General features: G+C 40.4%; 55 protein-coding genes, 1 tRNA gene and 1 pseudogene (1 of these 57 running past the window's edge). 31 read left to right on the top strand and 26 right to left on the bottom strand.

Annotated features, from left to right (window positions below):
* Positions 1-1,745, bottom strand: the 5' portion of a protein-coding gene (locus RMX89_RS18370) for an amylo-alpha-1,6-glucosidase (protein ID WP_322672939.1). The gene continues 547 nt to the left of window position 1, outside the view; the window shows 1,745 of its 2,292 coding nt (coding positions 1-1,745); the start codon lies at positions 1,743-1,745; its stop codon lies off the left edge, out of view.
* Between the two features lie 302 nt (positions 1,746-2,047).
* Between RMX89_RS18370 and RMX89_RS18365 the strand changes: the two genes are divergently transcribed.
* From RMX89_RS18365 to trpE, 4 genes are all read left to right on the top strand, one after another.
* The gene (locus RMX89_RS18365) at positions 2,048-2,191 is read left to right on the top strand and encodes a hypothetical protein (RefSeq protein WP_322689937.1); all 144 of its coding nucleotides are present in this window, start codon (positions 2,048-2,050) and stop codon (positions 2,189-2,191) included.
* A gap of 278 nt (positions 2,192-2,469) precedes the next feature.
* On the top strand, positions 2,470-4,479 hold the full coding sequence (locus RMX89_RS18360; RefSeq protein ID WP_322689936.1) for a DICT sensory domain-containing protein: 2,010 nt from the start codon (positions 2,470-2,472) through the stop codon (positions 4,477-4,479).
* Between the two features lie 202 nt (positions 4,480-4,681).
* Complete coding sequence (locus tag RMX89_RS18355) at positions 4,682-5,107, top strand: photosystem I reaction center subunit II (protein WP_322682183.1); 426 nt, start codon at positions 4,682-4,684, stop codon at positions 5,105-5,107.
* Positions 5,108-5,201: 94 nt separating this feature from the next.
* Positions 5,202-6,755 carry an anthranilate synthase component I gene (gene trpE, locus RMX89_RS18350; protein ID WP_322689935.1) on the top strand — a complete coding sequence of 518 codons (1,554 nt, stop codon included), beginning with the start codon at positions 5,202-5,204 and terminating at the stop codon, positions 6,753-6,755.
* Positions 6,756-7,353: 598 nt separating this feature from the next.
* On the opposite strand, the pseudogene RMX89_RS18345 reads toward trpE, so the two are convergent.
* The 3 genes and pseudogenes from RMX89_RS18345 to RMX89_RS18335 all read right to left on the bottom strand — a co-directional run bounded on the left by RMX89_RS18345 (position 7,354) and on the right by RMX89_RS18335 (position 8,669).
* Positions 7,354-7,584, bottom strand: a pseudogene (locus tag RMX89_RS18345) (hypothetical protein).
* A 69-nt stretch (positions 7,585-7,653) separates the two neighbouring features.
* Positions 7,654-7,866, bottom strand: coding sequence for a chlorophyll a/b-binding protein (locus RMX89_RS18340; RefSeq protein WP_322689934.1), 213 nt, complete (start codon positions 7,864-7,866; stop codon positions 7,654-7,656).
* A gap of 641 nt (positions 7,867-8,507) precedes the next feature.
* Positions 8,508-8,669, bottom strand: a complete 162-nt coding sequence (locus RMX89_RS18335) for a hypothetical protein (protein ID WP_322689933.1) — start codon at positions 8,667-8,669, stop codon at positions 8,508-8,510.
* Positions 8,670-8,751: 82 nt separating this feature from the next.
* On the opposite strand from RMX89_RS18335, the gene RMX89_RS18330 reads away from it, so the two are divergent.
* From RMX89_RS18330 to RMX89_RS18320, 3 genes are all read left to right on the top strand, one after another.
* Positions 8,752-9,714 carry an orange carotenoid protein N-terminal domain-containing protein gene (locus tag RMX89_RS18330; RefSeq protein ID WP_322689932.1) on the top strand — a complete coding sequence of 321 codons (963 nt, stop codon included), beginning with the start codon at positions 8,752-8,754 and terminating at the stop codon, positions 9,712-9,714.
* Positions 9,715-10,033: 319 nt separating this feature from the next.
* The gene (locus tag RMX89_RS18325) at positions 10,034-10,726 is read left to right on the top strand and encodes a hypothetical protein (RefSeq protein ID WP_322682179.1); all 693 of its coding nucleotides are present in this window, start codon (positions 10,034-10,036) and stop codon (positions 10,724-10,726) included.
* A 126-nt stretch (positions 10,727-10,852) separates the two neighbouring features.
* Positions 10,853-11,095, top strand: coding sequence for a hypothetical protein (locus RMX89_RS18320; RefSeq protein WP_322682178.1), 243 nt, complete (start codon positions 10,853-10,855; stop codon positions 11,093-11,095).
* 43 nt (positions 11,096-11,138) lie between these two features.
* Here RMX89_RS18320 and RMX89_RS18315 read toward each other — a convergent pair whose 3' ends face one another.
* The 4 genes from RMX89_RS18315 to RMX89_RS18300 all read right to left on the bottom strand — a co-directional run bounded on the left by RMX89_RS18315 (position 11,139) and on the right by RMX89_RS18300 (position 14,036).
* Positions 11,139-11,609 (bottom strand): SgcJ/EcaC family oxidoreductase, encoded by a 471-nt coding sequence (locus RMX89_RS18315; protein ID WP_322689931.1) that lies wholly within the window; start codon positions 11,607-11,609, stop codon positions 11,139-11,141.
* 127 nt (positions 11,610-11,736) lie between these two features.
* Positions 11,737-12,726: a hypothetical protein gene (locus RMX89_RS18310; RefSeq protein WP_322689930.1), complete on the bottom strand. Its 990-nt coding sequence runs from the start codon at positions 12,724-12,726 to the stop codon at positions 11,737-11,739.
* Between the two features lie 16 nt (positions 12,727-12,742).
* The gene (locus tag RMX89_RS18305; RefSeq protein WP_322689929.1) at positions 12,743-13,810 is read right to left on the bottom strand and encodes a DUF262 domain-containing protein; all 1,068 of its coding nucleotides are present in this window, start codon (positions 13,808-13,810) and stop codon (positions 12,743-12,745) included.
* A gap of 97 nt (positions 13,811-13,907) precedes the next feature.
* Positions 13,908-14,036 (bottom strand): hypothetical protein, encoded by a 129-nt coding sequence (locus tag RMX89_RS18300; RefSeq protein WP_322689928.1) that lies wholly within the window; start codon positions 14,034-14,036, stop codon positions 13,908-13,910.
* Between the two features lie 8 nt (positions 14,037-14,044).
* On the opposite strand from RMX89_RS18300, the gene RMX89_RS18295 reads away from it, so the two are divergent.
* Positions 14,045-14,632, top strand: a complete 588-nt coding sequence (locus tag RMX89_RS18295; protein ID WP_322689927.1) for a Uma2 family endonuclease — start codon at positions 14,045-14,047, stop codon at positions 14,630-14,632.
* A 2-nt stretch (positions 14,633-14,634) separates the two neighbouring features.
* Here RMX89_RS18295 and RMX89_RS18290 read toward each other — a convergent pair whose 3' ends face one another.
* The 3 genes from RMX89_RS18290 to RMX89_RS18280 all read right to left on the bottom strand — a co-directional run bounded on the left by RMX89_RS18290 (position 14,635) and on the right by RMX89_RS18280 (position 18,267).
* A complete protein-coding gene (locus tag RMX89_RS18290; protein ID WP_322689926.1) occupies positions 14,635-16,569 on the bottom strand; it encodes a hypothetical protein in 1,935 nt (644 codons plus the stop codon).
* 656 nt (positions 16,570-17,225) lie between these two features.
* Positions 17,226-17,630, bottom strand: coding sequence for an ExbD/TolR family protein (locus RMX89_RS18285; RefSeq protein WP_094352241.1), 405 nt, complete (start codon positions 17,628-17,630; stop codon positions 17,226-17,228).
* Complete coding sequence (locus RMX89_RS18280) at positions 17,614-18,267, bottom strand: MotA/TolQ/ExbB proton channel family protein (RefSeq protein WP_322672955.1); 654 nt, start codon at positions 18,265-18,267, stop codon at positions 17,614-17,616. The genes RMX89_RS18285 and RMX89_RS18280 overlap by 17 nt, the downstream gene beginning before the upstream one ends.
* Before the next feature lie 341 nt (positions 18,268-18,608).
* Between RMX89_RS18280 and RMX89_RS18275 the strand changes: the two genes are divergently transcribed.
* Positions 18,609-20,147, top strand: coding sequence for a TonB family protein (locus RMX89_RS18275; protein ID WP_322689925.1), 1,539 nt, complete (start codon positions 18,609-18,611; stop codon positions 20,145-20,147).
* Between the two features lie 189 nt (positions 20,148-20,336).
* Here the strand turns inward: RMX89_RS18275 and RMX89_RS18270 are convergent, their stop codons facing one another.
* Entirely contained in the window at positions 20,337-20,558 is a 222-nt protein-coding gene (locus RMX89_RS18270; protein WP_322689924.1) for a hypothetical protein, read from the bottom strand.
* Positions 20,559-20,748: 190 nt separating this feature from the next.
* Between RMX89_RS18270 and RMX89_RS18265 the strand changes: the two genes are divergently transcribed.
* Positions 20,749-20,994, top strand: coding sequence for a hypothetical protein (locus tag RMX89_RS18265; protein ID WP_099099597.1), 246 nt, complete (start codon positions 20,749-20,751; stop codon positions 20,992-20,994).
* 10 nt (positions 20,995-21,004) lie between these two features.
* Complete coding sequence (locus tag RMX89_RS18260) at positions 21,005-22,042, top strand: hypothetical protein (RefSeq protein ID WP_322689923.1); 1,038 nt, start codon at positions 21,005-21,007, stop codon at positions 22,040-22,042.
* 132 nt (positions 22,043-22,174) lie between these two features.
* On the opposite strand, the gene ilvA is transcribed toward RMX89_RS18260, so the two are convergent.
* On the bottom strand, positions 22,175-23,686 hold the full coding sequence (gene ilvA, locus RMX89_RS18255) for a threonine ammonia-lyase, biosynthetic (protein ID WP_322689922.1): 1,512 nt from the start codon (positions 23,684-23,686) through the stop codon (positions 22,175-22,177).
* 404 nt (positions 23,687-24,090) lie between these two features.
* On the opposite strand from ilvA, the gene RMX89_RS18250 reads away from it, so the two are divergent.
* Together RMX89_RS18250 and RMX89_RS18245 are read left to right on the top strand one after the other, a co-directional pair.
* A complete protein-coding gene (locus tag RMX89_RS18250) occupies positions 24,091-24,396 on the top strand; it encodes an RNA-binding protein (protein WP_322689921.1) in 306 nt (101 codons plus the stop codon).
* 192 nt (positions 24,397-24,588) lie between these two features.
* Positions 24,589-25,596: an aldo/keto reductase gene (locus RMX89_RS18245; protein ID WP_322689920.1), complete on the top strand. Its 1,008-nt coding sequence runs from the start codon at positions 24,589-24,591 to the stop codon at positions 25,594-25,596.
* 137 nt (positions 25,597-25,733) lie between these two features.
* Here the strand turns inward: RMX89_RS18245 and RMX89_RS18240 are convergent, their stop codons facing one another.
* The gene (locus tag RMX89_RS18240) at positions 25,734-26,129 is read right to left on the bottom strand and encodes a hypothetical protein (RefSeq protein WP_322689919.1); all 396 of its coding nucleotides are present in this window, start codon (positions 26,127-26,129) and stop codon (positions 25,734-25,736) included.
* 518 nt (positions 26,130-26,647) lie between these two features.
* Here RMX89_RS18240 and RMX89_RS18235 point away from each other — a divergent pair.
* The 3 genes from RMX89_RS18235 to RMX89_RS18225 all read left to right on the top strand — a co-directional run bounded on the left by RMX89_RS18235 (position 26,648) and on the right by RMX89_RS18225 (position 30,575).
* On the top strand, positions 26,648-27,082 hold the full coding sequence (locus RMX89_RS18235) for a hypothetical protein (protein WP_322689918.1): 435 nt from the start codon (positions 26,648-26,650) through the stop codon (positions 27,080-27,082).
* A 99-nt stretch (positions 27,083-27,181) separates the two neighbouring features.
* The gene (locus RMX89_RS18230; RefSeq protein ID WP_322689917.1) at positions 27,182-30,166 is read left to right on the top strand and encodes a tetratricopeptide repeat protein; all 2,985 of its coding nucleotides are present in this window, start codon (positions 27,182-27,184) and stop codon (positions 30,164-30,166) included.
* A 154-nt stretch (positions 30,167-30,320) separates the two neighbouring features.
* Complete coding sequence (locus tag RMX89_RS18225) at positions 30,321-30,575, top strand: type II toxin-antitoxin system ParD family antitoxin (protein WP_322689916.1); 255 nt, start codon at positions 30,321-30,323, stop codon at positions 30,573-30,575.
* A 190-nt stretch (positions 30,576-30,765) separates the two neighbouring features.
* On the opposite strand, the gene RMX89_RS18220 is transcribed toward RMX89_RS18225, so the two are convergent.
* On the bottom strand, positions 30,766-31,545 hold the full coding sequence (locus RMX89_RS18220; protein ID WP_322689915.1) for a Uma2 family endonuclease: 780 nt from the start codon (positions 31,543-31,545) through the stop codon (positions 30,766-30,768).
* Positions 31,546-31,609: 64 nt separating this feature from the next.
* Entirely contained in the window at positions 31,610-32,836 is a 1,227-nt protein-coding gene (locus tag RMX89_RS18215; protein ID WP_322689914.1) for a hypothetical protein, read from the bottom strand.
* A 377-nt stretch (positions 32,837-33,213) separates the two neighbouring features.
* Between RMX89_RS18215 and RMX89_RS18210 the strand changes: the two genes are divergently transcribed.
* The 5 genes from RMX89_RS18210 (at position 33,214) to RMX89_RS18190 (ending at position 37,576) form a co-directional block, all read left to right on the top strand.
* Positions 33,214-33,804, top strand: a complete 591-nt coding sequence (locus tag RMX89_RS18210; protein ID WP_322689913.1) for a chromophore lyase CpcT/CpeT — start codon at positions 33,214-33,216, stop codon at positions 33,802-33,804.
* A gap of 250 nt (positions 33,805-34,054) precedes the next feature.
* Positions 34,055-34,125, top strand: a tRNA-Cys gene (locus tag RMX89_RS18205).
* A 418-nt stretch (positions 34,126-34,543) separates the two neighbouring features.
* Positions 34,544-35,140, top strand: coding sequence for a hypothetical protein (locus tag RMX89_RS18200; protein ID WP_322682161.1), 597 nt, complete (start codon positions 34,544-34,546; stop codon positions 35,138-35,140).
* Between the two features lie 348 nt (positions 35,141-35,488).
* Positions 35,489-37,126, top strand: coding sequence for an AAA family ATPase (locus RMX89_RS18195; RefSeq protein WP_322689912.1), 1,638 nt, complete (start codon positions 35,489-35,491; stop codon positions 37,124-37,126).
* Positions 37,127-37,201: 75 nt separating this feature from the next.
* Positions 37,202-37,576 carry a DUF1257 domain-containing protein gene (locus RMX89_RS18190; RefSeq protein ID WP_322689911.1) on the top strand — a complete coding sequence of 125 codons (375 nt, stop codon included), beginning with the start codon at positions 37,202-37,204 and terminating at the stop codon, positions 37,574-37,576.
* Between the two features lie 65 nt (positions 37,577-37,641).
* Here the strand turns inward: RMX89_RS18190 and RMX89_RS18185 are convergent, their stop codons facing one another.
* From RMX89_RS18185 to RMX89_RS18145, 9 genes are all read right to left on the bottom strand, one after another.
* Entirely contained in the window at positions 37,642-38,499 is an 858-nt protein-coding gene (locus RMX89_RS18185; RefSeq protein ID WP_322689910.1) for a GUN4 domain-containing protein, read from the bottom strand.
* 12 nt (positions 38,500-38,511) lie between these two features.
* Positions 38,512-39,807, bottom strand: a complete 1,296-nt coding sequence (locus RMX89_RS18180) for a WD40 repeat domain-containing protein (protein ID WP_322689909.1) — start codon at positions 39,805-39,807, stop codon at positions 38,512-38,514.
* Between the two features lie 37 nt (positions 39,808-39,844).
* Positions 39,845-40,633, bottom strand: a complete 789-nt coding sequence (locus tag RMX89_RS18175; protein ID WP_322689908.1) for a GUN4 domain-containing protein — start codon at positions 40,631-40,633, stop codon at positions 39,845-39,847.
* 7 nt (positions 40,634-40,640) lie between these two features.
* Positions 40,641-41,150 (bottom strand): hypothetical protein, encoded by a 510-nt coding sequence (locus tag RMX89_RS18170; RefSeq protein WP_322689907.1) that lies wholly within the window; start codon positions 41,148-41,150, stop codon positions 40,641-40,643.
* Positions 41,113-41,247 (bottom strand): hypothetical protein, encoded by a 135-nt coding sequence (locus RMX89_RS18165; protein WP_322689906.1) that lies wholly within the window; start codon positions 41,245-41,247, stop codon positions 41,113-41,115. The genes RMX89_RS18170 and RMX89_RS18165 overlap by 38 nt, the downstream gene beginning before the upstream one ends.
* Positions 41,248-41,312: 65 nt before the next feature.
* A complete protein-coding gene (locus tag RMX89_RS18160; protein ID WP_322689905.1) occupies positions 41,313-43,403 on the bottom strand; it encodes a WD40 repeat domain-containing protein in 2,091 nt (696 codons plus the stop codon).
* Between the two features lie 66 nt (positions 43,404-43,469).
* The gene (locus tag RMX89_RS18155) at positions 43,470-45,029 is read right to left on the bottom strand and encodes an Hsp70 family protein (RefSeq protein ID WP_322689904.1); all 1,560 of its coding nucleotides are present in this window, start codon (positions 45,027-45,029) and stop codon (positions 43,470-43,472) included.
* Between the two features lie 171 nt (positions 45,030-45,200).
* The gene (locus RMX89_RS18150; protein WP_322689903.1) at positions 45,201-45,848 is read right to left on the bottom strand and encodes a hypothetical protein; all 648 of its coding nucleotides are present in this window, start codon (positions 45,846-45,848) and stop codon (positions 45,201-45,203) included.
* 17 nt (positions 45,849-45,865) lie between these two features.
* On the bottom strand, positions 45,866-46,078 hold the full coding sequence (locus tag RMX89_RS18145) for a DUF2997 domain-containing protein (RefSeq protein ID WP_322689902.1): 213 nt from the start codon (positions 46,076-46,078) through the stop codon (positions 45,866-45,868).
* Between the two features lie 262 nt (positions 46,079-46,340).
* Between RMX89_RS18145 and RMX89_RS18140 the strand changes: the two genes are divergently transcribed.
* Complete coding sequence (locus tag RMX89_RS18140; RefSeq protein WP_322672978.1) at positions 46,341-47,543, top strand: hypothetical protein; 1,203 nt, start codon at positions 46,341-46,343, stop codon at positions 47,541-47,543.
* A gap of 50 nt (positions 47,544-47,593) precedes the next feature.
* Here RMX89_RS18140 and RMX89_RS18135 read toward each other — a convergent pair whose 3' ends face one another.
* On the bottom strand, positions 47,594-47,773 hold the full coding sequence (locus RMX89_RS18135; RefSeq protein ID WP_322689901.1) for a hypothetical protein: 180 nt from the start codon (positions 47,771-47,773) through the stop codon (positions 47,594-47,596).
* Positions 47,774-47,880: 107 nt separating this feature from the next.
* Here RMX89_RS18135 and RMX89_RS18130 point away from each other — a divergent pair, with 107 nt between their 5' ends.
* The 9 genes from RMX89_RS18130 (at position 47,881) to RMX89_RS18090 (ending at position 57,447) form a co-directional block, all read left to right on the top strand.
* Complete coding sequence (locus RMX89_RS18130; RefSeq protein ID WP_322689900.1) at positions 47,881-49,143, top strand: STM4015 family protein; 1,263 nt, start codon at positions 47,881-47,883, stop codon at positions 49,141-49,143.
* A 96-nt stretch (positions 49,144-49,239) separates the two neighbouring features.
* Entirely contained in the window at positions 49,240-50,520 is a 1,281-nt protein-coding gene (locus tag RMX89_RS18125) for a hypothetical protein (RefSeq protein ID WP_322689899.1), read from the top strand.
* A gap of 15 nt (positions 50,521-50,535) precedes the next feature.
* Positions 50,536-51,684: an STM4014 family protein gene (locus RMX89_RS18120; RefSeq protein WP_322689898.1), complete on the top strand. Its 1,149-nt coding sequence runs from the start codon at positions 50,536-50,538 to the stop codon at positions 51,682-51,684.
* A gap of 35 nt (positions 51,685-51,719) precedes the next feature.
* Positions 51,720-52,433 carry an SMI1/KNR4 family protein gene (locus tag RMX89_RS18115; protein WP_322689897.1) on the top strand — a complete coding sequence of 238 codons (714 nt, stop codon included), beginning with the start codon at positions 51,720-51,722 and terminating at the stop codon, positions 52,431-52,433.
* Positions 52,434-52,444: 11 nt separating this feature from the next.
* Entirely contained in the window at positions 52,445-53,245 is an 801-nt protein-coding gene (locus RMX89_RS18110) for an STM4013/SEN3800 family hydrolase (protein WP_322689896.1), read from the top strand.
* A 260-nt stretch (positions 53,246-53,505) separates the two neighbouring features.
* Complete coding sequence (locus tag RMX89_RS18105; RefSeq protein WP_322689895.1) at positions 53,506-54,849, top strand: STM4012 family radical SAM protein; 1,344 nt, start codon at positions 53,506-53,508, stop codon at positions 54,847-54,849.
* Positions 54,850-54,930: 81 nt separating this feature from the next.
* Positions 54,931-56,199: a HEAT repeat domain-containing protein gene (locus tag RMX89_RS18100; RefSeq protein ID WP_322689894.1), complete on the top strand. Its 1,269-nt coding sequence runs from the start codon at positions 54,931-54,933 to the stop codon at positions 56,197-56,199.
* Positions 56,200-56,274: 75 nt separating this feature from the next.
* Complete coding sequence (locus RMX89_RS18095) at positions 56,275-57,150, top strand: STM4011 family radical SAM protein (RefSeq protein WP_322689893.1); 876 nt, start codon at positions 56,275-56,277, stop codon at positions 57,148-57,150.
* A gap of 105 nt (positions 57,151-57,255) precedes the next feature.
* Positions 57,256-57,447 (top strand): hypothetical protein, encoded by a 192-nt coding sequence (locus tag RMX89_RS18090; protein WP_322689892.1) that lies wholly within the window; start codon positions 57,256-57,258, stop codon positions 57,445-57,447.
* The last annotated feature ends 224 nt before the right edge of the window (positions 57,448-57,671 follow it).

The following is a 57,671-nucleotide window of genomic DNA, read 5'->3' as shown; positions in this document are numbered from 1 at the left end:
CTATGAGCTTTTTCGTCTGTGAAAAGTCCCAAATGCAGACAATGACCGGGATTTGAGGTAATACTGTCTACTGGCTTACCTTCTCCATCCAAAGCCAGGGCGCAGAAATCTTGATCTTCTACCCAAAAATCTTGATTAAACCGAACCTTAAGATTTCTGGCCTCTTCTTGCCAACGATCTGCCAAATCAAGCCGCTTTTTCATCCTAGCTATTTCTGCTAGGCGTATTTTTGCAGCATAAACGTAAGCTTGTACCTCACACAGAGCAATTGGGCCGTTGGCTAATTCTCCCTTGCGGTCTACAATACAGTCGCCAGAATCTTTCCAACCTTGGTTAACAAGACCGCGTTTGGATCTACGGAAGTAGCTGAGGTAAGTGGTTTCTTTGGTATTGCGATCGATCCACTCCATTGCCGCTAGAGCATTGGGCCAAAGTTGCTCTAAGAGTTCTCGATCGTGAGTCCAAGCATAATGTTCGGCATAGAGCAGCAGCCACAAGGGAGTGGCATCAACTGTACCGTAGTAAGGTGTATGGGGAATTTCTTCACAACGAGCCATTTCTCCCAAACGTAACTCGTGCAAAATCTTACCCGGTTCTTCTTCGCGCCATTCGTCGTCAATTTTACCTTGGTATGTTGCCAGTAATATCAGAGTTTCCTTGGCGATTTGCGAGTTTAACATCAGGCTTTGAGAAGCTGTAATCAACGAATCTCGCCCAAATAATGTCGAAAACCAAGGTACTCCAGCGGAAACAGTCTTATGCTTACCAAAAGACTGGCGCAACAAATACATATCTTGTTCAGCCCGCTCAATCACTCGATTGAAGGTACTTTTATCTGAGCTAATGCGGGTAATTTGTTGTACCCAGTGCTGCTCCTCCATCCACTCAGCAGCTTTCGCCTGTCCTAAAGTGGTGGCGGCGCTCACGGTTGAACTGGACTGGTTGTTTCTCAACATATTCACTCGGTAGCCCAGCTTTTGAGTTTCGTGAGAAGCCAACTCTAGCTGCCAAACCGCAGTGTAACCCTTGAAATTGTCTGGTTGCCGATGCTGGAATAAAATTCGGGATTCCATCACCGAGCCATCCAGGCCTTGATAGGCGAGTGTTAAGGATTCTTCTCTATAGGCAGATGGCTCTTTAGGTACAGGTGCAACACCATCGACGCGATCGGATGTTCCTTCCTCAGTCGTCGGTTCTACTAGGCGTAAAAGCCGACCTCGTTTTTCTCTGTCATAGCCACGGACTTCAAATAAATCAACAAAATCCGCATCAAAACTGATACTTAGTTCAAAATTGACAGTGGTTGTGCTGTAGTTAGATACTTCTATTTCTTCAAATAACGCTCCATTCAGCACGATTTCCCGGCGAATTCCGATAGTCTCGGCTTTTAGGCGTTCGTCGATTCTGGGATTGGTACACAAAACTGAGAGTGCAAAACCTTTTTCGGCAGTACTACTGAGGAGTACAGGCGATCGCCCTTCAATTTGCAACTCCAAGCGATTGAGAAATCTCGTATCACAACAAAACAGTCCCAGACTGAGATTACCATCGTTGAGGGAACAGCCAGAAATATTACCGATAGTATCTGTCACAAAAAATAAATCATCATCTTTAACCGTTAGTGTCGGTTGCGATCTTTCAGCCACAACACAAGGCCACTCCGGAATCGGTAATTGTTCGGCAGGAATAAAAGTTTTTCCATCCAGAAAAATTTTTTCTGGGGTGATTAGCGTATCCGGTGTCATTAGACAAAGTTCCGTGTACAGGTCTATATTTTTGTGGTCTTTTGAGTATAAGTCTCTTCCCCAAGAGGCAGAAGGAAAGAATAAATACCTTTTGCTTTGAGACAGAGCAACTAAATTTATTTAGGTCGATAAAAGAAAGATTTGTGTCTCGACACATAGTTTAAACAAAAAACAGCGTATTGTAGAGAGACACAAGATTTTAAATAATCTTTGATATTTGATTAGACTAATTTATGATAATTAATTGATTAAGTTTAATCAACATTAGTGATTAAGTTATGTAAATATCGCAGTCATGATTTTTGGCTAAGAAAACTTATTTAGCAAGCAGAAATCAACGTCGGCGAAGTAGGCAATGTCTACGACAGGCGATTTTGCCAACGCATGGACTAGAAATCGAGCGTCCGTGGTTATTAGCGAACACAGTAGTTAAAACCATACAATAATTAATGTTTTAGTACTTATTCCTGAAAAAATTTACCTGTACAAGCAAAAGCATCAGTTGCCCTGAATGTATATTGGGCGTAATAGGTTGTCAATCAGCAAATCAAGTGTACCCACGCCCCTTATTTGGTAACAAAGTGTTGCGACTAGCTTTGGCGAAAAGCGCTTTTTAGCGTTCTTTACATATTGCAACTATCTATTTAACTTGAGAGTCCCTTGGAATTTGTACAATGCAGCTGTGACGTGGATCTGATCGAGGTTGAGCGTTTAACAATAATTCATGAGCATTTCGACTTCTGTGCTGAGTGATCTGCTAAAGTCCCTACCCAACTTGCGGCCCCAGCTATATTTTAAGGCTTCACTAACGGCGCTCTCCCACGCGATGGAAGATCAAGTTTTGGCTGCGACTTTAGCGAAACCCCTTGTAATTGCTAGTTTCCAGCGAGAGCGATTCTACCGCCAAGAAGCTCATCGCTACCTGCGACTTGCCTTGCGGAGTAACCAAATATACGTATTAGCTGCTCCAGAAACGGATTTCGCCAACAGTTCGGAACACTACGAAAAGATAGCTTTTGAGGCAACGGATGGCTTAAGTCAGGAGTGGCATTTGGTAGTGATTGCTGACAATTATGCTACTTGTCTGGTTTGCCGAGAAAACCTTGGTTCTCTTGCCAAAAATAACCAACTACCGGAACTAAGCCCTAATTTGGATATAGACACAGCCCGAAGATTTGAGGGAATTTGGACATCAGAAAGGGGAGTTAGCCTGAAAGCCGCTGAATTGTTGTTAGATCGGGTTTTGGTTTACAGACCAGAACTGACAAGTAAAATTCAACAGGCACGTCAGAGGTTTGGCATTGGCGAACCGCGAAACTACTTTGGAGCCGAACAAGTAAACGAGTATGCCTGTGACATTGATACAGATCCCTTTGTGCAGCGCTTAGTAACTTATTTGCAAGCTAGTCAGTACAAATTGCACAAAGCTTACCGTTCTATTGCTGCTCAAGCACGAAAAGAGCGATTAGTCAACTCAATTAGTACTGCGATTCGGCGATCGCTCGATCCTCATGAAGTTCTCCAGGTGGCGGCACAAGAATTAGGGCAACACCTAGAAGCTTGTCGCTGTTTAATTTACCGCGCTCAAGCTACGGATAGCCAAGCGATAATTGAACACGAGTTTTTGACTCCCGGTATTTTATCTGTTTGCGGACAAACCTGGGAGTTAGAGAAAAATTCCCTATTTCGGGACATTGTGGAACAAGGTGAAGGTGTTTGTGTCAGCGATACGCTCAGTGACCCCCGCGTTACCAAATCGCCAGGACTTTCCACGATCGCCAAAAAGTTTGCCATTCGTTCTTGGCTGATGGAACCAGTTTTCTATCAGGGGCGATTATTGGGGATTGTGGAGTTACATTACTGCCGAATGCCACCCCACGAGTGCCAACCTGGAGAATTGGATTTGGTAGAAGCGATCGCTACCCAAGTAGGAGCAGCTCTCATCCAAGCGGAAGCTTACGCTAATCTAGAAGAACTTAACCAGCAGCTAGAAGCCCTAGACCGCACCCGCAGCAACCTCATAGCCATCACTGGACACGAACTGCGTACTCCCCTATCCACAATTCAAGTGTGTCTGGAAAGTCTTGCTAGTGAGCCGGATATGCCCTTGGAGTTGCAGCAGGTCATGCTCAACACTGCTCTTTCCGACTCGGAACGGATGCGAAAACTGGTACAAGATTTCCTCACACTTTCCAACTTGGAAAGCGGCCGGGTGGAATGGCATCCAGAATCCCTCAGCTTACAAGAATGTGTCGATTTAGCACTCAGCCGAAATCGCACGCGTTCCTCAACGGAAAAGCTGCCCCAAATCAAGACTCAAATTGCCGAAAATCTACCTTTAGTAAGAGCTGACGGTGATTGGCTAGTCGAGGTGCTGGCAAAACTTATGGACAATGCTTTGAAATTTACGCCGCCCCAAGGAGAAATCACGATTAAAGCGATTTACAACAGCCGTCAAATGGTCGAAGTGACTGTAGCTGACACTGGACGCGGCATTGAACCAAATCGTTTAGAAGTAGTTTTTGACCGCTTCTATCAAGAAGAAGGAGCGCTGCGCCGCACCACTGGCGGGACTGGACTTGGTTTAGCAATTTGCCGTCAAATTGTTAATGGCTGGGGTGGGAAAATTTGGGCAGAGTCAGCTGGCAAAGACCAGGGCAGTCAGTTTCACTTCACTATCCCAATTGTTCGGAGTAGCCAAGAGGAAAAGCGGACAAAAGTCAAGAGTAAATAGATATTTAGTCCTTTGTCATTAGTCATTGGGCATGGGGCATGGGGCATGGGGCATGGGGCATTGGTTTTTAACAAATGACAAAGGACAAATGACAAATGACAAAGAACAAATGACTAAAAACTGTTACAGTCTATGACGCGATCGCAATATGATCCTGGTTGCGATGTTAGGATTCCCTAAAAACGTTGAGAGAACAGACTTTATGGCAGAAACACTCTCTGGACAAACCCCGCTATTTGCTGGCAGCACTGGTGGCTTGCTCAACAAAGCAGCAGTTGAAGAAAAGTACGCGATCACTTGGACTAGCCCGAAAGAGCAAGTTTTTGAATTGCCTACAGGTGGTGCTGCTGTTATGCGCAAAGGTGAAAACCTGCTGTATATAGCTCGTAAAGAATATGGCATCTTTTTGGGCGGTCAGCAACTTCGTAAACTCAAAATCACAGATTACAAAGTTTACCGGGTTTTACCCAACGGAGAAACCACTTTACTTCACCCAGCTGATGGTAACTTCCCTGAAAAGGTAACTGAAGGTCGTGACAAAGTGCGTTATGTAGACCGTCGTATCGGACAAAACCCCAGCCCCTCTAAAGTTAAGTTTAGCGGTGTTACTACCTACGACGCTCCGTAAGTAGCTGTTAGTCGCTAATGGGTAATTAGTAATGGGTAATTGGTAAATAAAAACCCATTACCCATTACCAATTACCAATTACCTTTGAAAAATAATGATGTTTCCGGATTTCTCCCAGTTTTCCACCCTAGCGCAACAAGGCAACTTCGTCCCTGTATATCAAGAATGGGTAGCGGACTTAGATACGCCCGTATCTGCTTGGTATAAAGTCTGTGCAGGTCAGCCTTATAGCTTTTTGTTGGAATCCATCGAAGGTGGGGAAAAACTGGGACGCTATAGTTTAGTTGGTTGCGATCCGGTGTGGGTTTTGGAAGCAAGGGGCGATCGCACGACTCAGAAAAACCGCGATGGTTCGCAGGTGGTTTTTGCTGGCGACCCTTTTACAGCTTTAGCCGAATGTTTAGCACCTTATCACCCAGTAAAATTACCACAGTTACCGCCGGGAATTGGCGGTTTATTTGGGTTTTGGGGCTATGAATTGATTCAGTGGATTGAGCCGCGTGTGCCCATTTATCCACCAGATGAGCGGAATATCCCTGATGGGTTGTGGATGCAAGTAGACCACTTGTTGATTTTTGACCAGGTGAAGCGGAAAATTTGGGCGATCGCTTATGCTGATTTACGCGACCCGAATGTAGATTTGAAAGCAGCATATCAACAAGCGGGCGATCGCGTCACCCAAATGCTCGAAAAGCTATCTTTGCCCCTATCGCCAGAAAAAACTCGATTGGAATGGAATCCGCCTGCGAGCAGAGGAGCAGAGGAGCATACTTCGACTGCGCTCAGTAACCAGGGGAGCAGAGAAGCAGAGGAGTATCAGAGTAATTTTACCCGCCCTGATTTTTGTGCCAGCGTTGAGAAGGCGAAAGATTACATTAAAGCAGGTGATATTTTTCAAGTAGTAATTTCCCAGCGACTATCAACAACATACACAGGCGATCCTTTTGCCCTTTATCGGTCGCTACGTCAGATAAATCCTTCGCCTTACATGGCTTACTTTAACTTCCAAGATTGGCAAATCATCGGTTCCAGTCCAGAAGTGATGGTGAAAGCCGAAAGCGATTCTGATGGTGGAGTAATAGCAACGGTACGCCCAATTGCTGGGACGCGTCCGCGAGGTAAAACTACTCAGGAAGATGCAGCCTTGGCTCAAGATTTACTCCAAGACCCCAAGGAAATTGCCGAACACGTGATGCTTGTCGATTTAGGGCGGAATGATTTGGGGCGTGTTTGTCAAAGTGGTAGCGTCAAAGTCGATGAATTAATGATGGTTGAACGCTACTCCCATGTAATGCACATTGTTAGCAATGTTGTGGGTAAATTAGCTATTGGTAAAACAGCATGGGATTTACTGAAAGCTTCCTTCCCAGCAGGTACGGTAAGCGGCGCACCCAAGATTAGAGCGATGGAAATTATCCACGAGTTAGAGTCTAGTCGTCGTGGTGTTTATTCCGGTGTGTATGGGTATTACGATTTTGAAGGACAATTAAATACTGCGATCGCAATTCGCACAATGGTAGTACACGATCGTACTGTCAGCGTACAAGCCGGTGCAGGTTTGGTAGCTGATTCTGAGCCAGAAAAAGAATACGAAGAGACGCTCAATAAAGCTAGAGGTCTATTAGAAGCTATTCGTTGTTTGCGTTGAAATGAGGACTGAAGAAGGGAATAGAATACGGGTTAGAGGGTAGAGATTATTACCTGTCACCTGTAAACTCTCCTTTAACCCCAATCCTTTTTACTACTTGTATGGTTTCTCTTGCATACAATTAATTGCACACTGGTTTTTGTTGCTTAATTGTAAAACCGGGCTTGATATAAGTACAGTAACAGTTCGATCTGCGGTATGAGCATCCAGACCAGACTTTAAAAGTTGATGTACCAATACTCTTCTATTTTGAATTACATAGGTTTTACTTTGAACAGCAAGATGTTTGGAGACAATTTGTGCTACTTCTAAGCCCACGTATCCACAATACCGCGACAAATTAGGAAGCTTTATAAATCCAATCAACATCAAACTTTTTCCAAAGCTAAATAGAATTTTTAAACTTATTGAAAATTTCAAATAAGTCCTGGTAAGCTAAACCACATCTAGTTTGCATAATCTGAAATTGTACATTTCTTGTGGGGTGGGCGTCTCGCCCGCCCAATATATGCAACTTTTATGTGGAACAGCTTATCCAGATCCAAGACCTCTGTTGAAGTTACTACACACTAGAAATGAACAAACTTACTCATCCTAATTAGTTGAAGTAAATCGCCCAAAGAATTCCAGTTACTTTAATGGCAATTAAAAGGTTAGTGAAAAATCTGTCGAACTCAATTTATTCTCCCAATCCTTTGTCATCTTGACCAGCAGTAAAAAATAATTACCAGACTTGATTGACATTGATAGTCTCAAAGTTGTTGAAATCATGTCTAAAAACAACGGGTTCAATTAAATCCTTTTTGGGATAATCAAAATCAGTTTTCATAAGTAAGTTTGACTCTAAATTGCTTTATTCGTCAAGTAAAGAAAATTAAGAAATCTCAAAGTGTCTTCTTTAAAGGCTGGTTAGCCATCCAAGCAAACCGTGTCCGGTGATAACTTCTACAGCTATAAGTGAAACAAAAGCAATCATTGCCAAACGCCCATTAACTTTTTCAGCATATTTGGTGAATCCTATCCGTGGAATTTCATCAACATAAACTTTGGGTTCAATTGCAAATCTGTTGAATTTACTGCGTTCGTTAATGCTAAAGCCTTTACTTGCCATTTTTGACTCTTTGTTTTTGCTTTCTGTAAAGGAATATTCAATATTGTAAATATTTTTTGCAAATACTTGAGATAAAAATAAAAGTAGTAATCACCGTACTAAGTGAGTAGGGTATTTCGGATGTGTACGAGAACTAGGCAATAGACCTCTTGCAAAAGTCCCTAACACCCCTCCCCTCCCGAAGAGCCTACGGTGTATACACAAGTCGGAAAAAGCTCGATTTTCCCATTGTTCTCTCACTTCTCGTTCCCAGTCGGAGACTGGGAACGAGGAAAGTCTTATTAAGGCTAGGTTTTTAAGACTTGTGTATACACCGTAGGCTCTTCGGGAGGGGATGACAAAGCGTAGCTTTGGCGGGGTGGGGTTCTTTCTTATTTTTGATTTATGCAAGAGGTCTAATGTCTACGACAGGTGGTTCCTGAGTGCAGCCGTACTCCTTCAAAGAAGGGTTACACCTACGCTCTTGGAGGGGAATTCATACAAAAGTACCAATTGCATGAAATTAAACATCAGGAAAACTTATTTTTTAGATAAACAGAAATTATCAATATATAACTGAGAAAGTATTGCTTATTTGTAACGAAATTGTTATGTTTCTTTACATAAAGATACACAAACAGCATTAATGCGTTAAACCACGGTTAATCAAGGCTTTTTAAATAACCATGCAGTTGAGCCTGCAATGTGCTTTGCCAAGTATCTAAACTCAACGGCAACATCATCACTATGCCTTTATTAGAGCTATCTATGTCTACAACAGGCTTTCTAGTGATGTCAAAACTATTGAGTGCCTTTATTAACACTTAAACGCATTTCTCATCGGTTTTTGCACATTTGATTTTTCACATTCGGTAGAACTGTAATTTTCTTTTTGGAATTTCTGCTATGTCTTTTACCATCCAGTCGGCTCAAAGTATTTTTCCCGGCACCCTAGTTGCTGACGTTGTTCCAACCGTCGTCGAATCATTCTCTAAGCTCAATGCTGAAGATCAACTAGCATTACTTTGGTTTGCTTATACCGAGATGGGTAGAAGTATCACAGTTGCGGCTCCTGGAGCAGCAAACATGATCCTTGCACAAGGCTTACTCGAACAAATTAAGCAGATGCCTTTTGAGGCTCAAACGCAAGTCATGTACGATTTGGCTAACCGTGCTGATACTCCTCTGTGCCGTTCTTATGCATCCTTCACGGTGAATATCAAGTTGGGCTTTTGGTATCAGTTAGGAGAATGGATGGCTCAGGGAATCGTTGCTCCAATCCCACCAGGTTACAAGCTTTCTTCTAAAGCTGCCGATGTGTTACAAGCCATCCGCAATGCAGATTCAGGTCAACAAATTACCATCTTACGTAATACCGTAATTAGCATGGGATTCGATCCGAATGCTCCTGGTAGTTACAAAAAAGTCTTAGAGCCGGTAGCTCCTCCCACTGCACCAGCATTTCGGACTAAAGTCACCATTGAGGGCATCAACAATCCTACGGTACTTGGCTATATCAACAACATGAATGCCAATGACTTTGATGCTGCGGTTTCTCTGTTTACCTCCGAAGGTGCTTTGCAACCTCCCTTTGAAAGACCAATTGTTGGTCAAGACGCAATTCGCGCTTATATGCGTGAAGAATGTCAGGGATTGAAGATGCTCCCAGAGCGGGGTGTATCTGAGCCTGTGGAAGATGGCTATACCCAAGTTAAAGTTACAGGCAAAGTCCAAACCCCTTGGTTCGGTGCCAGCGTGGGCATGAATATTGCATGGCGCTTTTTGCTAGATCCCCAAGGCAAAATCTTCTTTGTAGCGATTGACTTGTTGGCTTCTCCAAAAGAACTGCTGAACCTAGTACGTAAATAGAGGGCTAGATTAGTTGCTGCTTAAGCGTGGATAAGGCGTAGCCCGTCGTAGACATCGCCACGCTTAAGCAAAAGAAAGTTATAGCGCTTTATTTGGTATTTTGATGTTGCGATCGCTATTGAAAACAACCGATTTTATCAAGAAAGGCAGGAGGCAGAGGGCAGTTCTTGCTTGAGCAAAACTGCCCAGTTGTTGAGCGTAGTCGAAACACTGTTTCCTACGTGACCAAAGGGAACTCTTTACTTGTTTATATTTAAATAACAATATATCTTTGGATAGAGTAATAATTTATTCATCTACCAAGGGTAATAGATTATCAATGACTTTTTTCAATTCCTCTGAGCCGCTCCTGCGTGAAAAACAGCAAGAGCTAGATTTTCAAGATATTCAAGGTCTAGTCTGTCTCAACTACCAAATTGGAAATTTCACTCTCTTTTCCAAGTTTTATACTCGCGTCGATCAAGCATTTATTCTCTGGGGACTAATTTCATCTGGAATTTTCGTAACCGCCCAGTTTCTACCCATTAGCTGGAGTAGCCAAGCAATTTTGTGGTCAGTGCTTACCTTATTCGGTGCAGTTGGCATGGTAAGTTTAACTTGGTTTTGGGCAACTGTAGAACAGCTACGCTGGGTTGTTTATAACTGGGCGATTTTAATCTTAATGGGTTTAATCTTGACCGATCTGAGCATTTTTTTGGGATGGGGAGAGGTGTTGATCCGTTTGTGTCCACTGTGGTTAGGATTAAGTGCGATCGGCTACTTTTGCACCGGGGTAGGAATGCGTTCGCGCACATTTATTTTGATGGGGTTTATTCATTTGCTGGGAATTTTAGTTTTGCCATACTGCGGTGTTATGCAGTTTCTCTCAACGGGGCTAATTATGACCGTTAGTTTACTGTTACTAGCAGAATTACAATGGGATATGCAATCTTCAAGTGATTACAGCCAATTAACACCACAACAAAAGCAGTTTAACCAAGCACAGTCCCAACGGCGTCAAATGACTAACTAAAGTTATAAAGAATTAAAATCTTACTTTAGACAAGTTTATATAAACAATATAGCTATATCTCTTGACTAGGTGGTGTTTATACTTGAGAGAGAGAGGTTTTCACCCAACTGTTAGCTATTCTAGTTTATGAAAACAAACAACACTGTATGGGTGTTATGCCGCTGTGGCCCAGTATCAAACATCGAAGGAGAGCGATCGCAGATGTTTGAACAGTGTAAATTAAATACGTTGACGGTGTGGAGTTTTTGTCGCTTCCTCCACCTTGTTATCACCAAGGGAAGGTTAAATTCTTTATCAGAGCGGTCTGAGGTGATAAACGTCTTGTGTTTTTTAGATTACAACTTAATTTTGACACTCCAATCTTCTTAGTTCATTTTGAGCTAAGGAGATTTGACTATCACGACTAGTGTAACTATTTGTTAGTTGGCGTTTGTGTGTCAAAATATTCACGCCAACGACTAATTTGATTATCCTTAAAATCTACAACAATTACGTCATCAGCTTTATTACGACGACCTGTTGCCTTTTCTGTATCTTCGTAGTACCACTCTACTGCTGCCTGATTTGCTCCTGCCTGATTTGCTCCAATGATAATCCGGTGGATGTATATTTTAACATCTGAATATTGTTCTTTAAAATTGGCAAGTCCTTCTCGAATTCTTTCTTGCCCCCGCCAGCATTGACCAGGCACGATTAGTTCTCCATCAATCGTAAACAATTGTGCAATAGCGTCAACATCTTGAGCAACCCATGCATCTTTAGCTTTTTCTATTAATATCTGGATATCTTGTTGGTTCATAGACTGACTGGCAACTAAAGGTGTGCTAAAAGTTAAGCTAACAAATATAGTTCCTAACACTAGCCATTGAGATAACCAAAGCATCTAAATTTTTCTACCTTCTAAAGTATCAAGCTTATAGAGCATTAGTAACATTTAACCAGAAGTTGTTTGGATTGCGATCGCTCTTGCTAAAAATTAGGTTTTTTAAGGCAAAGTATTTCTTAATAAATTAACAATCTTCACTATACATAAAAATAGAATCATTATCTATCTGTATATCAGGATATAGAGTAGTTAATTCTTCTGTTATATGGCAGTGGTAGTTTTTCATAGGGATTTCAATCATTTTATTACGTACTAATATGACAAAAAAATATTGAAACAAGGAAATACTACGAGGAAATTTTTTATATGAAGTCAGGTTAACTTCTGTTTTTATCTTTTCAATAATTGGTTGAATATTGTTTTCTTTATTTACATCAATAGTCAGACGATATAAGTTATCACAAAAACGGTTCATGTCTTTTGGTTGTAGTTCTTCAGGAATCTTACCATTTTTAAATAGCTTGTTAATTTCACTAGCTAACTTACGTTTTATTTTTATATCAGGATAATTATTTTCTTCGATAAGAAGAGAGGTTTGTTCAAAAGCAAGAATAAGCGTATCTAGTTGTTCAACATTTGCTTTAATTTGTGCTGCTAGACGTAGTCTTTTCCAATCAATTTCAGAACTTTTATATACCAAATCGTGAGTTGAAACTGACCATGCGTGTTCAAAAGCACTTTTAATTTGAATTTCAAAAATAATATTATAAATACTTAATTCATTATCTACATTTATGGCATTATCTTTTTTAAGATTAGCATATATTCTAGTTGAATCAAACCTAAAAATATCTGGTGCTTTCCTATTTTGCCCTCTTTTAACTTTATGAGTAACCTTAAAAGTATTTTTACAAAATTGTATAACTTCTTCTTCATGGGATAAAGTTGGTATTATAACTGTACAAGCAAATAAGTCGTCTAAATCTGACCATTTTTTAAATCTACCTGTTTCAATTTTTTCAGCGAGAGATTCAACACTTTTAATACGCGAAGTAAAAGCATATCCTTGGCTTTCACAAAAGTTTATTAGTGTTGATTTAACCTTGTCTGAAACTCTTTTAACAAAAGGACTATATTCGTTATATTTCCGCTCTAGGATAGAAGGATAGATCATACATCCAAAATTTTTATCAATTTATATTTCCCTGAATCACAGATTTCATAATTTTAATTCTAGTTTTCCTTGTACCCGCATCTGTGAATGAGAACTTAACAGCTTCATAGTAGTCTAGTGCATTTCTTTGATATTCTGTTAATGAATCTTTAGATTGATTTTTTAAATCTGCATCTCCTACTACTTTAAGAAAAGTATTAATTCTTTCACCTACATCAAATGTAATAAATTGCTCGTCATATTCACGATTTAGTTCAGCAACAGCACCAAATAAAGAGTAAAAATCGGCTTGGTTTTTCAATCTAGTTTTAGATAAACTTATATCTTGTGATAAATCTAATATCTCTTTGATAGCTTTAACAGTATTACGAAATTCATTCTCGATTTCCTCTTTAACTTCCCAATTAATATCTCGATCACTAAATGCTTTATCAAGATATTCTTGACTATAAGCTCTAACACCTTCTTCGAGAAAAAGTAAGAGTTGAGCTACCATCTCAACGTCTTTCATTTGTTTCTTCGATCTTCGATCAATTGTTGGAAAAGCTCCACCTAAATATTCAAACATCCAGCTAGTTAGTTCTTCTACAGTAGTAATAAAATCTCCATTGAACTTTGCATGACGAAGTTCCTGAGGGGTTAATTTAATCACGTTGCGATTTATACGATCAAATATATTACCAATTATTTTTTCATCTGATGATGGTACATATTCTATGGCAAACTGATATTTCCAAAAATTCTGTTTAGTTTCAGGATCGAATTCCTTAAAATATTGACCGCGAAATCTTTCAATTGTAGCTTTTTCATAAACAGGAAATTCATTGTTTGCAAACTCAAACAAAGTAGATAATCTTTGTTTTCCATCAACTATGCTAACCTTAGATACTCCTTCAGGAGTAATTTCCTGATATATAAATATTGCAGGTGCAGGATAGCCATTAAGTACAGTATCAACAAAAAAATCTTTATAATCTTGATTCCAAACACTACGTCTTTGATAAGGTGGATCAAGTTCAAGAAGTTTTCTATTATAGAGATCCCAAAACCAAGAAATAGTCTGGAAGTTAATTGTCCTACTCATAAGATATCCTTAGCATATATAGAACTCCTCCCTGATTTCTGAATACAATATCTGAAAATTGACTTTTTGCCAATAATTATTTATGTAATCGTATCACTCATACTACGCCTGTGTGTGTTCGTACTTTACGTTTTGTTGCAAGTTGTGTAAAGTGCGATCGCACTCCACGATCTCCTGGCAGCGATCGCACCCCACACAGCACTACACTAGAAAGTAAGATGCTCAAAATAGCCTATGAACGCTACGACAACCACTTTCCCTTCTACACTCAAATTGAAAATTGACTTGACTGATGAGCAATTTTTCCAAATGTGTCAGAAAAACCGCGATTATCGATTTGAGCGTACAGCATCAGGGGAATTATTAATTATGCCACCTACAGGTAGTGATACTGGCAACCGTAATTTTGATATGGTTGTTGAGTTAGGAATCTGGAATAAACAAACTAAATTAGGCAAAGGTTTTGATTCTTCAACTGGTTTCACCCTACCTAATGGTGCAGAACGTTCTCCCGATGCTTCTTGGGTGAAAATTGAACGATGGAATGCTTTAACACCTGAACAACAAGAAAAATTTGCCCCTATTTGTCCTGATTTTGTAGTAGAGTTGCGTTCTCGTACTGATTATTTGAAAGAATTACAAGAGAAAATGCAGGAGTATATCGAAAATGGCACTCAATTAGGCTGGTTAATTGACCGCAAAAACAAGCGCGTGGAAATTTATCGTCCAGGCAAAGATGTAGAGATATTAGACAATCCTACTAATTTATCAGGAGAAAATGTACTACCTGGGTTTGTGTTGGATTTACAGCAAATTATGTAATTTTATTGATTAGGATAAATATAGCGCATTTCAAAGCGGCTTTGTTCCCAAATTGGTATTAAAGCCTGTTTAGCAGCATTTAACTGAGCTTGTGAAAAAGATATTTTACCATTTTCTATAATCCAAATAAATATCCGAGTGATTAAATCTGCTTTGAAACTATTCTCGTATTCACTATTATTTATTCTTACTACTTGCCGATCTAAGCAATCTATAGCATATTTAAAAGTCAAGTTTTTCCAGTCTGTGGAATTGCTATAATTTTCTTCTGGCGTATTTTTCCACTCAACTCTTTGCAAATTTCCAAAAATATAGTCTATGCCTGTTATGGAAGAATCTGTGTTACGCACTAAATTTGTATAGGCTTGGTAATATGGCTTCAATAGCGAAGCCGCAATATTTTCCACATAGATATGTAGCCAAGATTGGATGTCACGAAGATAAAATACTAAATCTTTAATCTTATCAATTTCTTTAATCAGCGCACGTTCATTTCTGTAATTTGTTATTTTTGCTAGCAATTCAGATTCCGATAATTGAGATTTGTTAGAGTAATAATTAATAACTTTGGGAATATATTTATCTAATAACCATTGTTTGGTATATCTAGCTGTCCAAGTTCCTCTTACTCCAATATCTTGCTGCCAGAAGCTAAATTTAGCTTTTTCTATAGATTGTAAATTAATATCATTTATCTCGTAGATTATATCAATTTGATTACTAGGTAATAAAGAGAAATCTCTGTTAAATTTGGGAAAGATAAATGCACGATCGCGAATTCCTTTACTCACTCGAATTGAGATATTTTTTCTATGAAATAGATGCCATTCTGACTTGCCTTTCTTATAATCAAATTCTTTAAAAAACTGCTGCATTAACTCCCATAATTCTTGCCTAACAGAAAAAAGTATAAAACCACGAACTTCTGAAAATTTGATGAATTCAAAATCCCATGTTTCTAAAGCATTCTCAAATTCAATTATTGAGTTTTTATATTTTTGGCAAACTTCATCAATACACAAACACAAGTCTATTGCTTCTAAGTTGGATAAAATGACTGTTATTTGACCCAATTTTACTGTAAAACTATCTTTATCTATCTGTTTTAAAAAACGACGACACCCCCAATCTGGTTGAGTGTGCAATCCAGTCATGAAGTTACCTAAAATATCTTGATGATTTAAGCGAATTTTTAAACCTTTAAAAAGAATACTACTGAATTCTATTTGACAATTACCTTCTCCAAAAGCTTTGGGTAAATTACAGGCGATCGCTACTTTTGGTTTAACAACAACTAAGTGGCAGCCTTCTAGTGTTATAGAAGGCTCAAAATCACATTTTTCTAAAAAATACTGTAAATCTGGATGGCGTATAATTAATTTTTCTATTAAGTTACATTTAGAATATGTCAAAATATCGGTTATATTTTTATCAATATTTTTAACTACATCAAAATTTAGTTTATTATAAAACTTTGAGACGATATCGTTATTTTTAAAGGCATCTATATTTAGATCGAATACTAATTCTTCTCGATTATAATCTAGGCGCTGGAAAACCTTAATTTCATATCCATTAGTGACAATAAAAAATAGTATATTAAAATGATTACTATAAAATTTAGCTTGCTCAATAGCTTTATTTAACTTAGTTTTATGCGGTTCTATCGTTTTTACAAAAATGAGTGATGTATCTGTATTTTGTTTTTTAACATCATCTGTGGCAAAATATATCTGAGCAATTTCTGGATTTTTGGTGTGTGTTTCTGATTGATATGTTTTCAAAGAGTATTCACGATGACATATCTCTGGATAGTAGAGATAGCGGAACATGGGCAAAATTAACTTTTCTTTTACGTCATCTTCATTGTGTAAAACACGACGATCAAAACCTTGTATCCATGTAATGAATTTTTTAATTGACTCTGGAATAGTCATCAGATAATCTACCTGCTTGTATAAATTTGCTATGCCTTATTTTGTTCGTGTAATTAGCAATTTATCAAGTCAGTTTGGATTATGTCGTGATTCTAGATACTAGAATGGAAGCATTCGGCTGAAACTTAACCTTAGCAAAACCTACATTAATAAAACGTGAGTTCGATAAACCTCTCCTGGACAACCTCCCTCTCCCACGGGGAAAGGGAGGAGCAACGAGAAATTAGGGTTTTGGCTCCCCTCTGGGTGTCCAAGCTACGGTGTATACACAAGTTATCGAATCGCTACTAGTCCTCGAATTACCCCACCCTAAACCTCCCCGTATGTATTGGGGAGGGAACTAGATTTTCCGGTTTCCCCCCAATACATCGGGGGGATTAAGGGGGGTAATTCGACTTGTGTATCACGGTAGGGGTGTCCAAGAGGGGTTGAGGGAGAGGTCAAAAAAGGGCTTGTCGAACTCACGTTAATAAAAGTTACTGCTGTTAGAATTAAATATTTGGTGAAAATTAGCTAGGCAAAATTAATGAATTGTGTATAACAAGGATTTTGGACAACGCATAATTGCTAGAGATGTTTATTAGACAAGAAGGAGTTAGGAGTCAGAATATAGAATTTTCCTGACTCTCTGAACTTCTGATGCCCAATATATCTATTTATTCTCTTTGGGTAGCGATCGCTAATTTAGCTCCCGGAACCTGACGTACCCGATCCATTACCGCCACCACCCGGCCATAATCAACTTTTTCATCAGCATTAATAATCACTAATACTTCCGGGTTAGAACCAACTAAAGTCCGCACTTGCGCTGTTAAATCATCAACTGCAATTGGTTTACGGTTCAGGCTTACCTGTTCTTTTTCATCTACCGTAATGGTAATTTTAGTGGGAACTTGCTGTTGTTTCGCTGTGGCGGCCTTCGGTAAATTGACTGGCAAACCTTCCGAACGTGTTAAAAACAAAGTTGACATGATGAAAAATGTCAAAATTGCAAAAATCACGTCAATCATCGGCACGATGTTGATCTGGAGCGGAAGTTCTGGTTCATCTGGTAGACGCATAGGTTTTTTCTCCTCGTTCATAGCGACGGCGGTAAAGTAATTCTAGCTGTCCCCCATACTCCTGAATTAATGCAATTTGCCGTTGGTACAATCCCCGGAAGGTATTGGCAAACATGAGTATGAATATAGCAACGATCAATCCTGATGCAGTTGATACTAGAGCCTCACTAATCCCGGCCGTAACACTTGCCGTTTTGCTACCTCCCACATCACCAAGATTTAGGGAAGCAAAAGAAGCTATCAATCCTAATACTGTGCCGAGAAGACCTAACAGTGGTGCCAGACTAATGATTGTCTCAAAAAGGTTTTGGAAACGTTTTAACACAGGTATTTCAGCCTGCGATTCGCTTTCTAACGCCAAACGAAACTCCTCCGGGTTTGGCTCTTCTAATTCTAAAGCCGCCAGAAAAATCCGAGCGAGTGGCAAATCTGCGTTTTTCTGAAGTTTATCCATTGCACCGACAATATTATCGAGACGGTAGAGATTCAAAACATCTCGCACCACCCGGTTTTGACGCTGATTGATTCTTACCCAAAATCTAATCCGCTCGACAATCAGTGCCACACCTACTACCGAAAACGCCAACAGGGGCCACATGACGATACCACCTGCTGCAAATAAATTCTGAATTTCCATGTAGTGCCTCTATAACGTCATCCACAATACAAAATTAGACTACCAGAATCTAGAGAAAAGATGAAACTTATTCTCAACAAAATATAAGATATAATGAGAAATTTTTCAAATGAAACGATCATGATTTTTATTTACTTGTTCGTTTGTTTTACATAAATTAATTTAATTTAATTGCAATAAAAGTTAATTTTGTCCAAAAAGCATGATATTGGTGGTTTAAAAAGATGTTTATCCTAGTCCAGGATTCTGTAAAGCGATCGCAATTAATTTGAATTTTTACTTGATATTTGTAACCTTGCATTCTAAGATAGCTAAATTAGTGAGAATAGGTAGCAATAGCTATGAGCTTTTCTGGCATTACTGTCGAGCAACGTTCCAAAGAAGTTGAGGCTCTCAAGTCTTTTCTGACTTACAGTCTGATAGGTTCACTGGCGCTGCATATCGGCGTACTGTCTTCTGGCATAAGTAATTATTTGACCAGAGTACCTACAGGAGAAGAAGAACCAATAGAGTTGGCGCTCGTGGATGCTCCGACTGCGGAACCAGAAAAACCAATTGCAGAGATTCCAAAAGAAATAAATAAAGAACCAGAAGTTGTCCAAAAACAGCCTATAGAAACTCCACCAGTAGAAAAATTTGAACAGATTACAGCAGTCCCTCAGAAGCCACAGCCGATAGATACGCCGCCAAAAGCAATTCCGATTGAGCCAAAAGTTGCTGTGAAATCTGCACCTATTCCACGAGCGGTACCAGAAGTACCTGTGAAATCTGCATCATCCATTCCCCAATCAGCTCCGTCTGAAGATTCCAAAGCAAGTTCACCAGGTGGTGGCGGTGGCGGTGGCGGTGGCGGCGGATCTGGTGTTGGTTTAGGCTCAGGTAGTGGTATTGCTGTAGGTACAAATAGCGGTACTGGCCCTGGCGGAGGTACTGGCACTGGCACCGGCGGTGGCATTGGCAGTGGAACTGGAACTGGCACTGGTAGCGGCATTGGTAGTGGCACAGGCAGTGGCATCGGTAGTGGAATTGGTAGTGGCAGAGGCAGTGGCATCGGTAGCGGCACTGGTAGCGGCATCGGTAGCGGCACTGGTAGTGGCATCGGTAGTGGCACTGGTAGTGGAATTGGTAGTGGAACAGGAAACCGTCCCACAGTAGCAACAGCGCCTACAACTCCAAAAATTAACAGTTCAGGTAATGGTAATGGTCGTGCAGCCTGCCGCGAATGTAATGCCAAATATCCAGAGGCAGCAAGACGGCGAGGAGTTGAAGGCAGAGTAGAAGTAGCTGTAGATACTGATGCACAAGGTAATGTTACTAATGTGCGGATTGCTCGCTCTAGTGGAAACCGCGACTTGGATGAAGAAACCAAGAGACAAGCGCGTGACTGGAAATTAAAACCCACAGAAGGTGGTAGACAAGGGGTATCTATAGCCACTGAATATGCCATCAAAGGCTCACGGCGATCGCGCCAAGTTCAAGAACGGAGAACACAAAGACAAGCACAAGAGACACAGAGAAGCCAGCAAACAACGGCTGCTAACTCTACACAGGAAACTCCAAGACGTAGGCGCAGAGAGTTGGCACCCCCATCAAGACCAGCAATATCTGGATTTAGTCGGCGACTGGAACCTCAAAGAGCAGAAAGTCCTGCGAGAAACTCATCATCTGAAGCTAGAACAACTCGTACTCAAGGAACTGCAAGAGAGTCCCTACGCCGCATCCAGCGCGAGCAAACGACTACCGATTCATCACAAAAGCCACAAACAACCACAAATCGGCGGCGGCGAAGAGATAACGCTAGCCAGAATAAATTGCGGGACTCTTTGCGTCGTTTACGCCAACAACCTCAATCACAACCTGCTACTCCCAGTCAGCAGTAGTCTGTTAAGTTGAAATTCATGAGTTAATAATAAGCGCTTGAGCGCTTAACAAAGGGCTAAAGCTCTGACTACAAAGTTATTGACCCCGTGAAGTTGACTTGACATACTACTAATAGAGGGATCAAACTTATTGAAATCATACTTTGATTAACAACGATCGCCGCCTCCTGTTTAGGAGGCGGTTGTTCTTTAGACAGGAATGGCTTCATTAAGCATTACCCATCTAGCATGAAGAAGAGGGGTTAGGAGTGCGGTAATTTTATGATGGGCTATTAGAGACACTGGCGATCGCGCCCTTTGCCAATCAATAGTACTGGAAGTAAATAATCCTGGACTTTCCCGATCCATTTTTCTAATCGGGGCGGCAATGTAAATTGCTGCGCCTAAAGAATGATAGTAGTGTTTGCTCATCACCAATTATATGCTGAGAGATATAGTCAACGGCTAAATCTCAAATTGCTCATTTGCACTTTATGTCTAGATGTCAAATTCACTGATTTGAATAAAACTTCTACATAAACACACACTGATGCGGTTTGATTTGCTTGAATAGCTATATTGATAGGACATTGATAACGTCGGCAATTCACAATTCCTGATTATGGCAAGTAAATTCATTGATGTTAGAGAATATACTGTCAGGGCGCACAAAAGACAGATTCATACTCGTGTTTTCCAGTTTGTCTGTAAAGAGTGTAACGATCTGACAAAACGCGAGACTTTCGGCCCTCGACCTTTATATTGTGAGAGATGTCGCCCTCCCCAGCCGCCTAAGAAATCCCAACCTGCATCTCACAAGGCAAAACCCAGAGCAATGTCTTATAAAAGTGACATCGATTTAAATTGATTAAAGCCCTATGACTCAAAATGGACAATTAGAACCGCCTCCAGAAAACTTTTTCTCACCACTGTTGGAATTACGAGACTATTATGCTCGCCTTACAGAAGAGTATGAACGCCTCTTTGTGCAGGCGCGATCGCAGCTCGACCATGTAGAAGCATTGCTGTCTAACTGGTCTTCTTCTGATACCAACAAGCAGATATCAAGATTAACGGCGGCTGATGAAACCTCAAATCTTTCTGGGGAAAGTTCTCTGCGGTTTTTATCACCCCTTGATGACATCGACAAAATCAACTTGGTGGAGTCTTTAGAGTTAGTAGAAAAAGACTCAGATCAAGTTGAGATAAATAATTCTTTTTCTGCTGTTGATACAAAAGAGAGTCAATCTCAAACGACATCAACAGATCCAAAGATCGCTCCAGAGAACAACGATAGTTCAACGAAGGTAGTGGAAATTCCGATGCTACCTCAGTATCAGCACGCTATCTCGCGAATGGAAGCCATAAAACAGCTATTGCAAGAACAGATAGGTACTGTTTGTCATATCGATTTTATCGTGCGATCGCTTTATGGAGAGTTAGATTCCAATCTATTCAAAGTAGTTAAAGGTAGAGTGCAATCTTCCCTCACCCAAGGCAGAGAAAGGAATTACTGGGTAACTATTCCCGATGAGCCAGGTTGTTATACTTTGGATTTAAGTTTAGTAGCCCCAAGTAATCGCAATGGTGCTTCTAGGAATATCAAGAACAAAAATAAGAAGCCTTTCGTTCCTCCGACAAAAACAGTACCGATGCTCAAAGCCTTTGAGGGTCAATTCTTAATTGATGCCCTCACCTCTCTGTTAAAACAAAATCCAGGTAAAATTTTCAGCGTGGCTGAAGTCATCGCCGGAATTTATGGAGAACTAGATTCTCAGCAAATTAGAGAGATCAAAAATAAGGTGCTGAATGAACTATCTAGAGGCTATCGCACAGGTAGATTCGCTAGGGTTCCTAATCAAATTGGCTTCTATACTTGGGACTCAAATCTGATATTGAAGGGGAGTTCTCGTTAAATTGGGGATTGGGGATTGGGGATTGGGGATTGGGCATTGGGCATTGGGCATTGGGCATTGGGCATTGGGCATTGGGGATTGGGCATTGTTATACTCCCCCTCTGCTCCTCTGCCCCTCTGCCTCTTCCCCGCCTATCCCAAAAACAGCTTGTATGCCGGATTCTTATTCTCATCCCAATAGCGATAGCCCAGGTTATCGAGAAAAGCTTGCCACTCTTGCATTTCGTGGGGAGGAACCTGGATACCGACAACGATTCGTCCGTAGTCTGAGCCGTTGTTGCGGTAGTGAAAAAGACTAATATTCCAGTCGGGACTCATGGAAGTAACAAATTTCATCAATGCGCCGGGACGTTCGGGAAACTCAAAACGGTAGAGCAATTCATTGTTAGCTAGGGGAGAGTGTCCACCCACCATGTGCCGCAGATGTAGTTTAGTTAGCTCATCGTCCGTTAAATCAAGGGTTTCAAATCCATGAGCTTCAAAGATTTCTACCATCTTGACAGCATCAGCACGGTTTTGAATTTGCACGCCGACAAAAATATGGGCTGTTTTTTCGTCGGCAATGCGATAATTAAACTCCGTTAGATTGCGGTTGCCGATACATTCACAAAACTGGCGAATACTTCCCCGTTCCTCTGGAATTGTGACTGCAAAGATTGCTTCGCGGCGTTCGCCTAACTCTGCGCGTTCTGCGACAAAGCGGAGGCGATCGAAATTCATGTTTGCACCACAGGCAACAGCAATTAAAGTTTGTCCCTCGATTTGTTCTCTTTCGGCGTAGGCTTTGGCAGCTGCGATCGCTAATGCACCAGCTGGTTCTAAAATGGATCGCGTATCCTCAAACACGTCTTTGATCGCAGCGCAAGTATCATCTGTACCCACCAAAATAATTTCATCTACATACTGCTGACATAAACGGAAGGTTTCTTCACCTACTTCCCGCACCGCTACGCCATCAGCAAATAACCCCACTTGGGACAAGCGTACCCGATGTCCAGCTTTAAGTGATTGGGACATCGCATCAGCATCTACTGGTTCAACACCAATAATTTTGATTTCGGGACGCAATCGTTTTACATAAGCCCCAATCCCAGAAATTAATCCGCCGCCTCCAATTGCCACAAAAATTGCATGGATGGGTTGCTGATATTGCCGTAAAATTTCCATCCCAATTGTTCCTTGTCCAGCAATTACATGGGGATCGTCAAAGGGATGAATAAAAGTCAATCCTTTTTCTATTTCTAATTCACGGGCATAGCTATAAGCATCGTCATAAGTGTTTCCATGTAACACCACTGCTGTGCCCCTCATTCTCACCGCATCTACCTTCACTTGGGGTGTGGTTACTGGCATGACGATAATCGCTCTGGTTCCCAAACGATTGGCTGCCAGGGCGACTCCCTGAGCATGGTTCCCCGCAGATGCGGCAATTACACCCTGCGCCAATATATCTGGCGGCAGTTGCACCATTTTGTTATAAGCACCCCGCAGTTTAAAGGAAAATACTGACTGCATATCCTCACGTTTCAACAGGAGTTGATTATTCAGTCGCGCAGACAAATTTGGGGCATACTCCAGTGGTGTTTCCTGGGCAACATCATATACACGGGCAGTCAGGATTTGGATGAGGTAGTCGCAAAACATGGGCGTCAAGGTGTTAGCAAATGCTGGATGGAAACTAATTTTACGTTACAAGCGATCGCACTGGTTTTATTGGTTTGTTCTCTCTCGAAATTTTGATTGAACAAAATCTAAAAATTACCAATTAATATTCTTTGAAGATAAATTAAGTTCAGTGATGAAAATTCTTTAATTGCTGGATATTTCATGCGATCGTTGCTAGGTTGATTTGAAACTAGTTTTGCCAACTATCTGAGTACTTAGATCGACAAATTAAGTATAGTGTTACTTAAAAACATAAGTTCTCCATTTATGTTAAAGTATGCATGGAAGATGAAATTCGGCTGTACAGTTTGTTTTTATATATATTTGTATTACAGACCTCTCCGGATCTAAATCTCTACACCCTCTGATTCTGGAGACATTCTATGTCAATTTACGTCGGCAATCTATCTTATGAGGTTAAAGAAGATGACCTCCGGCAAGTTTTTGCAGAATATGGAACTGTAAAAAATGTTCAATTGCCTGTTGACCGAGAAACAGGTCGGATGAGAGGTTTCGGGTTTGTGGAATTGGAATCAGACGCACAAGAACAAGCGGCGATTGATGCCCTTGATAGCGCTGAATGGATGGGTCGAAGCTTAAAAGTTAATAAAGCCAAGCCCAAAACAGACGGCGGTTCCTCTGGTGGTAGACGAGGAAACTATGGTGGTGGTGGTGGTGGCCGTTATTAAGGTCTAAAACCAAAATTTAACTATTAGGTCTTAAGGGGCAGACAAGGAGTCTGCCTTTTTTGTGCTTCGGTTAAATGAAGAAAGGCAGGAGAAAAATTATTTTCTACAACCTCCTGCCTCCTGCCTTTCTCCGATGAATGATTTTTGCTATATATGCCTGATAATTAATAAGACAATCTACAAATAGCAAAGATGCAGACTCTCCAAAAACTCTCACTCCCAAGCATGGGCTGCGGTACTTGGGCTTGGGGCAACCAACTGCTTTGGGGATATGACGAAAGTATGGATGAGCAGTTGCAAGCCGTCTTTAACCTTTGTGTAAGTAACGGTGTAACTTTATTTGATACAGGTGATTCTTACGGAACGGGAAGATTGAATGGTCGGAGTGAGTCACTTCTGGGACGATTTAACCGAGAATATGTAGGTTTAGGTAAAGAAAATATTTGTATTGCGACTAAGCTTGCTGCTTATCCGTGGAGATGGACGCGTCAATCAATGGTAAAGGCTTGCCAGTCATCTGCTCAACGGCTGGGAAAAAATGTTGATTTGGTACAGATGCATTGGTCAACAGCAAACTATGCTCCTTGGCAAGAGGAAGGACTTTTAGATGGTCTTGCCGATTTGTATGAGCAAAGACTGGTTAAGGGAGTGGGATTATCCAATTATGGGCCAAAACGGCTGATGCGAGTGCAGAAAAAATTCGCCCAACGAGGCGTTCCGATTACAAGTTTGCAAGTTCAATACTCTCTATTGTCTACATATCCTGTCACCCAACTCAAGCTCAAAGACCTTTGTGATGAATTGGACATTAAATTGATTGCATATAGCCCTCTAGCTTTGGGACTACTGACAGGAAAATACTCTGAGCAAGGCCCTTTGCCTAAAGGCATTCGAGGTCTATTATTTAAGCAAATATTATCAGGAATGGCAAGAGGCAAAGCGGCTTCTGCTGGTAAATCGCTTTTGGAATGTTTGCAAGAGGTGGCACAATTCAGAAACAAAACTATGTCACAAGTAGCAATTAATTGGTGCATCTGTAAAGGAACTATTCCTATCCCTGGAGCAAAGAGCGTCGAACAAGCGAAAGAGAATCTTGGGGCGTTGGGTTGGCAATTAGATGCTGGTGAGATTGCAGAGTTGGATAAGGCGGCGGCGAATTCAGACAAAAAAATGGTACAAAATATTTTTCAAACTAAGTGAAATTTCAACGTTGCTGAATTTGAATATGAATCATTGTAAATAGGTATTTTGATTAAGACTGAGATGGGAATGGTGTAGTTCAATGATTTGAAAAGCGCTGTCAACTCAAGACTTTTGTGAGGAGTCTATTGATGAGCTTATGCAGTTTGGGTATTATTATTAGAGACTTCATCTGTACTAGCTTTTAAGCGGCTGACTAAGCTTCTGCGGACGCGATCGCTTTTGCGAACACCACCCGCCATCTCATATTCATGGCTATCTTTGCCGTACTTAAAGGCAACCCCCAGGAGCATTTTTTCAGTCAGTTCGCTCAAACTTTTTTCCAACTCTTTCATCTCACTTGTATAAGAGTCAATCACAGCCAGAGTCGTATTATAAGTATCTATTTTGCTACGGTACTGCTGAATCATTTGTGTAAGATTTTGCAAGTTCCGAGCATCTCCAAAATCCATGCCAGGATCGATTGCTTTGAGTCCGGCGATTCTCAATTCAGCTTTTTCTAGAACGCGATATGTACGCTTTTGCCGAGGCATAGTTATCTTCTTTTTATGGTGTTCTAGAGCTAGCTTGCCCTACTAAAGCCTAATTCTGGTTGGGTGAAATCCACAAAATTGGTGTTTAATATAACGATCAACTCAGCAATATCCACTAAAAATATGATGTTTGTAACGAAAATCGTAGTGGTGGTAACTAAATTCGTAAGATTGTAACGAAAATAATGATGTTTGTAACAAAAATCGTAGCGGTGGTAACTAAACTCGTAAGATTGTAACGAAAATAATGATGTTTGTAACAAAAATTGTATTGGTAGTAACTAAACTCGTTATTGTTAGTAACTTAAAGCGCGATGTTAGTGGCGATGTTTAGTAACGGCAACTGGTTTCAATTCAAAAAACCTAGATATCACACGCAATTAGTTGAGAAAGTAATGCTGGACTCTGCAAAATCTGTAACGCTAAGTAAAATACGGGTTTTTTAACTTAGCTGCGGAATTTAGAACAAAAGCAGTGTGTTAATAAGTAAATAGGATGCACATAGTCAAGGCAGGATTATGATACTTGAAACTGCGGCGATCGCTGTTGGCACTATAATAGCCACTAAAGCCTTAGAAAAAACAACCGAAAAGGTCACAGAAAACTTATTAGATAAGACTGGTAAGTTTCTCGTCACCCTGAAAAAACAGTCTCCCCAGACTGTAGTGGCTATAGAGAAAGCACCAGATCAACCACTTGATTATGGCAAGGCTGTACTAGAGGTGCAATCTGCGGCTCAAGCTAATCCTGAAGTGGCTCAAGCTGTAGAGGAATTGGCACAAGCAGCAAAAGCTGAACCAAATCCTAAATTTATTCAATCTATACAAGAATTCGCCGATACGCTGAAGTCGCAGCCACAACAGCCAAATAGTATTAACTATCAAAATTTGGCAAATGAGATAAAGAATGTTTTCCAAGGCAATACATTTAACGGCCCAGTAACCTTTAACTGACCAAAGTCGTCCGATGGGGAACGGACAAAGTTAACTCCCACAAAATATATTCCTTATCGCGGTTCTGTTCATTTCGTCGGGCGAGAAACAGAACTGATAATGCTGCATGAAGACTTGCAGCGCAAAGACTATGTAGCAATAGCGGGAATGGGTGGCGTGGGGAAAACTGAATTAGCCACCCAATACGCCAGACGATATCAACAAGATTATGGCGGGATTGCTTGGTTTAACGACAGAGAAACTAATCTCGCCGCCGAAGTTTTAGAGTTTTTCCGGTTGCAGTTTGATTTGGAGATTCCCCAAGAATTAGGAGGCAGACTTTTAAGCCTTAAAGAACAAGTAGCCTGGTGTTGGTCTAAATATCCCGACTCTCCCTTGCCGATTTTAATCGTCTTCGATGACGTAACTGATTTAGACAACCTCCGCCAAGTCGTTCCGAAGGATAACCGCTTCCGAGTCTTAATTACAACTCGACTGCGGCATTTAGACCCAAATTTTATTCAAGAGATTCCTTTAGATGTTCTCTCGCCGCAAAAAGAACCAGGGAAAGCTTTAGAACTGTTAAAACGACTGTTGGGGGAAAAAGATAAGCGAGTTGAAAATCAACCACAAGCGGCAACAAGTATATGTGAATGTCTGGAATATTTGCCTTTAGGGATAGAGTTAGTTGGAGGTTATTTGCTACGCGACCCGGACATATCTTTAGATATCATGTTTAGGCGATTGCAAGAAAGTAAATTAGCAGAAGCAGCCTTACAAGACCGGAAAACTCTCAACTCAACTCAACTGGGAGTCAAAGCCGCCTTTGCTTTAACTTGGTCGGAACTCGACCCACTGGCGCAACAATTAGGAATATTTTTGAGTTTATTTTCTCCTATACAGATTCTTTGGGATTTAGTTATTTGGGTAGCGACAGAAAGTCAAAAAGCAGAGGAGCAGGGGAGCAGGGGAGCAGAGGAGAAAAACAGCCCACAAACGGAAGTAGGAGACTTAGACACCTTCCAAGGTGAAGAAAACAGTCCCCCTTGCTCCCCGCTCCCTGCTCCCTTGCCTCTTTTAACTTGGTCAGAAGATGAATTAAACGCAGCTAAAAAGCAACTCTACGGGCGCAACTTGCTGCAACTCTTAGAAGAAAAAGCAGGATGTTATAAAATTCATGCCTTAGTGCGGTGGTTTTTGCAAGGGCAGTTAGCCGAGGCTGGCGAGATGAAATCAATTTTAGAAACAACCTTCGCCACTGCCATGATAGCCAAAACCCAAATTCTTCCTGAGTCTGCCACTTCTGAGCAGATTGAAAGCATCAGAGATGTCGTTCCCCATCTCGAAGACCTGGGAAACTGTTTAATTGCAGAGATTGAGCAAGCAAAAGAAGCACAGATAATTTCTCTAGCATCAGTCCCCAGCAATGAAGCAATTTGGATATTTGTGGGAATAGGAAGATTTTACGAAGGACAAGGACTATATCAGTTAGCAGAACCTTGGTATGAAAAATGTGTAAATGTTTGCCAGTCCTTGTTTGCTGGCGACCATCCTAATGTGGCATTAAGCTTGAACAATTTAGCTGGTCTCTACGATAGCCAAGGGCGGTACAGCGATGCCGAACCTCTCTACATTGAAGCTTTGGCAATGAGAAAGCGCCTGTTTGCTGGCGACCATCCCGATGTGGCATTAAGCTTGAACAATTTAGCTTTACTTTACAATAACCAAGGGCGGTACAGCGATGCCGAACCACTATACATTGAAGCTTTGGCAATGACAAAGCGCCTGTTTGCTGGCGACCATCCCGATATGGCATTAAGCTTGAACAATTTAGCTTTACTCTACAAAAGCCAAGGGCGGTACAGCGATGCCGAACCACTATACATTGAAGCTTTGGCAATGACAAAGCGCCTGTTTGCTGGCGACCATCCCAATATGGCATTAAGCTTGAACAATTTAGCTTCACTCTATAAAAGCCAAGGACGCTACAGCGATGCCGAACCTCTCTACATTGAAGCTTTGACAATGAGAAAGCACCTGTTTGCTGGCGACCATCCCGATATGGCTACAAGCTTGAACAATTTAGCTGGTCTCTACGATAGCCAAGGGCGGTACAGCGATGCCGAACCACTATACATTGAAGCTTTGGCAATGATAAAGCGCCTGTTTGTTGGCGACCATCCCTATGTGGCTAGTAGCTTGAACAATTTAGCTTTCCTCTACAAAAGCCAAGGGCGGTACAGCGATGCCGAACCTCTCTACATTGAAGCTTTGGCAATGAGAAAACGCCTGTTTGCTGGCGACCATCCCCATGTGGCATTAAGCTTGAACAATTTAGCTGGTCTCTACAAAAGCCAAGGGAGGTACAGCGATGCCGAACCACTATACATTGAAGCTTTGGCAATGAGAAAGCGCCTGTTTGCTAACGACCATCCCGATATGGCATTAAGCTTGAACAATTTAGCTTTGCTCTACGATAGCCAAGGACGGTACAGCAATGCCGAACCTCTCTACATTGAAGCTTTGGCAATGAGAAAGCGCCTGTTTGCTGGCGACCATCCCGATATGGCTACAAGCTTGAACAATTTAGCTTTACTCTACAATAACCAAGGGCGGTACAGCGATGCCGAACCTTTATACATTGAAGCTTTGGCAATGAGAAAGCGCCTGTTTGTTGGCGACCATCCCGATATGGCATTAAGCTTGAACAATTTAGCTTTACTCTACAATAATCAAGGGCGGTACAGCTATGCCGAACTTCTCTACATTGAAGCTTTGGCAATGAGAAAGCGCCTGTTTGCTGGCGACCATCCCGATGTAGCTACAAGCTTGAACAATTTAGCTTTACTCTACTATAGCCAAGGACGCTACAGCGATGCCGAACCTCTCTACATTGAAGCTTTGGCAATGTACCAAAGGGTGTTAGGCGTTAATCATCCAACTACAGCGACAATTCGAGAAAATCTATCAATCCTGCAAGGCCAGTCTACTCCTCGTGCTATCCGGAAAGGTCGGTTAGGTAAGTTTATGCAAATGTTAAAGGCGATATTAATTTTCCCGTTTTCTCTGTTGTGGCAATTAGCTAAAAAATTAATTCGTAATTAAAAGAGCGAGTCCAGGCGATATTTGCAATCTAGTAGTTTTGAGCGATCGCTTTTCTCTGATCAACCAAGGTGCGATCGTTAAACGTTTCCTCAAAGACAAAGCCTGACAACCTTGATAAAATGGAAAAAATAGTTCAACCTAACTGCCTTTGGTTATGACTAGCATTAATATTTCCTTACCTGAATCGATGAAAGCCTTTGTTGAAGAACAAGTCGCTCAAGGTGGCTACGGTTCAGTTAGCGAATATCTACAAGAATTAATTACTCAAGACCAAAAACGCAAGATGCAAGAACATATAGAAGAACTTTTAATTGCAGGACTTGAAAGTGGAGAGACAATAGAAGTTAATAATGAATGGTGGCAGCACAAACGCACACATTTGATAAACCACCTGTATCAAGAGAAATAACGTAAATGGGCTGTTAAGGGATTTAAAAAGTATCTAATTTTTTACTTTGAGCAAGATGAAAGCATTGAAGTTGTACGGATTCTCTATGCTGGGCAAGATATAGAAAGCATTTTAGAACAGGATTAATATTGATAAGCGATCGCTTGTATGATGGCGTTAGTGGAGCGATCGCTTAAACAAATCCCACAAATCATCCATCCTTTTGAGTATCTATCTCAGATACATTCAAACCTGTTAATCTCGCTACCTGTTCTATTGGCATCCCAGATTCAAGTAAGTTGCGTGCAGTTTGTAATAACTGCGATTCTGCCTTGTCTGCCCTTTGGCGTTCTTGTTCTGCCCTTTGGCGTTCCTTTTCTTCAGGAGTTGGTAGTAATTCTCCTGCTAAATTTGCCCAGCGTAACCAAGTAGCATTAATACCTTTATAACTTCCTTGCCACAACTGCAATCCTAACCCTAAAGATTGACTCACTAACTGATTTTGAGCATTGACTGTAATCGGTTGATAAGCTCCTTTTGCAATAGAGAAACCAGCCAAATCATCAGGGTTAAAAGGGTCATACCAAAAATATTCTGGTACACGCATTTGATTTTGATAAATTAGCTTTTTCTCATTTTTGTCTGCTTGGGCTGTGCTGTCAGAAAGCAATTCAATGACTACATCTGGTGTTTTTCCCTCTTCCCAAACTACCCAACTGCGACGTTCTCCTTTCGGGACTCCCAACACAGCAAAAAAGTCTGGCCCTTTAAAGTCTTTGTTTCGCACTTGGGCCAGACTGTAGTAAACAAACATATTACCGCCGATAAACCCATCCTCTCGTTCTTCCAACCAAGGTATCAAAGCATCTATCAGTAAATCCATCTGGGCTTTATGTCGTGCGCTTTCCATCGGAATACCGTCATCGTCTGGTAATTCTGCTTGGGTGGGTGGGAGTTGAATATCTGGTGCAGCTAGGGTGGTTTCTGACATAGCTTTTCACCTTGTGGTTAGGTGTGGCGGGTATTTTTATGTTAAGCGATCGCAGAAATTTCAGTTAATTTGCGTTCGACAGTTTTTTAATTTGCCCAGTAAAGTATGCTTCTTCATGTTTGAGTTGTTGCGCCAGTTTTAACCCTTGTTGAAAAGCTGTTAATGCTTGAGGAAATTCTTTGCGTTCTAGATACAATTGCCCAATTTGGTCATAAGCTTGCATCATTCCGTAAAAGTTGGCGGCTTGCGCCTGTATCTGCACTAGAATTTCGCTAGCCTGCAAAGCCTCTTCTGTTTGTCCTTGGGAACGATACAACGCAATTAACTTTTGCAAAGCATCACCAGCCCGAACGTATTCTTTTAATTGCCAAGCTGTGGTATAAGCTTCTTGATAATTATTAAAAGCTTCTAGCAGTAAGTTAGGATCTTTCTTAGCTAGAGATTCGTAATCCGAAGCGATCGCTAGCTTTAATTCTGGTATTTCTGTAAGATTATTTTCATTGCCATAAATTTCTACTAGTTTGTTAAGTACATTCAAAGACTGCTGCGGTTGGTTTGTCTGCTCGTAAATATAAGCCAACTGTTGCAGATATGTTACCTCATTTACGCGATCGCCAAGGGATGTAGCGAAACTCAACAATTCCTCATAGATTGGTGCCGCTTTGCGATAATCAAACCAACTCAAATGCAGTTCTCCAATTGTTTTGAGAGTTTCTAATACCGCTGTCTGGTCTTGTTGTTGTCGCACTACTAGCAAAACTTGGTTGTAAGCTTCTATGGCTAGTTTAGACAATCGCACATTTTTGTAAGCTTCACCTAGCGCTCGCCACAATTCTAGATCGATTGGGGCAGCTTTTTTCTGAGATTGGGCTTGTTTTTGAATTGCTTGCAATCGTTCGGTTATATATTGTACTTCTTGTCCGTCGTTTAGCTTCCAAGCGATCGCCCCAACTCGTGATAATGCTTGCACTTCTGCTAATGAACCTAAAAAGCGCCGCAAACGTAATTCTCGGTTCCAAATTTCAAACGCCGCCACCTGTTCGCCTGCTTGCAGTTTTGCCGCCGCTTCTTGATTTAGGGCATCTAACGCTGGTTCTAACTTTTGCCGTTCTTGGGGAGTTAACGGCTGTTTATCCTTGGGCGATCGCGGTGATAGTGGATCGGGTGTGGTAATCTCTAGAGGGCTGGGAGGAAATTCATCGGGTGGTTTCGGCGGTTTACTCGCTGCCAGTGTTAAAGAATTGCTAAAGAGTATAGTGGCAGTAGCGATCGCAATTAAGTGCCTGAGCATGAGTACTTTACTTTGCCTTGAGTGATTTGCATGAGATAATTAACAATTATCCCCATGCCTATTATTGACTAACTATTCTCCAGCTTTTCTCCAGCTTTACAAGAAAAGCCTACCTGAGAGCAATCTGGCTTCAGCACACAGAGAAAAGATAGTGTGCGGATTTTGCCAAAATAAATGCTTAACGAGTTCTAGTTGTTAGGTGCAAGATGTAAAGTTTCACTTGTACTGAAGCGGCTAATTTTCTCCAATCAGAGCATCTATCCTAGATATATTTTAAAAATTGCGATAAAAATTGCGATCACAGCCAGGATTTTTGAGTCAGGGGAGTGTCAAAATAATCCTAGATCGTATTTAAGTAACTAGTCAATCGTTTTGTAATGACTCATTCTACTGATATCGCCACCTTAGCCCGCTTGATGGCAGCTGACTTTAGCAATCAAGAACAAGCTTTTGAAAATCCGCCTTTTTATGCTCATATCCGCGTCTGTATCCGTCCCCTTCCCTTAGAGTTGTTCTCAGGGGTAAGTTTATTTCTCGAACAAGCTTATGATTTTGCGCTCAATCAACCCTACCGGATGCGGGTAATGAAGTTAATTCCGGCAGAAAACCACATTGCGATTGAACACTACACCGTTAAACAAGAAGAGAAATTTTACGGTGCATCTCGCGAACCCGAACGCCTCAAAGAGTTGTCTCTTGACCAATTGGAAAAAATGCCAGGTTGCAACATGATTGTAGAGTGGACAGGAAAAAGCTTCAAAGGCAGAGTTGAACCTGGCAAAGGCTGCATAGTGTTTCGCGACGGCAAAAATACTTATCTAGATAACGAATTTGAGATTGACGCTAAAGAATTTTTCAGCCTCGACAGGGGAAGAGATTTAGACACCGATGAACGTCTCTGGGGTTCTATCGCTGGCCCATTTCACTTTCTGCGCTGGGGTAATTTTGCCGATGAAGTAAAGGTGTAACAAGTTAAGAGTGAGGAGTGAGGAGTGAGGAGTTACAAATCTCTTTAATCAGCTAAGATTTGTTTGTGCTGCGATCGACTTGCAATCAAAATTTTCTCGCGATCGCCTAAAGCCTACCAAAAACATCCAGTTAACCTACTATCTCTACCTCAAAATCCTATGCTATCATGGTTTAACTAGCGTCCTATGACTGCTAAATAGCTGCTAAGATACCTTAGCAACATAAAAGTAGGTCAGGGAATCTTGCTGTGGCGGCATAGCCAAGTGGTAAGGCAGAGGTCTGCAAAACCTCCACCCCCGGTTCAAATCCGGGTGCCGCCTTTAAAGAAATATAAGCATTACAGGGTTTTCAAGCCCTTTTTTATTGGGCGTTAAAAGCTTGTTTTCAAAGCCTTTAGAGATTTTTGGGGTTATTTTGGGTAGTTTGGGTAAAGAACTGGGGTAAAACTGGGGTAAAAATGTAAGGTAGAGGTTTTTACCCCAATAAGTATTTCTGGGGTAAAACTGGGGTAAAGCGAAAGGATAAAGGTCTTTACCCCAGTTAATTACCCTTATGGAATCTCAAAAATCTCAAAGTATTGCCCGTCGGGGTTCAGTATAGATTAAGAACTCTAACGGCAGCCTCCAATTAGTTTTTTCTCGTCCTATTATTACTCCGACTGGAGAGCTAAAAACCAAGCGTTTCTATCTTTCAACAAGGCACGACGATACACCTTTTGGAAGACATCAAGCATCGGCTTTGGCGACAAAAATCCAGAGAGATATTGACTATGGAGAGTTTGATGCCAGTTTAGTTAAGTACAAACCAGCAGCGTCATTAAGCACCGTTACCCCAATTACACCTTCACCTAAACCCCAACCAGACTTGGGAGAATTATGGGAAAAATACACTGAATTTAAAAAACCACAGGTTAGTCCTTCTACTTATGCAGTTGACTACCGCAAGTATCGCAATCACATTGCTAAGTTAGCAACTAAAACTTTAGATGATGCGATCGCAATTCGAGACTATTTACTTGCAAATCTCAGTGCTAATGCAGCTAAACGTACTTTGACAAATATAAATGCTTGCTGTGATTGGGCACTTAAAAGTCAGCTAATTGAATCCAATCCCTTTCAAAGTATGGCAAAAGATATTCAGATGCCGAAGTCGGAATCGGCAGAATATGAAATCAATCCCTTTACTAAGGAAGAACGGGATAGCATAATTCAAGCGTTCGAGGAGAGTAAACTCTACAGCTACTATGCTCCTTTAGTAAAATTATTATTTTTTACTGGGTGCAGACCATCAGAAGCGATCGCTCTACAATGGAAGCATATCAGTGATAAATACTAAAAAGTCGAATCCGCAAAAAACTGGAGCAGTTTGATTGTTTACGAGACGCCATTGAAGATGTCTTGCATTTTGCGTCCTAACCATCTTGGCGCTTGCTATAGTATCCTTGGAAAGGATATAGTATTAATTAAGACTAATCAATTACTAGTACAGCACGGCAGAAATAAACATACCCTTCGGGTGACGCTCCTGCGTCGCTAACGCTACGCTAACACCAGTCGCCTGCGGAGGGAAACCCTCCCGCAGCGCTGGTTCACCATTTCAAATAGCGCAAAAGCGCAAAGATAAGAGTTTTAAACAGCGCTAAAAACTCTTTTTCTTATACCTTAATACCCATTTTCAAGCGAAATGAACAATTTTCATCAATATGGAAAAGGAGATGCAACTCATAACAGCGAGAATCAGCAATACACCTCCTTAGTAGAACAACTTGATTTGATGATTCGGGCACGGTATCCCTTACTGTATGTGATTTCCGTTGAAGAAGAACCTGTGGAAGAAGTGTTGCAGCAAGTTGCATTGCGTTCTGTGCCCAAACGACAGCTTTTATTTTGGGATATTGTCCGGGGTTGGAGTGACAATGGTGCAGATAAAGGTTCGATGATGGCTGCATTAGGACGAATTGGCAAAGCCGATGCCCAAACACCTGCAATGTTTGTACTGCGGGATTTGCACCCATTTGTGAAAAATCCGACTACCGAGAAGAATGCCCCAATTGTGCGGGAGTTGCGAAACTTGACGCGGGAGTTAAAGCGATCGCGTAAAATTATCATCACTACTAGCCATACTTTAGAACTTCCCGACGAGTTACTGCAAGAAGTGACAGTAGTCGATTTTCCCTTACCTAGCGTTAGCGAAATAGATAATTTAATCCAACAGTTAGTAGTACCAGATAAATTAAATGTTTCTGGTTTGGCGCGAGAACAGTTAGTTAAAGCCTGTCAAGGTTTAAGCCGCACCCGAATTTCGAGAGTATTGGCAAAAGCTTTAGCTGCCAAACAGCAAGTAAATGAGTCTGATATTGACGGCGTATTAGAAGAGAAAAAGCAAGCAATCCGGCAAACTGGAATTCTAGAATTTTTCACACCACAAGAATCACTCAAACGAGTTGGTGGATTAGATCAACTCAAACAATGGGTACTCATGCGCCAAGATGCTTTTACCGAAGAAGCCAGACGCTACGGTATTCCTAACCCGAAAGGGATGTTACTTGTGGGCATTCAAGGAACAGGTAAATCTCTCTCAGCCAAGACAATTGCCCATGAATGGCGCTTACCTTTATTAAGATTAGATTCTGGGCGTTTATTTGGTGGGATTGTCGGCGAAAGTGAAAGCCGGGTACGCCAAATGATTCAGTTAACTGAAGCAATGGCACCCTGCGTTTTGTGGATTGATGAAATCGATAAAGCCTTTGGCAATATTACCAGTAGCATTGACGGAGATTCGGGGACATCGCGCCGCGTGTTTGGCAGTTTGATTACCTGGATGCAGGAGAAAACCGCGAGTGTATTTATTGTCGCCACGGCAAATAATGTCAAAATATTACCAGCCGAGTTGTTGCGAAAAGGAAGATTTGATGAAATTTTCTTTTTGAATTTACCTACAGAAACCGAACGCCAAGAGATTTTTAAAGTGCATTTGCAACGGTTACGCCCGAATCGGCTGCGAGAATTTAACTTAGCTTTGTTAGCTAAACAGAGTCTCAATTTTAGCGGTGCGGAAATTGAGCAGGTAATCGTTGATGCCATGCACCAAGCATTTTCCACAAGAATTGAGGGACAGCGCCGAGACTTTAATACAGAAGATATTTTACAGGCTGTAGCTCAAACAGTGCCACTAGCTGCGATCGCGCATGAACAAATTGAAGCATTAAAGCAATGGGCAGCACAAGCCGGTGCAAGAACCGCCTCCAATGATGTGCTGTTAGTAGAAGAATTAAAACAATACTCAGCCGAACAAGGAATAGGCCCTTTAGAAGTCGATTAAAATAGAAAAAATACGTGTTTCCTACGCCTCGTTTTTTAATCCAAAATTCCAAATCTCAAATCCAAAATTGGTATTATGTCTCATTTCACAACTATCAAAGTCCAAATCAAACACGGTGAAATTCTGCATCAAGTTTTGCAAGAATTAAACTATCAAGTTGAATGCAACACGAATGTACGCGGATATCGAGGCGATACGACTCAAGCCGAGTATGTAATTCGCCAGAATAATGGTTATGATTTAGGTTTTCGCCGCAGTGGTGAAAATTACGAAATAGTTGCAGACTTTTGGGGAGCAAAAATTTATCAACAGCAGCTTGTTAACTCCATCAGCCAAAAATATGCTCATAAAACCTTGATGGCAACAGTGCAAGAACAAGGTTTTAATGTTGAGGATGAAGAAGTTTTAGAAGATGGAACTGTGCGAGTAGTTGTAGGACGTTGGGTGTAATTATATCGTGATAAACAAGATCCCCGACTTCTTGAATAAGTCGGGGATCTGAAACCTCACTATTATTACAAATCAGAACGATAAATTAGCGGAATTTGATAATACCATCCACCTCTTATTTCTTTGCCAGTAATCCAGGGTAGAGAACCTATAGGCGCTATCTTAAAAGTAAATCTAGATGTTTCAAATGCTGATGAAAGCCATCCTAATTTCTTGTAAATATTAAAAACACTATCACTAGAGTTAGGCTGGTAAAAACAGGGAAGTTTATCCCTATCTTGATAAAACTTACAACCTTCTTCCAGCAATATACGTTTTTGTACACTAAAGCCAAAATGATTATTGCTAAATTTCACCCAGAGTTGATCAATTGTCCGCATATCAGTTTTTGATAGATTATTAAGGTCATTTATGTCGTAATAAGATTGAGATTTCTTCCCTACGGCTTCTTGAATTTTTTCACCAGTTTCTAAGTTAGCTTGCAGCCATTCTCCAGATGCTAATAAATGACGCAAACTCCTATAGTCTACCCCTACTTCTGATTTTAAAGGAACATGTTGTAATAAATTTTGTTTTTCATTTTGTCTGAAAGACTCAAACAGTAAATCGTAAGCCACCGACTGTAATACTCCAGTTTCAGTTAAAACAATCTGGTTCAAAAGCTCTTGACCTTCTCTACCATATTTGAGAGCATCTGATAAAGCTGCAATTCTAATTTCCTGCGAATGAGTGCTATCGAGACGACGCTTAACGCCTTCGATTCCGCCTAGAACTACACCGGAAACTGGAGGTGGTGCTTGTCCACCAAGTACAGCATCATATTCTCGCGGTTGATTGGGATTATTTGGTATCATTCTCTTCCTCGACTCTAATACCAGTGTTCCCAATTCAGGAAATGCGATCGCACCTATTTGAAATCGCACCTATCCTTGATTCTATGGAACTCGCCATACTTGAATTAACTTCCTAACGTAAGTAACAATAGTCTGTCCATCTGGGCTAATAGCAATACTTGTTCCATAAGAAGAAAGTTTAGCAAGTCGTTCTTGTGTCTGCAAATTCCAAATATCAACATCACCACCACAATTAACAAATATTTTTCCATCAGAATTGAAAGTGAAAAAGTTTAATTGACCACTATTAGGAAATAAAGTATGAACTTCTTTACCAGTTCTCAAATCCCATATTCTAATACGTGTTGGCAAATGATTATCGCCAGTTATTAAGGTTTGTCCATTGGGACTAATTGCTAATGAGACAACGCCATAAGGATGTCCATTTATAGACTCATGCCCTACTAAGGTATAAATCTCACTTCCCGTTATTAAATTCCATAGTTTAATAGTCTCATCTAAACTAGCGCTTGCTAAAATTTTTGCATCTATATTGATCGCAAGGGAAGTTATATTTTTTGAGTGTCCTTTGATAGTGTAAATATTTTGTTGTGTTTCCAAATCCCAGACGAGAATATTACCAGCTTCATTACCGCTAGCGAGGATTTTACCATCAGAACTGAGAGCAATAGCGGTAATAATATTGCGCTTTCTCGACTCCCATAATGGTTGTCCGCTAATAACATGACTTAATTTCTCGGTATTGAAATTCCAGATTTCAGTTCTAATAGTACTGTCATGCTGAGAACCACCTATTGCTAAAGTTTGAGCATCAGCACTGAAAGTTAAATGTTTTGGATGGTCTTTTACTCTCGTACCAAATATTTTAGTGATGGTGCGAAGACTTTTTCCTGTCTTCAAATCCCACTTTTTAAAGTCTATATAAGTCCCACCAACAATACTACCATCTCTTTGAGGTTCTTCAAAAGAACTACCGCCAGCATCGCAACATACTAGGGTTTTGCCGTCGGGATGAATGGCGATCGCAGCATCATTCCTATTAAGCTCAATTGTATAAGCACACTCAAAAAACCGATAGGGATTAAATTCTAAGATTGCCTGTTTTACTTTTAATTCTGAGATATCCCGCAATAATTTATATGCTGCTAACTGTACCCTTTTTGATGGGTCTTTTAAAGCCTGAATTACTAAATCCCAGCCTTCCTGTCTATAGTTAATGAGTTGCGAAAGCGCTAAAAAGCGGTAATTTTCATCACTGCTAGCGAAACGTTGTTTTGCACCTTCCAATCCGCCTAAAACTACACCATCGACTGGCGGAGGATTTTTTCCGCCAAGCACAGCATCATATTCGCCGGGTTGTTTGGGATTATCTGGCATCGCTTTTTACCTGTTGCTAATACCAGTGTTCCCAAATTTAAGCTATTTTGCAGTTTGCTAATTTCTCAGCAAGCGCAGACAGGGTTCTGCAACCTGTCCAAAAGTCACCTAACCCCCAACCTATAAATGCACCGCCACGGGGTAGGTGTCCTACATTAGCACTCAAATCGAATGTCAAGTCATTCCAATACCGCCAAGCACCTTGAGAAAACCATCCCACACCTTTACCAAAGCGACACCACGCTTCCCAGTCAGGATTGGATGTACAGCCAACCATTTGCCAGATATGCGTCTGTACAACAAAGCCAAAGCGTCCATTGCTATATTTTTGCCAGAGAGTTTCAATCGTGTTTAAATCTTCACAAGGGAATTTTTCAACGTCTGATGGGTCTAAAAATCCTTGTGGTTGGCGATCGCATACGCGCAGCATTATACTAGCAGTCTCTTGGTCTGCATCTTTCCACTTTCCGGAAGCGAGTAAATTTTGCAAACGACTGTAGTTTACATCAACCGCAGAGATTAATGGTATATCACTGTGTAGATGGGACTGTACTTTTGCTAATGCTTGTTGTCCCAGCAGTGACGATACTGTAAATTCCAACTTTTCCGATTCAGTATTTACAATCTGAAACACCAATTTTGTACCAGCTTGGCCATACTTTAGGGCTTCTTCAACGGCGACAATTTGTTGTTCTAGGGATGTCGCGCCGATCAACCGTCGTTTAACACCTTCAATACCTCCTAAAACCACACCATCTTTTGGAGGTGGTACTTGTCCGCCAAGTACTGCATCATATTCTCTTGGTTGATTGGGATTTTCTGACATTGCTGTTTTATTTAGAAAATGCTTGCACTCTGTCAATACAGCCCTGCTGCACTGCTTCAATTAAAATATCTTTTGCACCTTTTCGTTTAAAGTAAAGTGCTGCATAATTACGTTGTATCTGTGTGCCATTGAACAGGTAATGTCGAATTCGGTCTTGACCTTGAGAAGTATCAACTAAGCCCAGTGTAAAATCAACTAACTTGTAGGTGGCGCTATTGCGGTCATATTCTAGATTATCCATCAGCGTATCGACATCGGACACTCCGCCAGCACGCGCCATCGCCACGAAAGCATCATATCTGTCGATTTTATTACCATACTCCTGAAGTATTTCTTGTACTATAGGTTCTTGTCGAGAAGCTAATAGTGAATAAGCTGCTTGGCGTACTTTCCATAAATTATCGTCCAACGCCCAAATTACTAATTCCAAACCTGCTTCGCCATACTTGAGTGCTTCTTCTAGTGCAGCGATTCTTTGTTCAACTACCGCATTTATTTGCCAAGCGTCTTTTAACACCTTCTAGTCCTCCTAAAACTACAGCACCAGGAGGCGCTTTTTCTTGACCACCAAGGACAGCATCATAAACTGTTGGGCGATTGGAATTTTCTTTCATCAGGTTTTTAATGTTGAGCCTACTACTTAGTATTCCCAATCACTTGAGTTAGGCGATCGCAATTTTCATTCAACTTTTCGTACCCCCCATATATTAATATTACCGCCCTTGCCACTAACAAGAATTTGCCCATTTTGGCTGATAGCTATTGCTTTCCTGTCATAATAAAATGGGTGTGGTTTTAAAGAGCGAACTAGTTCTCCTGTATTCAAATTCCAGATTTGAATGCTTTTGTCTTTACTACCCACAAATATTGCTTCTCCATCTGGGCTAATAGTCAGGCAATCTATTTGTCCTGGAAAAGTACGAATTTGTGTTCCTGTTTGTAAATCACGTACTTCAATAGCATTTCGATTTTGACCTCCAGTAATTAAATATTGCCCATTACCACTAATTTTTATAGATTCAACAGGTACTTCTGTTAATGAATAAATTTCTTCGCCTGTTTCTAAATTCCACACTTGCAATACTGGATAAAGTCTTTCAGTACAACTAACCAATTTTTTAGCATCTGGACTAATAGCTAGGCTAAGAACTCCATTTCTAGAATAATCTGAGTATGCCTTCTGTTGTAAAGTGTAAATCTCTTTTTTTGTTTCTAAATTCCATACTTGAATATTGCCATCTAAATCTCCACTAGCTAAAATTTTACCGTTATGGCTAATATCCAAAGAAAAAATTCTATTGGAATGACCAACGATCGTACTGATTTCTTGCTTATTTTTTACATCCCAAATCTTGATAGTTTTGTCACTACTAGCACTAAATAAAATACTCCCATCTTGCTTGGTAACTAAACAATGAACTGGTGCTGAATGACCAAAGAGAGTAGAAATGTTATCCCCTGTTTGAGAATCCCATAACTTAATAGTTGCATCACCGCCTCCGCAACTGTAAATAGTTGCTCCATCAGGACTGAGGGCGAGAGAACTAATTGAAACTAAATGTCCTACTACCGAGAATGTATCGCTGATTTTGCCTGTATGTAAATCCCATATATTCACTATACGATCGCTGATAGTAATAAAAATTTGTCCTTTATCAGTAACTAATAAGGAAAAATCATTTTCAAAAGTCTCTTGATAAGTGCCTAATTTTTGTCCTGTATTTAAATTCCATTGGACGATAGATTTATCTATACTATAACTAATAATCCTTTGCCAATCATAACTAATAGCAGCAGAAACTATACGGCGTTTATGACCTATAAAGGTATTGATTAACTTACCTGTTTCTAAATCCCATACTTTTATACTTTTATCTCCACAGCTAACAATAATTTTATTATTTGGACTAATAGCAAGAAAACAAACACTTTGTACATGACCTTCAAGTGTCTGAATTTCTTTTCCAGTATTCAAATCCCAAACTCGGATGCGGTTGTCAAAACTACCTCCTGCTAAAATTTTTCCATTTGAACTCAGAGCTATACAACTAAGCTTTCCACAATAAACTTTGAGAGTTCGGATTAGTTTTTTTGTCTTTAAATTCCAGATGTCAATACTTTTATTTTTGACACCAACAATAGTCTGCCAATCTGAACTCACCATTATAGAAGTAGAATGACGTGAATCTTCTGGTTTAAGAGTTTGGATAAGTTGACCTGTTTTTAAATTCCAAAGCTGCATTTGTCCATATTCATAGAAAGCATTTAAAAGAGTTTCTCCATCAGGGCTGATACTTACATATTTAGGCCCAGGATTTGACAATGAATAAAGTTGTTTTCCTGTTTTTAGATTCCAAACTTTTATACCATCTGCACCTGTTACTAAAATTTGTCCATCTGGGCTAACTGCACTGCAATATACTGGATGTGAATGTCCACTTGTGGTGCGTAAGTATTCAAAAAATTGCCAGGATTTGTATTGACCTAGTGCCTCTTTGACATTTTCTTCCTTTCTTGATAACAAAAGAGAGTATGCTTTGTTCTGAACCTGTTCTGATTCATCTTTTAAAGCCTGAATCAACAAATCTAAACCAGGTTCTCCATAGTTCAAGACTTCAGAAAGTGCCGCAATACGTTCTTCTAAAATATTACTTGATAAACGGTGTTTGGCTCCTTCTAAGCCTCCTAATACCAAACCGCCTAATGGTAAAGGATTATCGCCACCAAACACAACATCATATTCTTTAGGTTGATTTTGTTTTTTGTCCATTGTATTAATATCAAATGATAGTTTTTTTTAACGAACCGCCAAAACGCAGAGGGCGCAGAGAGAAGATTATTTGAGTTTGGCGATCGCTCCCTTATCAACTAACATTTTTCCCGTCAACAAATCCTTTACAGTCACTACTAATACCCGTTGTTCATTCACTTCAAATTGTGCCTGTATTCGGTCTATTCCTGTTTGTCCAGGCGGTTCGATATGAGCGACACATACTTGTTGATGATGAGTTTCCAAAGAGCGATAACTATCTTGTTTTACTAATTGGCTGCTCGTCATCCTTCCTTGAGTATCGTAATAAACCTCCGCTTGGGAAACTTCTGCTACTTCCCCAATATCGAGACGAATTTCTCGCTGTCCTTCTGTGGCGACTTGTAAAGTTAAAGCTTCAGAACGCGCCCCTGGATATTTTGCCCCTTTTTCAATCAAAGTTAAATAAGAATAACTTTTGCTGTGGGGTTCCCAAAGACGAATTGCATAACTGTGGCGCAGGTAATCATCGACTGCTGCCATTTCACTTAAAGCTAATGCGCCATGTGCGACAGCTTCAAAGGGTTTGTCTAACTTTACCTTTTGTCGTCCAAAATAGGAAATTACTAGTTGTTGTACGGCGGGAATTTGACAAGTACCACCCACTAATAAAACCTGTTCAATTGTAGATTTACCGATCCCTTTAGCAAGTGCGATCGCTAATACTTCATCTATCGCCTGTCTTAGCTGTTCTAATAATTGTTGATTTTCTAAAATTTCGCCTAATTCATCCCGATGCAATTGCAATTCATGGGACATAAAATTTTCGTCATCAAACCAACTTTCTTTCGCCTCATCTGTTATCGAAAGTTGAATTTTTACCCTTTCTGCAACTTCCAGCAGATTCATAAAACCGATTTCTCCAACTTCAGCACGGGAAGAATCGATTTTTTGCAGGTAATGTTCAACAATCCATGTATCAATATCTACGCCGCCAATAAAAGCATCGGATTTGGCGATAACTTCGGCACGTACTACTTGCTGTTCAGATTCAGCGCTGACAGTTCGTACTAAACTTAAATCTAGAGTACCGCCGCCAAAATCAACCACCAAAATCACAGCACCAGGATGCTTGACAGCATAACCAAGGGCTGCTGCGGTAGATTCATCGACAATTTGCACTGCGGGAATATTTAACTTGTCGCCCAAGTTGCGGAACCAGTCAAGATATCGCTCAAATGCACCAACGGGAACTGTGAAAATAACGCTACTGGGTTGTAATTGCTGTTCAACCTGTTGCCAAATTTCCTTAAGAAACAGTTCCGAAACCACCTCAGCGCTGTAACTATTACCATCCAACTGTCGCGGAGGTGGGACAAAATCTGCTGCCAAATCGCGTTTGAAAGCTCTAAAACAGCGTTCCGGCTGGGCAAACCCCAAGCGTTTGGCGCGTACAGATTCACCAAAAGAAATGCGATCGCGCCCTTCCACAAATACTAAACTGGGTACAACGCTAACTTGTTCCGCCCCAACCTCAAAGCGGCGCGACATCGAATCAAATCTCAACGTCCGTGGTTTTTGCGTAATCAAATCAGTAGTACAAACAACAGTATTGCTAGTACCAAAATCAATTATTACTGTAGTCATTTGTTATTACTCATTGGACATTGGGAATTGTGTAATAATCGTTCTTCTAGGACTGACAAATAAAAAAATACTCAACTACTTCTTGTGGGGTGGGCGTCTCGCCCGCCCATAGGTAAGGGCGGGCAAGATGCCCACCCCACAAGATTGGATAATTCATTTGTTGGAAGTCCCTCACCTCCCCCCTCCCGGTAAAGTGCGGCTAACTTTCGCAGGGACAAGAATTTTTCCTTGATGCTGATAACCAATGAATCGGATGTAAACTAACTCATCTTCAGCAATATCAGCAGTGTCTGGTTGATGAATCTGCGGATTGTAAGGTACTTGTTCCCAAGGTTTGCCTATCTGTTCGTAACCCCATTTGCCCAGTAGGTTATCTAAAGAAGTAAACATTGAGAGCAGATTTTTCGCAGGCAATTCTGGTTTAACGCGCACCATCTGATGGATGCTGGGATAGTTTGTTAGCAATGTCTGCAATTGCTCAAATGTTGCAGAGCGAAATTCCTGTGATAGTTCAACTCGTTGCTGCTGCAATTCTTCATGTAGTCGCAAGCCTTCCTGATATAGCGCTGCTTTTTCAGCAAGTAACTGTTCTATTTTTTGCTGCTCTTCTAAGTAATTTTTGCGTGTTGCCTTTAGTTCATTTTCTAGTAACTCAATTTGCGTAGATGCTAACCTGCTTGTTGCTAGACATCGCGCCAATTCTAACTTGTTAGTTTCCAAGTCTGCTTGGCGAGCGATCGCAGTGCTAATTGCTGGAATAATCAACAACAGAGTGCAAATCCCTATTGCCATTGTCAAAAAGCTTAAAAGAGAAAACATTCCTATCTGCATCCCTCTTAAATTTCTTTGAGAGACTGGTTTTGTGCCACTGTATCGCCCTCACCACCTTCGTAATACTCAGGCAATAATTCTTGATTTTCAACTTCTCCTAAAGCCTTTTCAATTCCCGATGTTGTACTTGTACAACTTGAACCAGAAGAATTGATTACTGTTTCAGTAATTTTCCCATCTTTACCAATGCGATACTCAATTTTTTGATACTCAGCCATAAATAGACTCTTTTTATTTTTTAGGGTTTCGATCGTGTTGTACCAAATTCTAGCCAACGACAATTAACACTGGCACTAGTACAAATAAATACGTGAGAGCTTTCGCCAATAAATTAAAACAAATGTACTAGTTTAAGTCAATAAGATTTAACATAATTTACGCACAATCTTCATGGTTAGACGGTTACTTACACGCGCAATAGAGCGATCGCATTTTATCAATCCAGGGGAATGATAGACAGTAGTGCAAGCTGAAACCATCATGTCACAAAATCCCAACCAGCCAAGACCTTTTGATGTTGTTTTAGGTAGCCAAATACCTACCCCAGGCGATGCAGCAGTTTTAGGAGGACTGCCAGGAGTCAAACAACGGTTAGCCAGTACTGCCCCACAAAATCGGATTGCAGCGTTAAAAGAAGCCCTCCAGCACGGGGATGCAGGCTTAGATTTAGTCATCCAAGCTTTGCAAAATGAAGTTACACAAGTTAGGTGGGCTGCTTACTCGCTGTTAAGGCAAAGACAAGAACCTCTTATAAAACAGGCGTTACGCGAGTACAATCCTTGGCAAAAGCTTACATGTCTGCGTACCTTGGAAGGTCATTCAAGGTTTGTTAGCTGTGTCGTCTTCAGCCCTGATGGTCAAACTCTTTTCACTGGCAGTTGGGACACAACAATCAAAGTATGGGAGTTTGCAACAGGACGTTTAATTCGCACGCTCGACGGAGATGGATATTATATTAATTCCCTAGCCATTAGCCCTGATGGTCAAACTCTTTTCGTTGGACAGGAAAAGAATTTTATCAAGGTTTTGGATTGGCAAACTGGAAAAAAAATTAGCACTTTGCGTACTAGGTTACAAGCAAGATTTACGTCGATTTACGCTCTAGCCGTTAGTCCAGATGGGCAAATTCTTTTTAGTAGCGACTATTCACTCAAAGCCTGGGATTGGCAGATGGCAAAAGAACTTTACAACTTCTATGCTCATCAGAGTGAGATTTGTTGTCTCGCAATCAGCTTAGACGGACAAATATTGGTCTGTAGCAGTCAGAACAACAGCATCACCGTATGGGATTTACCCACAGCAAAGCAAATCCATATTTTGAAGGGACATTCAAAAGCAGTTACCTCCGTTGCCCTCACTGGTGATAAAAAAACTCTTGTCAGCGGTAGTTGGGACGGTTCTATTAAAGTGTGGGATTTGGAAACGGGAAAAGAAATTTACACTCTTATTGGAGATCAAACCCAAGTTAATTGTGTAGCGATTAGCCCAGACGGACAAACCTTCTTTAGCGGCGGTGAGGAAAATACAATCAAAGTATGGGATTTGCAAACCGGACAGCAGATGAACGCGCTAAGAGGGCACCAATCTCTTCTTATTAAGAGTCTTGCAATTAGCCCAGATGGGCAGAATCTGGTTAGTAGTAGCAGTTGGGAAAAAACTATTAAAGTGTGGGGACTTGCTTAAAGACAACATAACTATAGCAGGCATAGCAAATAATTCTGCTAAACCTTTTGTTAAGCGGGGATGGACAAGGTTACACTTCTACATTTTAAATCTCTCGTCCACCTGAATTTGATATCCGTTCCGTTGGTGAGGTGATTAATCATATTGGCAGTGGTTGCGATCGCAGCGCTAATTGCTGGAACAATCAAAAGTAACGCCAAAAATCCTAAAAGGCTTTCCATAGAAAACATTTTCATTCCTCGATCGTCTACGTTGCTCGTATTTTTACTTGAGAGATTAATGTATGCGTATTCCGCATTTTTGGGAATTCTAATAAGGACTCAAAAGGTAAAACGCCATGACAAACAACCAAAATCAACCCAGAGATTATGATGCAGTGTTGGGAGGACAATCTCCGCCTCCTGTGGATGGAGTTGTTTTAGGAGGAATTGAGGGGGTTAAACGTTCTTTATCAAATCCTGTGATTACAGTCCGAATTGCTGCACTCAGCGAAGCCTTGAAATATGGTGATGCAGGGTTGGATGTATTAATTCAAGCATTGCAAGATAAATCGAGATTGGTACAGCGTTTTGCTTATCGACTATTAAAACAAAAAACAGAACGGCAAGTCAAACAAGCTTTGCAAGCATATAAACCTTGGAACTTGGAAGAGAGATTTAACGAGTATCAAGGGTATAAAAATGATCGTGTTACTCAATTTGCTAATCGGCAAGTTATAGAGTTTGATGCAAATGTAGGTATTGTTGAACCTGTTAACAATGCTTATGCTCTCAGGTTTGAATATGAAAATAATGATAATTTACCCAGGAAACTTAGTAGACTTCTGCAAGAAACCAACGCCGACAAATTAGAAGTTTTAGTGTTTGGTTTGTGGGCAGAAACATCACAGACTGATTCAAGTAGTATTGTCCAAGCTTTAGTTGATGCTAAACAACGTTTAACTAATCTCAAAGCTGTTTTTATTGGCGATCTTACTTCTGAGGATTCGGAAATATCTTGGATTCAACAAAGTGATATAAGTCCCATTTTGCAAGCTTATCCTAAACTGGAAATTTTGCAAATTCGTGGAAGCGATCGTTTACAATTTAGTCCGCCGATACGACACAATCATCTCAAAGCGTTGATTGTTGAAACTGGGGGTTTAAGTCGGGATACTGTTGCCCAAATTTGTCAGATGAATCTGCCAGCCTTAGAACATTTAGAATTATGGTTTGGTAGTGAAGATTACGGCGGAGATTGTTGGTTTGAAGATTTAAATCCGATTATTTTTGCAGAAAAATTTTCCAATCTAGTTTATTTAGGATTACGCAATAGCCAATTTACCGATGAAATAGTCAGCGTTATTGTAGGTTCTCCAATTCTTGATTATATCAGCGTACTTGACCTTTCAATGGGAACGCTGACTGATGCTGGTGCGGAAGAATTACTAAATTGTTCGGCGATAAATAATCTTGATATTCTCAATATTTCAGAAAACTTTTTATCCCAGGAAATGATTGATAAATTCTCTGGTTTGGATGTACGTGTTTTGGCAAATAATCAGAAAAAAGAAGATGACGATCGCTACATCGATGGCCGCTATTGTTCTGTTTCTGAGTGAAATTTACAGTAATGGGCGACTGGAAGTCGCGGCTACACAGACAAAACCCGCCTACGCGGGTTAAAAAACTTTCTCTTAATTAGTTCAATTTTAACTATGAATAATAATTCTAATCAACCCGGAGAATTTGACGCAGTACTTGGTGGTGAAGTGCCACCTCCTGTTAGTGGCGTGGTTTTAGGAGGACTTGAAGGGGTAAAAAGTCGGTTAAAAAGTTCGGTTGTTGAAGTAAAGGTTGCAGCACTTTCTGAGGCGTTGAATTATGGGGATATGGGTTTAGATTTAGTGATTAATACTTTAATTGATTCTTCCGCGCAAGTGCAGCGTTTTGCTGCAAAATTATTAAAACAAAGGGGAGGAAACAAAGGAAAGCAAGCGTTACTAAATTCTGACCCCTACCTTGCTTTTACCATGATGACCGACTGGTTAGTTGAAGAATTTAATTCAGAAGTAGGTATTACAAATCCTGAAATTACAGCTTATGCTCTAAATTTAGAACTAGATTGGTACGCTTTGTATGCCAAAGTTAGATCAATAGTAAAATCCGGCTCAGGGTTGTCTTTTAGGGCAGAAACACATCGTCTTGATAGAGAAGAAACGACCAAAAAATTTCAAGGATTTCTTCATAATCCCCAAAGTCATCAGATCCAAGCTTTACACTGTCACTATCCTAGTCACTGTTTTATAGACCTTTTTATTGAAGCAAAGAACCAACTGAGCAACCTGAAGGCATTATTTTGGGGCGATCCTCAAGATGACCCTTACAAAGACACCTCCAGACATAAACTAACCAGAAACATGAGCCTAATTTTAGAAGCTTATCCAAACTTGGAGGTTCTTCACATACGTGGTAACGCTGACGGAGATAACTACGATCCTTTTGAAGGTTCATGCTTGTCATTTACTTTAGTAGAACATCATCATCTCAAAACGTTGATTATTGAAACTAAATATTTACCATACTCAACAGTTAATGAGATTGTTAATCTTAATTTGCCAAATCTAGAATATCTGGAATTGTGGACAGGGAACGGAGGATTTGATGCAGTTAGCTTAATACCTAAAATCTCTGAGCAGTTTCCAAAACTTCAGTATTTGGGCATACGCAGTTGTGAAGATGCTGATGAAGTAGCCAAAGCATTAGTGAGTTCTCCTTTAATAGAACGCCTTAAAATTCTCGACCTTTCAATGGGAGAAATGACAAATCAAGGAGTGGAATATCTTTTAAATTGTCCCGCAGTGAACCAACTCCACACCCTTAATCTTTCTATGAACTACATTTCAAATACCGAAGTCTTAGACCAACTTGCGTGTCACGTAATTGCACAACCTCAAGATGGTGAATATGGCGATCGCTATTCTGCCCTCCACGAATAAAGAATATATTAGATAATGCTTAACTTCATTCTCATCGCCAACCCCGAAAACCGCCGTGTCGGTTTCCTCCAACAAGCGATCGCCCATTTCAACTTACCACCAGCCACCGTAGTAGATTACGCCGACTTAATAGCAGAAAAACAAACTCTCGAACAATTCAATACACCCAACACTATTATCCGCTTCGACTCTCCAGAAAAAAACTTTGATGTTGATAAAGCCATCATTGCAGAAGGGAGTAGGGAAATTTTTTCTACTTCCAGTCATCAACATATCAGTGCAGAAGCAGCGAAAAAATTAGAATTTGACAAAGGACTCATCCTCTATCCGCGACAGTGGTATTTAGGCTGGCGGTATCTGTTGCAAAAATGGGAAACACAACTTACTCCCCTCCTCGCTTGCGGGGAGGGGTACTTCATGAACCATCCCCAAGATATCGCTGTGATGTTTGACAAACCAGCTTGTCACAAAAGATTCAGCCGTCATAATATCCCCGTTCCGCGATCGCTAGGTAAAATCCACAACTACGAACATTTGCGCGAACAAATGCAAATGCAGGGAATAGAACGAGTATTCGTCAAACTTTCCCACGGTTCCGCCGCTTCTGGAGTCGTTGCTTACCGCGCAAATTCGCGTTTTGAATCAGCCATAACTACTGTTGAACGAGTGCGAGAAAATGGGCAAACTCTGCTTTACAACTCCCGTAAAATTAGGCATTACACTCACCGCGAAGAAATCGCCGACATCATCAACATCTTGACAGCAGAAGGTGTACAAGTTGAAGAATGGCTACCCAAAGCACATTTACAAGAATGTGGTTTTGATGTGCGTGTGGTGGTTATTAATGGTGAAGCACAGCATATAGTTGTTCGCCTTAGTAAAAGTCCCATGACAAATTTACATTTGGGAAATGAACGGGGAAATACTGAGGAATTTTTAGCAAAAGTTGGTCTAGAAAATTGGGAGATAATGAAGCGAACTTGCGAACAAGCAGCAACGTTATTTCCTAATAGTTTATATTGTGGAGTTGATTTACTAATTTTACCAGATTGGAAAACTCATGCGATTTTAGAGATTAATGCTTTTGGTGATTTATTACCGGGTATTTTGTGGAATGGGATGGATACTTATACGAGTGAAATTAAGGCGATTTTGGCAAGATAAATGTAGGGTGCAACTATAAATTAGGATTAACCAAAATGAACAACAATTCAAATAAACCGGGAGAATTTGACGCAGTACTTGGTGGAGAAGCGCCACCTCCTATTTATGGTGTAGTTTTAGGAGGAAATAAAAGGGTAAAAAGTTCTATTTTAACAGAATCTTTAAACAGAATATTAAGAACCTTAGAAGAAAAAGATCCAGAAATTGCTTCGCTTTTACAACCAGGTTTAACCCGTAAAGAAATTGATCAAATAACTAAAGATTTACCTTTTAAGTTACCAGAAGAACTATATGAGCTATATCAATGGCGAAATGGATTATCTGATGATATAGGATTTGGCTTTGCTACATGGAATGGTATTATAGGAGCATTTAGCTCTTTAGAAGAAGCAATAACTGATTTTCAAAACTTAAGAATACGTGGTTGTCTATCTAATTTTCTTCGTATTTTTTTATTTTCTCATCAATTAGGAGGTGATTATTATGTTGTTAGCATAGATGAAATAACATATCCTGTATTTCATTTCAATGATGAGGATGAAAATTTTTCTATTCAAAATTTAAAAGGAAGGAAATTCTTCTCAAGTTTGACAACTCTAATGTATGCGGTCGCAGAATGTTTTGAACGAGATGCAATATATAGTTACACTAACTCTAAAGATCGCACATCTTTGGAGTATGACAAAGATCAAATCAACGCTATCATCCGTAAATACAAAACAGGTAATTTTAAAATTTATAGAACATAATTTTTATTACCATGTTCAACATCAATCAAATCGTCGGAACTCATGATATCTTATTTATCACCTTAGATACATTACGTTACGACGTAGCCAAAGATTTACTCGCAGAAAAACGCACTCCAAACTTAGCAAAAGTACTCCCTAAAACAGGTTGGGAAGAACGACATTCACCTGGAAACTTCACTTATGCTTCTCATCATGCATTTTTCGCAGGCTTTTTACCTACATCTGTAACGCCTGGAATTCATCCCCGCCTTTTTGCTTTGGGGTTTGAAGGAAGTACCACGACAACTGATACAACTTGTGTGTTAGATAGCTCAAATATTGTTACTGGATTAGCTGCTAAGGGATATCATACAGTTTGCATTGGTGGAGTTGGTTTTTTCAACAAACGCAACCCTTTAGGTAATGTAATTCCCTCAATATTTGCCGAAAGTTATTGGAGTCCAGAATTAGGCGTTACTAATCCCGAATCTACAGAAAATCAGGTAAATCTGGCGCGACAAATTTTAGAAAAAACGCCAAATAATCAACGCATATTTTTATTTATAAATATTTCGGCTTTGCATCAACCAAATTATTTCTATCTTCCCGATGCAAAAGATAAAATCGATACCATTGAATCTCACGCCGCAGCTTTAGAATATGTCGATCGCCAATTAGCCAAACTCTGGAATATTATACGACAAAGGCATTCTACTTTTTGCATTCTGTGTTCCGACCACGGGACAACTTACGGTGAAGATGGTTACACTGGACATCGACTTAGCCATCCTGTGGTTTGGACTGTTCCCTATGCAGAGTTTATTTTATGAAAACTCACCCAGAGACGCAGAGGCGCAGAGTTATTCTTTGCGTCTTTGCGCCTTTGCGTGAGACTTACAGCAGTTTTCATGTATTTAGACCACAATTATCAGACCTAACCCCCAGCCCCTTCCCTACTAGTGTTGGGGAGAAAATCAAAGCCTCTCTCCTCGTAGGAGAGAGGTTTGGAGAGAGGTCTATTTGTGGTTCATTTACCTGAAAATTGCTGTAAAGCAAATTCTTAACTTGTCACGAAAATACTTGAAATTCTATGCTTACAATTCAAAATCTTAAATCGAAAATTGCCCAGTCTCCTTATCAAGCATACGTCTATTCTTACCCCCACAAAACAGCTTACCGTCCCCTCACCCCACCTGTGTATCTCCCAGAACTTTGGGTGCAGCAAGATAGACAAGCGCTATTTCTCTACATACACATACCGTTTTGTGAAATGCGTTGTGGGTTCTGCAACCTGTTTACCACAGTCAGCCACAATGAAGATTTTATGAGTCAATATGTCCGCACGTTACAGCGACAGGCGCAACGGATGAAGGCGGTGTTGGGTGATGCGTCATTTGCTAGGTTCGCTATTGGTGGCGGAACTCCCACGCAATTACCGATTCAGCATCTCGAAACTATTCTCAATATTGCTGAAAATACGATGGGTGCAAAGTTACAGGAAATTCCCATTTCTGTGGAAGTTTCGCCAGAAACCGCCACTGAGGATAAGTTAAAGTTGTTGCGATCGCACGCCGTCGATCGTGTTAGCATTGGTGTCCAAAGCTTCATCGATTCGGAAGTCTTAGCAACCCAGCGCCGTCAATCTACTACTCAGGTAGAAGCAACGCTGACAAGGATAAAAGAAATGGGATTTCCCACTCTAAATATTGATTTGATTTACGGTTTACCCGGACAAACAGTAAATAGTTGGTTGCAATCAATACAAGCTACCTTGCGCTTTAAACCAGAGGAAATTTATCTATATCCATTATACGTGCGATCGCTCACAGGTTTGGGACGCACAGATCGAGAATGGGACGATATTCGTTTAGCTTGTTATCGGGAAGGGCGATCGCTATTATTGTCACAAGGATATACGCAAGTTTCCATGCGGATGTTTCGACGCTTAGAAGAGGGACAATCTAGCAATCTTTCTCCCTTATCTCCCGTCTACTGCTGTCAAGCCGACAGTATGATTGGTTTAGGTTGTGGCGCACGTTCCTATACTAATACTTTGCACTATTCCAACGAATATGCAGTGGGAACAAAGGGAATCAGCGAGATTTTACAAGCATATATTCAAACAGCCGATGAGTTATTTGAATACGCGCACTATGGCTTTCAACTAAATGCTGAAGAACAACGTCGGCGGTATATTTTGTTATCTTTGCTTTCCGATAAAGGATTGAATTGTGCCATTTATCGTCGGCAATTTGGTAGTGAAGTATACGCTGATTTCCCAGAATTTTCAGAACTGCTTGCTTTGAATTTGGCGATAAAAGATGAGGAAATTTTGCAGTTAACTGAATTTGGCATTGAGCGTTCTGACACTATTGGCGCGTGGTTATTTTCTGATAAAGTTCAGGAATTAATGCAGAATTATGAGTTGAAATAGTGGGGTTTCAAAAAGATTTGTAGAGAAGCGATTAATCACGTTTATACGGGTATTTACATTACATCTACCGTTGGAGAAAATATGACAAACAATAAAAATCAACCCAGAGAATTTGATGCAGTGCTTGGAGGAGAAACAGCACCTATTTATGATGTTGTATTAGGTGGTATCGAAGGTGTCAAGAGACGTTTATTAAGTCAGTTTATAGAAGACCGAGAAGAAGCACTGAATGATGCACTTCAATATGGTGCATCAGGTCTAGATTTGATAATTCAATCTTTACAAGATAAATCAGGAAGGCTACGAAGATATGCTTGTGTTTTACTAAGTGAAAGAAATGAACCTCAAGCTATAGCGGCTTTGCAAAGTTATAAACCTTGGTTTTTAAAAGAACGCTGGGAACTAGAGAAACGTAAAGGATCGAGTTTCATAACATCGCACTCCCAAAAATTTGCAAATCGCAAAGTAGAAGAGTATGATCCACAGGTTGGTATAACTGACCCTGTAGGAACTGCATACGCTTTCCGAACTAATCGAGATGGAGACGAATTTATTGCAGATAAACTTGAATTACTTTTAGAAGATTCACGAGTTGACCAGGTAGAAGCGTTAGTTTTTGGAATGTGGCATTCAGACGTTTTTGAAAGTGATTCATCACAAAATATTGTTAATTTTCTTGTGAATGCTCAGGATAAATTAACTAATCTCAAGGCTGTATTCATAGGCGATGTCACAGATGATGAGTGGATGATTTCTCAAATGAGCCATAACTATATCAGCCCAGTATTAGAAGTGTACCCTAATTTAGAAATATTAAAGATTCGTGGTGGTAATACTCATAGGATGTTCAATCCAACACGACATAATAAATTAAAGGCTCTGATCATAGAAACAGGAGGACTGCGGAAAGAATCTCTATTACAATTGTACTCTCTTCAATTGCCAGCATTAGAACATCTGGAAATATGGTTGGGTAGCCTTAACTATAGATGCACTTGTTCTGTTGAAGATTTAGCTCCTCTTCTTTATGGAGATTTATTCCCTAATCTTATATATTTAGGGCTACGCAATAGTGAATATAGTAATGAGATAGTTCGTGAAATAGTTCAAGCACCAGTTTTGCAAAAAATTCAAGTGTTTGACATTTCTCTCGGAAATTTAACTGATGAAGGAGCAGAACTTTTACTTAATTATCCTATAATCAACCAATTGGATATCCTCAATATATCAGAAACTTATGTAACTGATGAAATGCTTGAATTGCTTTGGGAAATGGATGTTCGTGTCATTGCAGAAGGTAATCGAGTTTATGAATATGAAGGTGATCGCTACTGCACAGTAGCCGAATAATTTAAACATAAATTTTTCTAAAATAGTAGGGTAAACATCTATCCTAAAAACTAAATTTTAAACTTTAAAACTAATATGCACCTCACCATCCTCTATCGCGGCCCTTTAATCAGTTGCAACTACGGTTGTGAATATTGCCCCTTTGCTAAACGCCAACAAACAGCCGCAGAATTGGCAATTGATAAACAATCTTTAGAACGATTTGTCAATTTTATTTCCCAACATTCCCAACATCAATTTTCAATTCTGTTTACTCCTTGGGGAGAAGCATTAATCCATTCTTACTATCAGCAAGCACTGATAAAATTAACACAGTTGCCCAATGTTAATAAAGCAGCAATTCAAACTAATCTATCTTGTAATTTAGATTGGGTAGAGGAATGTAACAAAGATAAATTGGCGCTTTGGGCAACTTTTCATTCAGAATGGGTGTCACGCGATCGCTTCTTACAAAAATGCCTCAATCTAGACAACAAAAATATCAAATTCAGCGTTGGAGTTGTCGGTTTTCCCAAGTTTAAAACAGAAATAGCCGCTTTACGTCAGGAGTTACCAAACCACGTTTATTTGTGGATTAATGCTGTGAAAGCTGAACTTCCTAATTTATCACCAGAAAATCGAGAATTCTTTCAATCTATTGACCCGTTATATGAATTAAACACTCAACATTATCCTAGTTTTGGGTATTCTTGTCGGGCTGGAGAATCAGTGATTTCTGTTGATGGTGACGGGACAATGTACCGATGTCATTTTCTTAAAACAGCAATTGGTAATATTTACGATTCTACCTGGGAAATAGCTTTGTTTGAACAACCTTGTACCAACCAAACTTGTCACTGTCATATTGGTTATGTTCATCTAGAATATTTAGAAATGAATAAGGTATTTGGTTCTGGTATTTTAGAAAGAATTCCTGATAATTGGGTTAATCAAAATTGTACTGTAATATAAATATCAATGTTTATCAATTTAACTAAAAGGGTCAGAGAAAGCCGCATTTTCTTCACCTTTGCACCCTACCACTGTAGAATTGTAAAAGATGTGGTGGATCGAATAATGGAGCGCACCAAAGCGCCAAATCCTTACTGTGTCGGAGAAGTGTGCCAAATCATTGCTAAGGATAATCCTGATTTACGAGGAAAAGGCGGGAATTGGTGCATTGTCAACCATGTAGGCGAGTTCAGCTGTACAGTGACAACGTGGAATGGACAATACACCGTGAGAATCGACCACTTGAAGCCACTGTAACTACCTGGAGTCGGAATGTCAGCAGATGCAACTAATCAGCGATGCCTGCGGCGGGCTACGCTTACGCATCAGTAGATTACGGGAAAACGAGAACTTGGAATTTGCCAAGAATGACCGCTATTAGCATAAAGTCTGGCTCCATCAAATCGCTCCAGGATTTGAATGTGTTCTTTAGACATGTCCTTAAAACAAAAGTTATGGAAAAATGATACAGAAATAAAAAT

It is taken from the genome of Nostoc sp. DedSLP04, from assembly GCF_034530775.1.
Lineage (GTDB): Bacteria > Cyanobacteriota > Cyanobacteriia > Cyanobacteriales > Nostocaceae > Nostoc.
This window is presented reverse-complemented; position numbering and strand designations above follow the sequence as displayed.

Excerpts from the sequence above, each read along its gene's own strand:
- RMX89_RS18360 (WP_322689936.1), top strand. The coding sequence starts at position 2,470 with ATGAGCATTTCGACTTCTGTGCTGAGTGATCTGCTAAAGTCCCTACCC.
- RMX89_RS18355 (WP_322682183.1), top strand. The coding sequence starts at position 4,682 with ATGGCAGAAACACTCTCTGGACAAACCCCGCTATTTGCTGGCAGCACT.
- trpE (WP_322689935.1), top strand. The coding sequence starts at position 5,202 with ATGATGTTTCCGGATTTCTCCCAGTTTTCCACCCTAGCGCAACAAGGC.
- RMX89_RS18340 (WP_322689934.1), bottom strand. The coding sequence starts at position 7,866 with ATGGCAAGTAAAGGCTTTAGCATTAACGAACGCAGTAAATTCAACAGA.
- RMX89_RS18330 (WP_322689932.1), top strand. The coding sequence starts at position 8,752 with ATGTCTTTTACCATCCAGTCGGCTCAAAGTATTTTTCCCGGCACCCTA.
- RMX89_RS18325 (WP_322682179.1), top strand. The coding sequence starts at position 10,034 with ATGACTTTTTTCAATTCCTCTGAGCCGCTCCTGCGTGAAAAACAGCAA.
- RMX89_RS18320 (WP_322682178.1), top strand. The coding sequence starts at position 10,853 with ATGAAAACAAACAACACTGTATGGGTGTTATGCCGCTGTGGCCCAGTA.
- RMX89_RS18315 (WP_322689931.1), bottom strand. The coding sequence starts at position 11,609 with ATGCTTTGGTTATCTCAATGGCTAGTGTTAGGAACTATATTTGTTAGC.
- RMX89_RS18310 (WP_322689930.1), bottom strand. The coding sequence starts at position 12,726 with ATGATCTATCCTTCTATCCTAGAGCGGAAATATAACGAATATAGTCCT.
- RMX89_RS18305 (WP_322689929.1), bottom strand. The coding sequence starts at position 13,810 with ATGAGTAGGACAATTAACTTCCAGACTATTTCTTGGTTTTGGGATCTC.
- RMX89_RS18295 (WP_322689927.1), top strand. The coding sequence starts at position 14,045 with ATGAACGCTACGACAACCACTTTCCCTTCTACACTCAAATTGAAAATT.
- RMX89_RS18290 (WP_322689926.1), bottom strand. The coding sequence starts at position 16,569 with ATGACTATTCCAGAGTCAATTAAAAAATTCATTACATGGATACAAGGT.
- RMX89_RS18285 (WP_094352241.1), bottom strand. The coding sequence starts at position 17,630 with ATGCGTCTACCAGATGAACCAGAACTTCCGCTCCAGATCAACATCGTG.
- RMX89_RS18280 (WP_322672955.1), bottom strand. The coding sequence starts at position 18,267 with ATGGAAATTCAGAATTTATTTGCAGCAGGTGGTATCGTCATGTGGCCC.
- RMX89_RS18275 (WP_322689925.1), top strand. The coding sequence starts at position 18,609 with ATGAGCTTTTCTGGCATTACTGTCGAGCAACGTTCCAAAGAAGTTGAG.
- RMX89_RS18270 (WP_322689924.1), bottom strand. The coding sequence starts at position 20,558 with ATGAGCAAACACTACTATCATTCTTTAGGCGCAGCAATTTACATTGCC.
- RMX89_RS18265 (WP_099099597.1), top strand. The coding sequence starts at position 20,749 with ATGGCAAGTAAATTCATTGATGTTAGAGAATATACTGTCAGGGCGCAC.
- RMX89_RS18260 (WP_322689923.1), top strand. The coding sequence starts at position 21,005 with ATGACTCAAAATGGACAATTAGAACCGCCTCCAGAAAACTTTTTCTCA.
- ilvA (WP_322689922.1), bottom strand. The coding sequence starts at position 23,686 with ATGTTTTGCGACTACCTCATCCAAATCCTGACTGCCCGTGTATATGAT.
- RMX89_RS18250 (WP_322689921.1), top strand. The coding sequence starts at position 24,091 with ATGTCAATTTACGTCGGCAATCTATCTTATGAGGTTAAAGAAGATGAC.
- RMX89_RS18245 (WP_322689920.1), top strand. The coding sequence starts at position 24,589 with ATGCAGACTCTCCAAAAACTCTCACTCCCAAGCATGGGCTGCGGTACT.
- RMX89_RS18240 (WP_322689919.1), bottom strand. The coding sequence starts at position 26,129 with ATGCCTCGGCAAAAGCGTACATATCGCGTTCTAGAAAAAGCTGAATTG.
- RMX89_RS18235 (WP_322689918.1), top strand. The coding sequence starts at position 26,648 with ATGATACTTGAAACTGCGGCGATCGCTGTTGGCACTATAATAGCCACT.
- RMX89_RS18230 (WP_322689917.1), top strand. The coding sequence starts at position 27,182 with ATGCTGCATGAAGACTTGCAGCGCAAAGACTATGTAGCAATAGCGGGA.
- RMX89_RS18225 (WP_322689916.1), top strand. The coding sequence starts at position 30,321 with ATGACTAGCATTAATATTTCCTTACCTGAATCGATGAAAGCCTTTGTT.
- RMX89_RS18220 (WP_322689915.1), bottom strand. The coding sequence starts at position 31,545 with ATGTCAGAAACCACCCTAGCTGCACCAGATATTCAACTCCCACCCACC.
- RMX89_RS18215 (WP_322689914.1), bottom strand. The coding sequence starts at position 32,836 with ATGCTCAGGCACTTAATTGCGATCGCTACTGCCACTATACTCTTTAGC.
- RMX89_RS18210 (WP_322689913.1), top strand. The coding sequence starts at position 33,214 with ATGACTCATTCTACTGATATCGCCACCTTAGCCCGCTTGATGGCAGCT.
- RMX89_RS18195 (WP_322689912.1), top strand. The coding sequence starts at position 35,489 with ATGAACAATTTTCATCAATATGGAAAAGGAGATGCAACTCATAACAGC.
- RMX89_RS18190 (WP_322689911.1), top strand. The coding sequence starts at position 37,202 with ATGTCTCATTTCACAACTATCAAAGTCCAAATCAAACACGGTGAAATT.
- RMX89_RS18180 (WP_322689909.1), bottom strand. The coding sequence starts at position 39,807 with ATGCCAGATAATCCCAAACAACCCGGCGAATATGATGCTGTGCTTGGC.
- RMX89_RS18175 (WP_322689908.1), bottom strand. The coding sequence starts at position 40,633 with ATGTCAGAAAATCCCAATCAACCAAGAGAATATGATGCAGTACTTGGC.
- RMX89_RS18165 (WP_322689906.1), bottom strand. The coding sequence starts at position 41,247 with ATGAAAGAAAATTCCAATCGCCCAACAGTTTATGATGCTGTCCTTGGT.
- RMX89_RS18160 (WP_322689905.1), bottom strand. The coding sequence starts at position 43,403 with ATGGACAAAAAACAAAATCAACCTAAAGAATATGATGTTGTGTTTGGT.
- RMX89_RS18155 (WP_322689904.1), bottom strand. The coding sequence starts at position 45,029 with ATGACTACAGTAATAATTGATTTTGGTACTAGCAATACTGTTGTTTGT.
- RMX89_RS18150 (WP_322689903.1), bottom strand. The coding sequence starts at position 45,848 with ATGTTTTCTCTTTTAAGCTTTTTGACAATGGCAATAGGGATTTGCACT.
- RMX89_RS18145 (WP_322689902.1), bottom strand. The coding sequence starts at position 46,078 with ATGGCTGAGTATCAAAAAATTGAGTATCGCATTGGTAAAGATGGGAAA.
- RMX89_RS18140 (WP_322672978.1), top strand. The coding sequence starts at position 46,341 with ATGTCACAAAATCCCAACCAGCCAAGACCTTTTGATGTTGTTTTAGGT.
- RMX89_RS18135 (WP_322689901.1), bottom strand. The coding sequence starts at position 47,773 with ATGTTTTCTATGGAAAGCCTTTTAGGATTTTTGGCGTTACTTTTGATT.
- RMX89_RS18130 (WP_322689900.1), top strand. The coding sequence starts at position 47,881 with ATGACAAACAACCAAAATCAACCCAGAGATTATGATGCAGTGTTGGGA.
- RMX89_RS18125 (WP_322689899.1), top strand. The coding sequence starts at position 49,240 with ATGAATAATAATTCTAATCAACCCGGAGAATTTGACGCAGTACTTGGT.
- RMX89_RS18120 (WP_322689898.1), top strand. The coding sequence starts at position 50,536 with ATGCTTAACTTCATTCTCATCGCCAACCCCGAAAACCGCCGTGTCGGT.
- RMX89_RS18115 (WP_322689897.1), top strand. The coding sequence starts at position 51,720 with ATGAACAACAATTCAAATAAACCGGGAGAATTTGACGCAGTACTTGGT.
- RMX89_RS18110 (WP_322689896.1), top strand. The coding sequence starts at position 52,445 with ATGTTCAACATCAATCAAATCGTCGGAACTCATGATATCTTATTTATC.
- RMX89_RS18105 (WP_322689895.1), top strand. The coding sequence starts at position 53,506 with ATGCTTACAATTCAAAATCTTAAATCGAAAATTGCCCAGTCTCCTTAT.
- RMX89_RS18100 (WP_322689894.1), top strand. The coding sequence starts at position 54,931 with ATGACAAACAATAAAAATCAACCCAGAGAATTTGATGCAGTGCTTGGA.
- RMX89_RS18095 (WP_322689893.1), top strand. The coding sequence starts at position 56,275 with ATGCACCTCACCATCCTCTATCGCGGCCCTTTAATCAGTTGCAACTAC.
- RMX89_RS18090 (WP_322689892.1), top strand. The coding sequence starts at position 57,256 with ATGGAGCGCACCAAAGCGCCAAATCCTTACTGTGTCGGAGAAGTGTGC.